Source organism: Phaeobacter sp. CECT 5382 (assembly GCF_001457775.1).
Classification (GTDB): Bacteria; Pseudomonadota; Alphaproteobacteria; order Rhodobacterales; family Rhodobacteraceae; genus Pseudophaeobacter.
Map to the genome: position 1 here is coordinate 56,052 of NZ_CYSG01000013.1, position 46,564 is coordinate 102,615.

46 protein-coding genes (1 of these 46 running past the window's edge) are annotated in these 46,564 nt (G+C 60.1%); 25 read left to right on the forward strand and 21 right to left on the reverse strand.

Features of this window, described 5'->3' with window-relative positions; translation table 11 throughout:
• The 7 genes from PH5382_RS14055 to PH5382_RS14085 all read left to right on the forward strand — a co-directional run.
• On the forward strand, positions 1-255 hold the end of the coding sequence (locus PH5382_RS14055; RefSeq protein WP_231751884.1) for a TonB-dependent receptor domain-containing protein. It extends 1,710 nt beyond the left edge of the window; 255 of the gene's 1,965 nt are visible here — the last part of the coding sequence; its start codon lies off the left edge, out of view; its stop codon occupies positions 253-255.
• Between the two features lie 38 nt (positions 256-293).
• A complete protein-coding gene (locus PH5382_RS14060; RefSeq protein WP_082645683.1) occupies positions 294-755 on the forward strand; it encodes a hypothetical protein in 462 nt (153 codons plus the stop codon).
• Positions 752-1,459 (forward strand): MotA/TolQ/ExbB proton channel family protein, encoded by a 708-nt coding sequence (locus PH5382_RS14065; RefSeq protein ID WP_082645684.1) that lies wholly within the window; start codon positions 752-754, stop codon positions 1,457-1,459. The genes PH5382_RS14060 and PH5382_RS14065 overlap by 4 nt, the downstream gene beginning before the upstream one ends.
• Positions 1,449-1,832: an ExbD/TolR family protein gene (locus PH5382_RS14070; RefSeq protein ID WP_231751885.1), complete on the forward strand. Its 384-nt coding sequence runs from the start codon at positions 1,449-1,451 to the stop codon at positions 1,830-1,832. Before PH5382_RS14065 ends, PH5382_RS14070 begins: the two co-directional genes overlap by 11 nt.
• A complete protein-coding gene (locus PH5382_RS14075; protein WP_058335028.1) occupies positions 1,832-2,221 on the forward strand; it encodes an ExbD/TolR family protein in 390 nt (129 codons plus the stop codon). Before PH5382_RS14070 ends, PH5382_RS14075 begins: the two co-directional genes overlap by 1 nt.
• A 62-nt stretch (positions 2,222-2,283) precedes the next feature.
• Positions 2,284-3,345, forward strand: a complete 1,062-nt coding sequence (locus PH5382_RS14080; RefSeq protein WP_058335029.1) for an energy transducer TonB — start codon at positions 2,284-2,286, stop codon at positions 3,343-3,345.
• Positions 3,346-3,469: 124 nt separating this feature from the next.
• Positions 3,470-4,588, forward strand: coding sequence for a CaiB/BaiF CoA transferase family protein (locus tag PH5382_RS14085; protein ID WP_058335030.1), 1,119 nt, complete (start codon positions 3,470-3,472; stop codon positions 4,586-4,588).
• A 21-nt stretch (positions 4,589-4,609) separates the two neighbouring features.
• Here PH5382_RS14085 and PH5382_RS14090 read toward each other — a convergent pair whose 3' ends face one another.
• Positions 4,610-5,401, reverse strand: a complete 792-nt coding sequence (locus PH5382_RS14090; protein ID WP_058335031.1) for a helix-turn-helix transcriptional regulator — start codon at positions 5,399-5,401, stop codon at positions 4,610-4,612.
• A gap of 133 nt (positions 5,402-5,534) precedes the next feature.
• Here PH5382_RS14090 and PH5382_RS14095 point away from each other — a divergent pair, with 133 nt between their 5' ends.
• Complete coding sequence (locus PH5382_RS14095; RefSeq protein ID WP_058335032.1) at positions 5,535-7,538, forward strand: CocE/NonD family hydrolase; 2,004 nt, start codon at positions 5,535-5,537, stop codon at positions 7,536-7,538.
• Between the two features lie 79 nt (positions 7,539-7,617).
• Here PH5382_RS14095 and nadC read toward each other — a convergent pair whose 3' ends face one another.
• From nadC to nadA, 3 genes are read right to left on the reverse strand one after another with little or no spacing between them, the layout of a single operon-like run.
• Positions 7,618-8,469 (reverse strand): carboxylating nicotinate-nucleotide diphosphorylase, encoded by an 852-nt coding sequence (gene nadC / locus PH5382_RS14100; protein ID WP_058335033.1) that lies wholly within the window; start codon positions 8,467-8,469, stop codon positions 7,618-7,620.
• Between the two features lie 11 nt (positions 8,470-8,480).
• Entirely contained in the window at positions 8,481-10,052 is a 1,572-nt protein-coding gene (locus tag PH5382_RS14105) for an L-aspartate oxidase (protein WP_058335034.1), read from the reverse strand.
• 48 nt (positions 10,053-10,100) lie between these two features.
• Positions 10,101-11,153 carry a quinolinate synthase NadA gene (gene nadA / locus PH5382_RS14110; protein WP_058335035.1) on the reverse strand — a complete coding sequence of 351 codons (1,053 nt, stop codon included), beginning with the start codon at positions 11,151-11,153 and terminating at the stop codon, positions 10,101-10,103.
• 428 nt (positions 11,154-11,581) lie between these two features.
• On the opposite strand from nadA, the gene PH5382_RS14115 reads away from it, so the two are divergent.
• From PH5382_RS14115 to PH5382_RS14135, 5 genes are all read left to right on the forward strand, one after another.
• Positions 11,582-12,286, forward strand: coding sequence for an ABC transporter permease (locus PH5382_RS14115; RefSeq protein WP_058335036.1), 705 nt, complete (start codon positions 11,582-11,584; stop codon positions 12,284-12,286).
• Positions 12,286-13,002: an ATP-binding cassette domain-containing protein gene (locus PH5382_RS14120; protein ID WP_231751886.1), complete on the forward strand. Its 717-nt coding sequence runs from the start codon at positions 12,286-12,288 to the stop codon at positions 13,000-13,002. Before PH5382_RS14115 ends, PH5382_RS14120 begins: the two co-directional genes overlap by 1 nt.
• Positions 12,999-13,802, forward strand: coding sequence for an ABC transporter substrate-binding protein (locus PH5382_RS14125; protein ID WP_058335037.1), 804 nt, complete (start codon positions 12,999-13,001; stop codon positions 13,800-13,802). Before PH5382_RS14120 ends, PH5382_RS14125 begins: the two co-directional genes overlap by 4 nt.
• Before the next feature lie 309 nt (positions 13,803-14,111).
• Entirely contained in the window at positions 14,112-14,369 is a 258-nt protein-coding gene (locus PH5382_RS14130; RefSeq protein ID WP_058335038.1) for a YjhX family toxin, read from the forward strand.
• A gap of 14 nt (positions 14,370-14,383) precedes the next feature.
• The gene (locus PH5382_RS14135) at positions 14,384-14,830 is read left to right on the forward strand and encodes a GNAT family N-acetyltransferase (protein WP_156414919.1); all 447 of its coding nucleotides are present in this window, start codon (positions 14,384-14,386) and stop codon (positions 14,828-14,830) included.
• Positions 14,831-14,891: 61 nt separating this feature from the next.
• Here PH5382_RS14135 and phnF read toward each other — a convergent pair whose 3' ends face one another.
• On the reverse strand, positions 14,892-15,641 hold the full coding sequence (phnF, locus tag PH5382_RS14140; protein WP_058335040.1) for a phosphonate metabolism transcriptional regulator PhnF: 750 nt from the start codon (positions 15,639-15,641) through the stop codon (positions 14,892-14,894).
• A gap of 107 nt (positions 15,642-15,748) precedes the next feature.
• Here phnF and phnG point away from each other — a divergent pair, with 107 nt between their 5' ends.
• The 3 genes from phnG to PH5382_RS14155 are packed head-to-tail and all read left to right on the forward strand — an operon-like array spanning position 15,749 to position 17,926.
• The gene (phnG, locus tag PH5382_RS14145) at positions 15,749-16,225 is read left to right on the forward strand and encodes a phosphonate C-P lyase system protein PhnG (RefSeq protein ID WP_058335041.1); all 477 of its coding nucleotides are present in this window, start codon (positions 15,749-15,751) and stop codon (positions 16,223-16,225) included.
• Positions 16,225-16,821, forward strand: a complete 597-nt coding sequence (gene phnH / locus PH5382_RS14150; protein WP_058335042.1) for a phosphonate C-P lyase system protein PhnH — start codon at positions 16,225-16,227, stop codon at positions 16,819-16,821. The genes phnG and phnH overlap by 1 nt, the downstream gene beginning before the upstream one ends.
• A 4-nt stretch (positions 16,822-16,825) precedes the next feature.
• Positions 16,826-17,926 (forward strand): carbon-phosphorus lyase complex subunit, encoded by a 1,101-nt coding sequence (locus PH5382_RS14155; RefSeq protein ID WP_058335043.1) that lies wholly within the window; start codon positions 16,826-16,828, stop codon positions 17,924-17,926.
• An 11-nt stretch (positions 17,927-17,937) separates the two neighbouring features.
• On the opposite strand, the gene PH5382_RS14160 is transcribed toward PH5382_RS14155, so the two are convergent.
• On the reverse strand, positions 17,938-18,120 hold the full coding sequence (locus PH5382_RS14160; protein WP_058335044.1) for a hypothetical protein: 183 nt from the start codon (positions 18,118-18,120) through the stop codon (positions 17,938-17,940).
• A gap of 46 nt (positions 18,121-18,166) precedes the next feature.
• Between PH5382_RS14160 and PH5382_RS14165 the strand changes: the two genes are divergently transcribed.
• Genes PH5382_RS14165 through phnN form a run of 4 tightly spaced genes read left to right on the forward strand, consistent with a single transcriptional unit; the run spans position 18,167 to position 21,095 of the window.
• The gene (locus PH5382_RS14165; protein WP_058335045.1) at positions 18,167-19,033 is read left to right on the forward strand and encodes an alpha-D-ribose 1-methylphosphonate 5-phosphate C-P-lyase PhnJ; all 867 of its coding nucleotides are present in this window, start codon (positions 18,167-18,169) and stop codon (positions 19,031-19,033) included.
• A 26-nt stretch (positions 19,034-19,059) separates the two neighbouring features.
• Positions 19,060-19,830 (forward strand): phosphonate C-P lyase system protein PhnK, encoded by a 771-nt coding sequence (phnK, locus tag PH5382_RS14170; protein WP_058335077.1) that lies wholly within the window; start codon positions 19,060-19,062, stop codon positions 19,828-19,830.
• A gap of 12 nt (positions 19,831-19,842) precedes the next feature.
• The gene (phnL, locus tag PH5382_RS14175; protein WP_058335078.1) at positions 19,843-20,526 is read left to right on the forward strand and encodes a phosphonate C-P lyase system protein PhnL; all 684 of its coding nucleotides are present in this window, start codon (positions 19,843-19,845) and stop codon (positions 20,524-20,526) included.
• Positions 20,523-21,095 (forward strand): phosphonate metabolism protein/1,5-bisphosphokinase (PRPP-forming) PhnN, encoded by a 573-nt coding sequence (phnN, locus tag PH5382_RS14180; protein WP_058335046.1) that lies wholly within the window; start codon positions 20,523-20,525, stop codon positions 21,093-21,095. Before phnL ends, phnN begins: the two co-directional genes overlap by 4 nt.
• Here the strand turns inward: phnN and PH5382_RS14185 are convergent.
• Complete coding sequence (locus tag PH5382_RS14185) at positions 21,065-21,775, reverse strand: DUF1045 domain-containing protein (RefSeq protein ID WP_058335047.1); 711 nt, start codon at positions 21,773-21,775, stop codon at positions 21,065-21,067. The genes phnN and PH5382_RS14185 overlap by 31 nt on opposite strands.
• Before the next feature lie 52 nt (positions 21,776-21,827).
• On the opposite strand from PH5382_RS14185, the gene PH5382_RS14190 reads away from it, so the two are divergent.
• Positions 21,828-22,970, forward strand: a complete 1,143-nt coding sequence (locus PH5382_RS14190) for an alpha-D-ribose 1-methylphosphonate 5-triphosphate diphosphatase (RefSeq protein ID WP_058335048.1) — start codon at positions 21,828-21,830, stop codon at positions 22,968-22,970.
• A 94-nt stretch (positions 22,971-23,064) separates the two neighbouring features.
• Here the strand turns inward: PH5382_RS14190 and PH5382_RS14195 are convergent, their stop codons facing one another.
• From PH5382_RS14195 to PH5382_RS14255, 12 genes are all read right to left on the reverse strand, one after another.
• A complete protein-coding gene (locus tag PH5382_RS14195; RefSeq protein WP_058335049.1) occupies positions 23,065-23,541 on the reverse strand; it encodes a class I SAM-dependent methyltransferase in 477 nt (158 codons plus the stop codon).
• A complete protein-coding gene (locus PH5382_RS14200; protein WP_058335050.1) occupies positions 23,542-24,315 on the reverse strand; it encodes a polysaccharide deacetylase family protein in 774 nt (257 codons plus the stop codon).
• Positions 24,312-25,451: a glycosyltransferase family protein gene (locus PH5382_RS14205; RefSeq protein WP_058335051.1), complete on the reverse strand. Its 1,140-nt coding sequence runs from the start codon at positions 25,449-25,451 to the stop codon at positions 24,312-24,314. Before PH5382_RS14205 ends, PH5382_RS14200 begins: the two co-directional genes overlap by 4 nt.
• Positions 25,448-26,035: a histidine phosphatase family protein gene (locus tag PH5382_RS14210; RefSeq protein ID WP_058335052.1), complete on the reverse strand. Its 588-nt coding sequence runs from the start codon at positions 26,033-26,035 to the stop codon at positions 25,448-25,450. The genes PH5382_RS14205 and PH5382_RS14210 overlap by 4 nt, the downstream gene beginning before the upstream one ends.
• A complete protein-coding gene (locus PH5382_RS14215) occupies positions 26,035-27,147 on the reverse strand; it encodes a glycosyltransferase family 4 protein (RefSeq protein WP_231751887.1) in 1,113 nt (370 codons plus the stop codon). The genes PH5382_RS14210 and PH5382_RS14215 overlap by 1 nt, the downstream gene beginning before the upstream one ends.
• The gene (locus tag PH5382_RS14220; protein ID WP_058335054.1) at positions 27,144-28,388 is read right to left on the reverse strand and encodes a glycosyltransferase family 4 protein; all 1,245 of its coding nucleotides are present in this window, start codon (positions 28,386-28,388) and stop codon (positions 27,144-27,146) included. The genes PH5382_RS14215 and PH5382_RS14220 overlap by 4 nt, the downstream gene beginning before the upstream one ends.
• A complete protein-coding gene (locus tag PH5382_RS14225; RefSeq protein WP_368664676.1) occupies positions 28,385-29,626 on the reverse strand; it encodes a glycosyltransferase family protein in 1,242 nt (413 codons plus the stop codon). The genes PH5382_RS14220 and PH5382_RS14225 overlap by 4 nt, the downstream gene beginning before the upstream one ends.
• A 2,917-nt stretch (positions 29,627-32,543) precedes the next feature.
• On the reverse strand, positions 32,544-33,899 hold the full coding sequence (locus PH5382_RS14235; RefSeq protein WP_058335057.1) for a CoA transferase: 1,356 nt from the start codon (positions 33,897-33,899) through the stop codon (positions 32,544-32,546).
• Positions 33,896-35,050, reverse strand: coding sequence for an ABC transporter permease (locus PH5382_RS14240; protein WP_058335058.1), 1,155 nt, complete (start codon positions 35,048-35,050; stop codon positions 33,896-33,898). Before PH5382_RS14240 ends, PH5382_RS14235 begins: the two co-directional genes overlap by 4 nt.
• On the reverse strand, positions 35,047-36,075 hold the full coding sequence (locus PH5382_RS14245; RefSeq protein WP_058335059.1) for an ABC transporter permease: 1,029 nt from the start codon (positions 36,073-36,075) through the stop codon (positions 35,047-35,049). The genes PH5382_RS14240 and PH5382_RS14245 overlap by 4 nt, the downstream gene beginning before the upstream one ends.
• Positions 36,075-37,994, reverse strand: a complete 1,920-nt coding sequence (locus PH5382_RS14250; protein ID WP_058335060.1) for an ABC transporter substrate-binding protein — start codon at positions 37,992-37,994, stop codon at positions 36,075-36,077. Before PH5382_RS14250 ends, PH5382_RS14245 begins: the two co-directional genes overlap by 1 nt.
• On the reverse strand, positions 37,987-39,759 hold the full coding sequence (locus tag PH5382_RS14255) for an ABC transporter ATP-binding protein (protein ID WP_058335061.1): 1,773 nt from the start codon (positions 39,757-39,759) through the stop codon (positions 37,987-37,989). Before PH5382_RS14255 ends, PH5382_RS14250 begins: the two co-directional genes overlap by 8 nt.
• A gap of 286 nt (positions 39,760-40,045) precedes the next feature.
• Here PH5382_RS14255 and PH5382_RS14260 point away from each other — a divergent pair, with 286 nt between their 5' ends.
• The 3 genes from PH5382_RS14260 to PH5382_RS14270 all read left to right on the forward strand — a co-directional run bounded on the left by PH5382_RS14260 (position 40,046) and on the right by PH5382_RS14270 (position 42,040).
• Positions 40,046-40,540: a class I SAM-dependent methyltransferase gene (locus PH5382_RS14260; protein WP_058335062.1), complete on the forward strand. Its 495-nt coding sequence runs from the start codon at positions 40,046-40,048 to the stop codon at positions 40,538-40,540.
• 111 nt (positions 40,541-40,651) lie between these two features.
• Positions 40,652-41,281: a glutathione S-transferase family protein gene (locus PH5382_RS14265; protein WP_058335063.1), complete on the forward strand. Its 630-nt coding sequence runs from the start codon at positions 40,652-40,654 to the stop codon at positions 41,279-41,281.
• Positions 41,282-41,374: 93 nt separating this feature from the next.
• Positions 41,375-42,040: a TetR/AcrR family transcriptional regulator gene (locus PH5382_RS14270; protein ID WP_058335064.1), complete on the forward strand. Its 666-nt coding sequence runs from the start codon at positions 41,375-41,377 to the stop codon at positions 42,038-42,040.
• A 104-nt stretch (positions 42,041-42,144) separates the two neighbouring features.
• On the opposite strand, the gene PH5382_RS14275 is transcribed toward PH5382_RS14270, so the two are convergent.
• Positions 42,145-45,567: an indolepyruvate ferredoxin oxidoreductase family protein gene (locus PH5382_RS14275; protein ID WP_058335065.1), complete on the reverse strand. Its 3,423-nt coding sequence runs from the start codon at positions 45,565-45,567 to the stop codon at positions 42,145-42,147.
• 143 nt (positions 45,568-45,710) lie between these two features.
• Here PH5382_RS14275 and PH5382_RS14280 point away from each other — a divergent pair, with 143 nt between their 5' ends.
• Positions 45,711-46,172, forward strand: coding sequence for an Lrp/AsnC family transcriptional regulator (locus PH5382_RS14280; RefSeq protein WP_058335079.1), 462 nt, complete (start codon positions 45,711-45,713; stop codon positions 46,170-46,172).
• A 34-nt stretch (positions 46,173-46,206) separates the two neighbouring features.
• Here the strand turns inward: PH5382_RS14280 and PH5382_RS14285 are convergent.
• On the reverse strand, positions 46,207-46,564 hold a 358-nt coding region (locus PH5382_RS14285; RefSeq protein WP_231751888.1), incomplete at its 5' end, for a DUF3307 domain-containing protein.

Sequence of the window (46,564 nt, forward strand, 5' to 3'; positions counted from 1 at the left end):
ACGGTTGGCAAACGCATCGCAGAGGCCTGGGATCTGAGCTGGGAACAGGTTGTGGCTGAAAACGGCAACAACAACTACGGCGGCTACGGCGTCAGCAATCTGCGCGCCACCTTCCGTCCACAATCCGGGGTGATGAACGGCGCCGAGGTGCGGTTTGGTATCGAGAATGCCTTTGACCGCACCTATCAGGCAAATCTGGCAACGGAATCCGCGCCTGGCCGTAACTTCAAGGTCACCCTGGCCAAAACCTTCTGATCAAACAGTCTGATCTTAAGTCATTCGAGAGGAAACCAATGGGATATCCGGGTAAAGACGCCCTCGCTCTGGCAGCCTTTGGGCTGTCAGTTTGGGCAGGTGGTGCAGCGGCACAGACGACTGCGGGAACTGTGACGGCCGCGGCAGCGGATAGGCCGGATATCTCCATCGAGCTCAGCGCGGTGGAAGAGGTTGGTGCGTCCTGCACCCTGTCTTTTGTGGTGAAGAACACCCATGCCAAAAACATCGTTCAGGCGGTTTATGAAACCGTGTTGTTCGATGCGCAGGGGCAGGTGGCTCGGCTGACCCTTTTGGATTTTCAGGATCTTCCTGCCGGGCGCTTGCGCGTGCGGCAGTTTCAGTTTCCCCATGCCTGCGCTGATATCAGCCGGGTGCTGATCAACGGTGCTGAAACCTGCAGCGCGCCAGGGCTGTCTGCAGGTGCCTGTTCCGAACATCTGCAGTTGCAAAGCCGTACAGAGATGGAGCTGTTGGGATGAGTTTGATCCGTGATGCCGTGATGCGTGTTCTGGATCTTGGGGGACCTGTGGTTTTGCTGCTCTTGGCGGTATCGGTGCTGACTGTGGCACTGGTACTGTACAAGCTGTGGCAATACCAGGCGGCACGGGTGGGGCGCCACCGGCAGCTGGCAGCAGCTGTCGCCGCCTGGGATCAGGGGCAGCAGGCACAGGCCCTGCAGGCCCTTGATCAGAGCCGGTCTTATCTTGGCCCGGTCCTGCGTCTGGCACTGACGCAGGCGCAGGACGCGGATCTTTCGGCCCGCATAGATGCCGAGGCCGAAGATCGGTTTGCCCGCTTGGAACGTGGGCTGGGCGCGCTGGATATGGTGGCGCAACTGGCGCCCTTGATGGGCCTGTTTGGCACTGTCATTGGTATGATCGAAGCCTTTCAGAAATTGCAATCCGCGGGCTCTTCGGTGGACCCGTCGCTGCTGGCAGGCGGCATATGGGTCGCTTTGCTGACGACCGCTGCCGGGCTGGCCGTGGCAATGCCCACCTCGCTGGTGCTGAGCTGGCTGACAGCCCGAATGCAGCGAGAACGGGTCTTTGCCAATCATGCGTTTCGGGTTGCTTTTGCCCCCCGTGTCTCCCTTGAGACAGATACAGCTACGGTTGGCGCGACGCAGCAGGCATCGGTGCCAGTGCAACCCGATCAAGGCGGATCATTGGCTCATGCCGTTTAAACTGCAGGGGCCAAGACGCGGGCGGATGTCGATGACCTCGCTGATTGATGTGATTTTTCTATTGTTGCTGTTTTTCATGCTGACCTCGACCTTCTCAAAATACGGCGAGGTAGAGCTGATGGCCGCCGGGCAGGCGCAGGGGGGAGCGGATCGTCAGATGCTGTTTGTCACTTTGGCCGCGTCGGGTCTGGCTCTGAACGGACAGCCCGTGGATCTGGGGAGGATTGCCGATTTGGTGCGGTCGCAGCCACAGGATGGCGGTGGACATCTGGTGTTGATCAGCCCGGACGATAGGGTAAGCGCGCAGGCGCTGGTTGATCTTTTGGCCACCCTGCGGCAGGTGGAAAAACTGCAAACCGTGGTGCTGGGCTGATGCAGTTGAAACCCCGTGCCACCAGTCAGAAAGAGCCGACGATTGCCCTGATCAATATCGTCTTTCTGATGCTGATCTTCTTTATGATTGCGGGCACACTGGCGCCGCCACTCGATAAGGATATCAGCCTGATCAAGACAGCGGATCTGGAGGGGCGGGAGCCTCCCGACACATTGGTGGTGCATGCTGATGGGCGTCTGTCTTTGCGTGGCGTTGCGGTAGCGGATGCTGCCGCCTATATGGCCGGGCTTGCGCCCGATGTGCGCGCTGAGGTGCGGCTGGTGCCGGATCAGGCTTTGTCTGCCAAAAAACTGGTGCAATTGGGCAATGCGCTGCGTGCGAGCGGCGCCCAGCGGGTGTTGCTGGTGTCAGAACGGGCCTTGCCATGACGGCTCTACCTCCATCAGCCGTCTGGCCGCAGAGTAGGCATCTAGAGCAGCAGTCGCGGTCTGTGCCAAGCTCCCGACTTGCGGCACTGGCAGCACTGGGGCTGGCCTTTGTCGCTCACGCGAGCTTTGCCTTTTGGGGGGCTACAGTTCCTGTTGAACAAGCAGGCGGAAATACCGCCTTGGCGGCGCAGGGAAACAGTTTTGCGAATATGGCAACCGGTGTGCAAACCCCGAAGCCTGCTGTTGACGCCCAGCAGGCACAAGAGCCGGAAAAACCGGCCCCTGAGCGGCCCCAAACCCCGGTAGCGTCACTGCCTTCTGCCGCTGAAAAGGTCACACCAATCAAACCTGTTCGGAATCAATGGCCAAAAGTTCAGACGCCAGCCAGTTCCGCTGAGGCGACCCTAGCGGCGCAGGGCGACATACCTTTGCTTGCTGCGAAGAGCCCCGAGACGACCGATCCTGTCGCCAAACCAATACGGCAGTTACAGGCACAGGCTCCGCCTGCACAGACATCTGGCCCTGAAGACGTTTTGCAGGTCGAGGCCCTGTCACCACAAATGGAAACGGTACAGAAAAAGCCGGTACATTTGTCACAACCGGACCCTGTCAAAGCGCGGCCTCCAGAGCCGCAAAGCCCTCAGGTAGAGCGATCACTACGCCCTCCGGAGCGGCCACAAACCCCTGACCCGGAACCTGTTCTGCAAGCACAAAGGAAACCTGCGCCGAAGACGGTACCAAAGACCGCGTCAAAACCGCAGGGCAACGGAGAGGTCAATGCAACCCGAGGTGTGGCACAATCGAGCCGCCAGAAATCTGGGGGGCAGGCGCAAAACACTGCAGGTCAAGCCAAGGTTCAAGGGAGTGCCGCAGCAAGCAACTATGCGGGCCTGGTGATGCGCCGGATCCAGCGTGCCAAGCGCCGGGCTGCTGTCAAAGGAGTCGCCATGGTACGGTTTTCAGTCACAGCCAGTGGTGCCTTGGCGGGAGTCAGCATCGCCCGCAGCTCCGGGTCGGGTAAACTGGATGGGGTCGCGCTGGCACAGGTGCGCCGGGCCGCGCCCTTTCCGCCACCACCAGCAGGGGCACGCACTACGTTTACAGTCCGGATCAAGGGCAACTGATCCAGGCTGCCCTCGCCGCAATTGTATTTTGATCAAATTCTTGCGGGCGGGTGTCTGCCTGGGCTAAGCATCGCTCAGAAACGTTCACCAAGGGGGCAATCCCCGTGCAAGGAGAGATGCCCTCATGACCACTAGATCCGGGACCCCGCTTTCTGGCCTCAAGGTTGTTGAACTTGCCCGTATTCTGGCCGGCCCCTGGATTGGGCAGTCACTGGCGGATCTTGGAGCCGATGTGGTCAAGGTCGAAAGCCCCGAAGGCGATGATACCCGCCGTTGGGGCCCTCCGTTTATCGAACGTGACGGCGACAAAACAGCCGCCTACTACTATGCGGCCAATCGCGGCAAAACCTGCGTGACGGCAGATTTCAGAACGGATGCGGGTCGCGCGCAGGTGCTGGATCTGATCCGCGACGCTGATATCCTGATCGAGAATTTCAAAGTCGGCGGGCTGGCCAAATATGGTCTCGACTATGACAGCGTTGCGCAGGTGAATCCGCGCCTGATCTATTGTTCGGTCACAGGGTTTGGCCAGGACGGGCCCTATGCCAAACGGGCTGGTTACGACTTTTTGTTGCAGGGGATGTCGGGGCTCATGTCGATCACTGGTGAGTCCGCGGGCCAGCCGCAAAAGGTCGGCGTGGCAATCACCGATGTGGTTACCGGACTTTATGGTACCATCGGCATTCTGGCAGCGGTGGAGCAGCGTCACAGATCCGGGCGCGGCCAGCATATCGACATGTCCCTGCTGGACTGCGCTACGGCGGTATTGGCCAATCAGGCGATGAATTATCTCGCCACCGGAGAAAGCCCGACCCGACTGGGCAATGAGCATCCCAATATCGCCCCCTATCAGGTCATGATGGTTTCTGACGGCCATATCATTCTGGCGGTAGGCAATGACGGGCAGTTCCAGCGGCTGTGCGATGTGCTGGGGTTGGAGGGGGGGAAAGCGGATGCGCGCTTTGCCTCTAACCAATCACGGGTTGCCAACCGGCAGGCGCTGACAGCGCTGCTGGAGGCGGTAGTGACGGGCTGGACGCAGACGGAGCTGCTTGCCGCACTAGAGGCAGCAACCGTGCCCGCAGGCCCTATCAACACGGTTGGTCAGGCCTTTGAAGATCCCCAGATCCAGCATCGTCAGATGCAGATCGCACCCGAGGGGATTCCCGGCGTGCGTGGTCCATGGAGGTTTTCGGATGCTGAGCTGGCGCTGGACAAATCCGCGCCGATCCTGCCCAAGTAAACTCTTCAAATGACCAGCGATCTAGTCTGCAGTGGGGTTGATGCTGATCGGCAGCTGGTCACCCAGCAGGCGGCGCACTTTTGGGTCCAGCTTGGCGCTTGCCTGTGGATAGGCCCCGGTGAGCGCCAGGGCTTCGCGGGCCGAGACCCGCTCGGGGATGCGCACCCAGACGGTGCGGGTGGAAAATGGCTGTTGGTCGGGGCGCGCGGAGACCCCAAGCGTCAGCCCCTGTAGGTAAGAAACTTGCTGCGGGTGTTCCGGCATCATGACTGTTTCGGACAGAAATCCCCCGTCGCGCCGCGGCGTTTCATACATGCACAACCGGTTGCCACGGAAACTCACCAGTCCCTGATAGCGCCCGCGCTGGCGTATGCTGCCATCACCAGAGGTTGCGCGTTCATAGGTATGCGACACCACATGGCCCTCTTGGGCGCGTAGCTGGATCAGGCTGCGCAGGATTTGCCCCGGCCAAGTGGGGGTGCGGAAATAGGCGTGATAGGCCCCCAGAAACCGGCGCAAAGGTCGGGCCTGATCCTGAAACAACGCATTGAACTGGGTGAGATGCGCGCTGAGGGATTGCGGCGCGCTCTGGGTCTGGGCAGCGCAGAATTCGCGGTGTGTTGCAAAGAGCTCTGCCTCTGACAGGCCGAAATATCGCGCGATGCGCCGCAGGTTATGCGCCGAGGGCAGGCCAGCGCCGCTGAGGTAGCGGTTGAACTGCTGACGATTGATGCCAATGCCACGACAGGTCTGGGCAATCGGCCCAGCTTCGGCACAGAGCCAGCGCAGGTTTTGTGAAAAATCAACTGGCACCAGCTTATCCCTTCGCGGTTTTCTCCAAAGTCGCTTACATTCGCGTCACATTACACACAAGTGCTCACTTTCCTTCAGTGCTGCCTTTCGGCAAGGCTGGGGCAAATGCCCTTGCCTGAAAAGAGACCGCCGGATGTCCCGTGCCCCCTGTCCCCCTTGTGCCTATGATCTGATAGAAACCACCTGGATCCCGCTGCCCGATGGCCGCCGCTTGGCCGCTCGCATGTGGTTGCCACAGGTCGATGGCCCGGTGCCTGCCATCTTGGAATATCTGCCTTATCGCAAGGGCGATGGGACTGCTCCGCGCGATGAGACCACCCATACTGTGTTTGCTACCGAAGGCTATGCCGGCATTCGGGTCGACATCGCTGGGACCGGCGACAGCGAAGGGGTGTTTGATGATGAGTATTCCGAACAGGAGCTGAGCGACGGCGAGGCGGTTCTGGCCTGGATCGCGGCGCAGGACTGGTGTGACGGCAATATCGGCATGATCGGGATCTCCTGGGGCGGTTTCAACGGCTTGCAGCTCGCCTTTCGCCGCCCCGAGGCGCTCAAGGCGGTGGTCTCCGTGGCCTCGACTACGGATCGCTATGCCGATGATATCCACTATATGGGCGGCTGCCTGCTGAGCGATAATGCCAACTGGGCCAGCCAGATGTTCGCCTATCAATCGCGCCCAGCGGATCCGGAAAACCGCCCCGACTGGCGCGCCGACTGGATCAAGCGGATGGAGGATATGCCTTTTATGGCCGCCGAGTGGCTGCGCCATCAGACCCGCGACGGGCAGTGGAAACATGGTTCGGTCTGCGAGGACTGGGCGGCAATCCAAGCGCCGGTTCTGGCGATCACTGGTTGGGCGGATGCCTATGTCAACGCACCACCCCGGCTGGCTGCAAACCTCAAGGTGCCTGCCAAGGCCCTCGTAGGCCCGTGGGAGCATCGCTACGCCCATATCGCTAAGCTGGATCCTGCGGATTTTCATGGCGAAGTGCTGGCCTGGTTCGACAAGTGGCTCAAGGGCGATGAGACGGGTGTCGAGAGCCTGCCGGATTACCGCACCTACATGCAGGAACACTTCAACCCGACCATGCAGAATAAGCCCCGACAGGGGCGTTGGATCGCCGAGGAAGAGTGGCCCTCTCCCAATGTGCGGGATCAAGTGATGTATCTTGGGGCGGGAGCTCTGGAAGAAGACCCCACGGCAGGTCGGCAGCTCGTGAGCAATCCTGCGATACTGGGGCAGGCCAGTGGCTATTTCTGCGCCGGTATGCGCTACGACAACGAGCTGCCGGGGGATCAGTCCGGGGACGACGTGCTTTCTTCCTGTTTTGATACCCCACCGCTGGCCGCGCCGTTGGAGCTTCTTGGCCGTCCCCGCCTGCGGGTCTCGTTCAGCGTGGACCGGCCGGTGGCACAGCTGGTCGCCCGGCTTTGTGATGTCGCCCCAACGGGAGTGTCGCAGCGCATCACGTTTCGTCCGCTGAACCTGACCCATTGCAACAGCCACGAGAAGCCCGAATACCTGGTGCCGGGGCAGGTCTACGAGGCCGAGATCGAGCTGAATGAATGCGCGCATCATCTGCGGGCCGGGCATCAGCTGCGGCTGGCGCTATCGACATCTTACTGGCCCATCGTCTGGCCTGCGCCCGAGGCGGCAGAAGTGACGCTGCATCTGGAGGGCTGTGCGCTGGTGCTGCCAGAGCGTCAGGTCGCACAAGAGATCGATCCGCAAAACCCGGCTGCGGCGCGAGACTACCCGTCTTTACAGTCAGAAGAGTTGCGCGCGCCCGGCGGCAGGTCAGAGACAAAGCTGCGCGCGGATGGAACGCTGGTGCTGGATACTTTTGACGACTACGGCAAGGCTGTGGATCCCTATCATGGGATGACAGTTGGGAGTCATGTGTCGATGCACTATGCCATCCACCCCGATGATCCGGCCTCGGCGGTTTTTGCCAGTGACTGGACCTTCACCTTTGCGCGCGGGGATTGGCAGGTCGAGATCGACACGGAAAACAAGATGACCTGTGACACAGAAAACTTCTATCTCTGGCGTAGGGTGACGGCCCGCGAAGGCGCGGATGGGGCAGAGGTTTTGGTCAAGGAATGGCGCGAAACCATTGCGCGCGATTTCCTGTGATTTGTACTCGTGAACTACCTCTGGTCAGGCCGCCTGCGCCTGACCATACCGTTGGTCCGATCTTTCCGATGGTCTGGGATTAAAAGTCCAACCCCAGATCCAGCGTCTGCGCCGAATGGGTCAGGGCCCCGGATGAGATGTAGTCCACTCCAGTGGCTGCGACCTCGGCGATGCGCTCCAGTTTCATATTGCCGGAAGCTTCTGTCACCAGTTTGCCTCGGGCCATTTCGACAGCGCGGGCCAGATCCGGGGTGCTCATATTGTCCAGCAGAACGACATCGGCGCCACCGGTTGCAAGCACCTCTTCGAGCTGCGCCAGGGTGTCGACTTCAATTTCCACTTTCATCATGTGGCTGACGCTGGCGCTGGCGGCAGTCAGCACCTGAGTGATACCCCCGGCGGCGGCGATGTGGTTGTCCTTGATCAGGATCGCATCCGACAGACCAAAGCGGTGGTTCGACCCGCCGCCGTGGATCACTGCCTGCTTTTCGACCATGCGCAGCCCTGGCGTGGTTTTGCGGGTGCAGGTGATACGGGTATGCGTGCCCTTGGCCTCGGCGACAAACCCGGCGGTGAGGCTGGCAATGCCAGACAGGCGTCCGGCAAAGTTCAGCGCCACCCGTTCGCCCGACAGGATCGCCGCGGCAGAGCCCTCAATGGTCATCAGGGTGTCGCCGGGCGCGCAGGCTGTGCCATCCGCGCGCGCGATGTTCAACTCCAGCGTGGGGTCTACCAAATGAAAGGCGATACGGGCGATCTGCATACCTGACACGACACCTGCGTCACGGGCGTTCAGGCGGGCCTTGTAGCGCGCCGAGGCCGGGATCACCGCGCGGGTGGTGATATCACCGTTCTGGCCGAGGTCCTCATGCAGGGCGGCGCGTACCAGCGGTTCCAGCAACAGATCGGGGAGCGGAGCAGAGAGGATCATGCGGTTTCCTTTCAAAGGCTGCGGGTGACCCGGTCGCGGATCGCGCGGGCCTCGGTGAGGGTCATATGGCTGCGCTGGGCGAGATCGGGGTCGGCCTGCGGATAATCATCGCGGTAATGCCCGCCCCGGCTTTCGCGACGCTGCAATGCGCAGGCGGCAATCAGGGTTGCAGTGGCGCACATGTTGAGAAAGGCTTCATCATTGGGTTGCGCAGCCTCTAGTTCAGACAGGGCAAGCAGCGCCTGTTTCAAACCAGCCTCGTCCCTGCGCATGCCTACATGGGTGGTCATGCACTGGCGCAGGTCTTGCACGGCTGTGCTGTCCATTTCCTGCCCGCCTGCGGCAAAGTCGGGGTGCAGCTCGGGTGCAGCTCCTTGCGCTGGGGGTGTCAGAGTGGCGGCAATATCGGCGGCAGCGCGGCGGGCATAGACAAGCGCCTCCAACAGGCCGTTGGAGGCCAGCCTATTGGCACCATGCAGCCCGGTCGAAGCGGCCTCGCCACTGACCCAAAGACGGTTCAGACTGGCGCGCCCCTGCAGATCCGTTTCGATGCCACCCATGTGGTAATGGGCGGCGACGGCCACGGGAATGGCGTCCTTTACCGGGTCAATACCGGCACGTGCGCAGGTCTCAGCCAGGGCAGGAAAACGTGTCAGGACGTCTGCCCCCAAGGCTTCGCGGGTGTCCAACATAGGACGTCGACCGGTCTGGGTTTCGGCAAAGATAGCACGGGCGACGATATCGCGTGGGGCCAGTTCTGCATCCGGGTGCTGGTCCACCATGAAGCGGATGCCATCGGCATTGATGAGCGTCGCCCCTTCGCCGCGCAGCGCTTCGGTTGCCAGGGGGGCGGGGTCTTCGCCGCAATCCACTGCCGTAGGATGGAACTGGACGAATTCGGCATCAGCAATTCGCGCCCCTGCACGGGCGGCAAAGCCGATCACCTGCCCGCGGATACGTGGCGGATTGGTGGTATGGGCAAACAGCCCACCAGAGCCACCACCGGCCAGCAGCACACCGGGGCAAGAGATCAGCACGGGGGCCGATGGGCGGTCTGCGCGTCGGATCCAGACGCCACACACGGCATTGCCGGAGGTCTCCAGCCGCAGGGCTTCGGTGTTTTCAAGCACCTGGATTGAATCTGTGGCGCGCACCTGTTCGATCAGGGTTTCCATGATCTGCTGGCCGGCCTGATCGCCCTTTACCCGCACCACGCGGGCCGCAGAGTGTGCGGCTTCGCGGCTCATGACGTAGTTGCCTTCGGCGTCACGATCAAAGGGGGCGCCCAGAGCCGTCAGGTCGAGGATATGGCTGCGGGCCATGCGGGTGACCATTTCGGCCACCTCTGCGTCGACCGTGCCGGCACCTGCGCTTTCGGTGTCGTTGGCATGGGCTTGGGCACTGTCGGTCTTTGCCATGGCCGCCGCGACACCGCCCTGCGCCCAAGCCGAACTGGCCCCAAGGCCCAGCGGTTCGGGAGAGATCATCAGAACCGGGTAGGGTGCCAGTTCCAGTGCGGCGTAAAGTGCCGCGAGACCAGCACCGACAATCACGATGCGATCTGTTGAAAGGGGGGTGCTCATGCAGGCAACCTCGCATCGGGTATCATCAAAGTGCCTGCAATCACGCGATCAGATACCCAGTTTCTGCGACATATCGATCATCCGTTGCACGGCACGGCGTGCGCCTTCTGCCACTGTGGGATCCACCTCGACCGGTTCCGACATAGTATGCAGCGACCAGAGGATTTTCTCCAGGGTAATCATCTTCATGTAGGGACACATGTTGCAGGGGCCGACAAAATCGACCTCGGGCAGGCTGTCAGCAATATTTGACGCCATCGAACACTCGGTGATCAGCAGCGCCTTTTCCGGCTTTTCGTCGGTGACGTATTTGATGATGCCACTGGTGGAGCCAGAGAAATCCGCCTCGGCCACCACGTCTGGCGGGCATTCGGGATGGGCAATCAGGCGGGTGCCGGGGTTCCATTCGCGGAATTCACGCAGATCCTTGGCGCTATATTGCTCGTGCACAATACAGGACCCTTCCCACCAGACAACGTTCTTATGCGGCACGTCTTTGGCCACGTTCTGCGCCAGATACTGGTCGGGCGTCATGATCACAGTGTCGCTTTCCATCGCACCCACGATCTGCGCCGCGTTCGACGATGTGCAGCAGATATCCGAGGCGGCTTTGACCTCGGCGGTGGTGTTCACATAGGTGACAACCGGCGCGCCGGGGTAGCGTTTGCGCATCTCGGCGATGCCCTCGGCGGTGATGGATTCCGCCAGCGAGCAACCTGCCTCCATGTCGGGGATCAGCACGGTCTTTTCCGGGCTCAGGATTTTGGAGGTTTCGGCCATGAAGTGCACACCGCATTGCACGATGACATCGGCCTCGACGCGGGTGGCTTCGATCGCCAGTTGCAGGCTGTCACCCACGACATCTGCGACGCCGTGGTAGATTTCCGGCGTCATGTAGTTATGCGCCAGGATCACTGCGTTGCGCTCTTTCTTGAGCTGCTGGATCGCCGAGACATAGGGCGCATGCATTGCCCAATCCATCGGCGAGACGACGCGGGCCATGCTTCCATAGGTCTCGGACATGTCCTGCGCCAGCGCCGGATTGGGCGCCAGGTCGTAGTGAGCGGCGAGCTGATCGCGCATTGTCTGCAGATCGAACATGGCTAATCCTCAAAGTTGTTTGCAGGATGAAACTTTGGGAGCGGCTTGTCTCATGTTCAATAGGTGCACGCAAGAGAGGCAGGAGGATTTGCACACTGGCTGCGATGATTTGGCGGCGAATGGTCGCGCAAAACGGGGTGAATGGGCGCATTTTGGCGGCAAAAGGAAACTGAAATTCGAAAAAAAGTCGCATTCGGCAGGTGGGACGTCCGATTTGCCGTGCTGCAAATGCAATTGGAAAGCTAAAACCGGGTGCCGGTTTTGACCCTGTTTGTTCCATGGGCTTTGCTGCCTGTAGACAAATTGTCCGAATTCCCGAAGTGGCGAAAATTAGTTCTGTTGTTAAGGACAAAGCTGTGATTTTGAACTGGGCATTGATCGGATGATGAGCCCTTAACTCTTATCTTTTGAGGAGAAAAACGCGCAAGATGGCGGATCTGTTGGACGGCATGCTTCGGGCTTTCTGGCTCGTGGTGACCTTGGATAGCGACCTGGTGGAAATCACCCTGCGTTCGCTTAGGGTCACTTTGACCGCACTGGCAATCGCGGCGGCGATTGCTCTGCCGCTGGCTGCAATGCTGTCGGTGCGCCGGTTTCGCATGCGCCGTGTTACCATTGCGGTGCTGAATGCGTTGATGGGGCTGCCGCCGGTGGTGGTCGGGCTGATCGTCTATGTTTTTCTGTCGCGGTCCGGGCCGCTGGGGGTGATGGGGTTGCTGTTCACACCAACGGCGATGATCATCGCACAGGTGATCATCATCGTGCCGCTGGTGGCCTCGATCGCGCATCAGTCGCTGCGTGAACTCTGGAGCGACTACCATGATCTGCTGATCTCGATGAACGCGACGCAGGTGCAGCGGGTGAAAGCCCTCCTGTGGGATGGTCGCCGGGCCCTGCTGACCGCGGCGCTGGCCGGATTTGGCCGCGCCATTGGCGAGGTCGGCGCCATCATGGTGGTGGGTGGCAACATTGATCATGCGACGCGGGTGCTGACCACGGCGATCGCGCTCGAGACCGGCAAAGGCGACTTTGCCATGGCGCTGGGCCTTGGATTCGTGCTGATCGCCATGGCGATTGCGGTCAATCTGGCGATCCACTGGCTGGGCCACACCGAAAGCGAGGGGCGCTGGTGATGGAGGTGCAGATGTTCCCGCTGGTGGCGCAACAGGCGCTGGTCCGCCGTCGCGGCAAGGTGCTGGTCGGTCCGGTGGATCTGACCCTTGCAGGCGAAGGTACGACAATCGTTATCGGCCCCAATGGGGCAGGCAAGACCACCCTGTTGAAGATGCTGCACGGGATCGTGCGGATGAACGGTGGGACATTGGACTGGGCCTGTCCCAAGGCAGAGGCACAGCGGCGTCAAGCCTTTGTGTTTCAGGCACCTGTGATGATGCGCAGGTCCGTTGTCGACAATATCGCATATCCTCTGCAGCTGATCGGCACGCCGCGCAAGGAGGCCCGTGCGCGGGCCGCTGAGTGGGCTACGCGGATCAATCTGGGCGACGCGCTGGACCGTCAGGCGACCCTGTTGTCTGGCGGCGAACGGCAGAAACTGGCGCTGGCCCGTGCCCTGATCCGCGAGCCGGATGTGCTGTTTCTGGATGAACCCTGTGCATCGCTGGACGGGCGTGCCACCCGCGAGATCGAAGAGATCCTGCAATGTGCTGCCGCCGAAGGTACGCGGCTGATCATGTCGACCCACAACATGGGGCAGGCGCAGCGATTGGCGGACGAAGTGATTTTTGTGTTGCAGGGGCGTGTTCATGAGTTTTCCAAGGCCCATAATTTCTTTGCCGGACCTGAAACCAACCAGGGCCGTGCATTCCTGAGAGGAGATATTGTCGAATGAAACACCTGCTATTGGGCGCGCTTGCGTCGCTGACCCTGACAACGGCAGCCTTTGCCGAAGAGATGAAGATGGCCGTTACCACCTCGTTCCACAATTCGGGGCTGGCGGAAATTCTGCTGCCCGAAATCAAGGCCGATCTGGATCTTGATGTGCAACTCTTGGTGGTCGGCACCGGCCAGGCCATCCGGTTGGGAGAGGCGGGCGATGTCGACGCCATTCTGGTGCATTCCAAACGGGCGGAGGAAAAGTTCCTTGCCGGTGGCAATGGCACCCACCGTCGTGAAATCATGTACAACGATTTTGTCTTTATCGGCCCGAAATCTGATACAGCTGGGGTGCAGGATGCAACTACAGCAGCCGATGCTCTGCAAAAGGTTGCAGCCGCAGCCGTGCCCTTTGTTAGCCGCGGCGATGATAGTGGCACCCACAAGAAAGAGCTGAGCCTGTGGCAGGCTGCTGATCTGGACCCCACCGGTTTTGACGGCTGGTACCGGGCGGTTGGCGCTGGCATGGGGGCCGCGCTCAATACCGCTTCGGGTATGGACGCCTATATCATGGCGGATCGCGCCAGCTGGCTGAACTTTGGTAACAAGGGTGATCTGGCGTTGCTGTTCTCCGGCGACCCCGTGCTGTTCAACCAATATGCCTATCTGCCGGTGAGCCCGGAAAAGCATCCGCATGCCAAGAATGATCTGGCCATGAAACTGGAGGCTTGGCTGGTTTCGGACAAGGCAAAATCTCTGATCAATGCCTATAAGATCAACGGTGAAACTCTGTTTGTATTCAACGCCAAGAAGTAAGTTTTCTGGTGAGAAATCGATGAGGCCTCTGCCATTTGGCGGGGGCCTTTGTTGTTCCGGACGTGGCCCTTGTGACACGATTGGGCGAAACCGGTGCAGCAGCGCTTGATTGCACCCAAGGCCCGACCTAACTGGACACTAACTTGAGACGTTGAAGCTCAAGCGATGGAGATTTTATGTCAGAGCCCCGGGCCCGCGCCCGTTCCTGATCGCGAATAGCTGATCGGGAACACCAGAAACCACAGGAACACTCAAAGCGTGACGCTGAGTGGACCTTTTTCTGTGCTCTCATGAAATCGAGACAAGACGTTGAATATATCAAAACACGAACAGCGTGTTCTGCATGAACTCGCGCTGGGCGGAGAGATCCGCCATCTGCGTGGCTCCAATGGTAAAATCCAGAAAATCACCTGCTTTACGCGTGACGGCCATGTTCTGGCAACCTGCACGCTCGAGGTTTTCTTTCGCTTGAAAAAACGGCGCTTTGTGCGGTCACAAAACGGCCAACCCTACCGCGCCTCGCGGCTTGGTGTGGCGTCAGTGCGCGCGCAACTCAATCAAAGGTGACAAGGAAAATGACAATGAATGACACGACATCATTGATCCGCGCCTACCAACCAGAGGACATTGAACCGGTGATGGCCGTCTGGGCTGCCGCCAATGCCCTGGCGCATCCGTTTTTGGAAACTGTCTTTGTTGTGGAGGTTGAGCGGTCGATCCGGGAGGATTTTCTGCCAATCTCTGAAACCTATGTGCTGGAGGACAAAGATCAGGTGATTGGCTTTATAGCGCTCATCGGTAATCAGATCGGTGGATTGTTCCTCGATCCGGCCTGTCATCGACGGGGGTATGGCCGCGCCTTGGTGGATCATGCTGTTACTCTCAAAGGCCCGCTCAAGGTTGAGGTCTTTCGAGAAAATGCGATTGGGCGCCCTTTCTATGAAGGCTGCGGGTTTGAGCGCATTGAGGATGAGTTTCACGCCCCATCGGGGCAGATGAATCGCAAGATGGCAATGCCCGGCGCGTAGGCTTTTGACACGGGGCCGCCCCGCAATCGTGGGGCGGTCTCAATTCTTCGGCCGGGTGTGGTTAGGCGTCCTGCCCATCAATGGTCAGGGTCACACGGTCGCCGGCAAACCATGTGCGTCCGAACTCGACCGGGCGCCCGTCGGGATCAATGTTGACGCCGGTGGTGCGCAGGATTGGAGCCCCTTCGCTGACCCGCAGATGCAGCGCCTGGGTGGCCGTTGCCAGTTTGGCAGTGATGCGGGTTTCCAGCCGGGTATAGTCCGCAACTCCGCAGGCCTTGAGCGCGGCCGTCACCGACTGCATCTCTTGTAGGAAGGTTAGCATCTCGGGCAGGGGGATCGCGGGAAAGACGCTTTGAAACAGCGCGATAGGTTGATCATCCGCGAGCGACAACCCGTCGTAGACATGCACCATTGCGCCGGGTTCCAACTGCAGAGCGGCGGCCTCGGTGCTGTCGGCCGCGCGGGTTTCCAGGGCCAGAATGCGCTTGGCTGGGGTCTGGCCGCCGCGAGTGATATTCTGGTGAAACCGCACCCGTTTGCCGATCGGATAGTCGGTGGGGGCAGCGGCCACAAAGACGCCGGATCCACGCCGGGCATGTACCAACCCCTGATCCGCCATCTCTGACAGGGCTCGCCGCACCGTGTGGCGATTAACCCCGAACCGTGCCGCCAACTGGGTTTCCGGTGGCAGTTTGTCACCGGTGCCATAGCGCCCCTGCGCAATGTCATCGGTCAGCGAAATGGCAATGGATTTCCACACAGCTGTACGGGGTGCGCGCGGCGAAGCCGGGGCTGGGTCTTGGGGCATGTCATGAAACTTTCACAAGGTTTCGATTGCGCATCAGGACAAGAGTCCGATAATATTTGTCTAGTTGTATAGATGATGTAGACAACCCGGCCAAGAGGCTTTGACAGATGAATACAGATTTTTCCCCTGAGGATCGCAAGGCTTGGATGAGCCTGCTGGCTCAGGCAGATGAAACCCAGCTTGCGGCGCTATGGCGCGACTTTGCCGATGTGGATGCTGCCGACACTGCGCGTGATCCCGGCTTCGACTGGCTGCGCCCACCAGAGGCAGGCGGCGTCATGGTGCGTGGTCGCATGGGCGCGGTTGGTGCGCCCTTCAACCTGGGCGAGATGACAGTGACTCGCTGCGCGCTGACGCTGCGTGATGGCACTGTCGGTCATGGCTATGTACAGGGCCGCTCCAAGCCCAAGGCAGAAATCGCGGCAAAGATTGACGCGCTGATGCAAACCGATGTGGCTGCTGATCTGCGTGCTGCCGTACTGGTGCCGCTACAGGCCAAAGGTCAGGCCCGCAAAGAGGCGCGTGCCGCCAAGGCCGCTGCCACCAAGGTGGAATTCTTTACCATGGTTCGGGGAGAAGACTGATGTCTGTCGAAAACAACACCAACAGTTTTGGCGGTGGGTTTGCGTCTCCGCCAATCGACGCCGCCCATGGGTTTCGCGCCGCGATGAATGCGATGGCGCGCCCCGGAACGATCCAGGCCATCACCGGTGCTGTGCCACCTGCCGGGATCTCGGCTGCGGCAGGAACCTTGTTGTTGACGCTGTGTGATCCTGAAACCGGCGTCTATCTGGCGCCGGATGCGGATAGCGTTGCACTGCGAGAGTGGCTCGCCTTTCATACAGGTGCGCCCATTGTGTCGGCGGATGCCGCCGATTTTGCACTGGGCAGCTGGGCGGCCCTGATGCCGCTGGATCAGTATCGCATCGGAACGGCGGAATATCCGGATCGTTCAACCACGTTGATTGTCGAGATGGCAGATTTTGGTACGGCGAATGCCAGCCTTAGCGGTCCCGGCATCAAAGATGTTGCAACACTGGCGCTGCCGGATGCTGCGGCCTGTCTCGCGGCCTGTCAGGGCAATGCCATGCTTTATCCGCTGGGCGTGGACTTCTTCTTTACTTCCGGGTCCGAGCTGGCAGCCCTGCCGCGTTCGACCAAGATTTCGGCAAAGGACTGACCGCATGTATGTAGCTGTGAAGGGTGGCGAACGCGCCATCGACAATGCCCATGCCTGGCTTGCCGAAGAACGCCGTGGCGATACCGGCATTGCGGAGCTCAGCCTTGACCAGATCCGCGACCAGATGAGCCTGGCGGTGAACCGGGTGATGGCCGAGGGGTCATTGTATGATCCCGATCTGGCAGCGCTGGCAATCAAGCAGTCGCGCGGTGATCTGATCGAGGCGGTGTTTCTGATCCGCGCCTACCGGACCACCTTGCCGCGTTTTGGCTATAGCGAGGCGGTGGATACCGGCGCGATGGCCTGTGACCGACGCATCTCTGCCACCTTTAAGGATGCACCGGGTGGGCAGGTTTTGGGGCCAACTTTTGACTACACCCACCGGTTGCTGGATTTCAAACTGGCCGCCGATGGCGAGGTGCCTGAAGCACCGACTAATGCGCCCCGTATGGAGACTACGCCGCATATCACCGAATTTCTGCAGGGCGAGGATATCATTGAACGCGAGCCAAGCTCGGACGTGACACCGGGCGATCTGACCCGCGAACCGATGAGTTTTCCAGCAGGTCGGGCGGTACGCTTGCAGTCGCTGGCGCGCGGCGACGAGGGGTTTATCCTCGGCATGGCCTATTCCACCCAGCGCGGCTATGCCCGCAACCACGCCTTTGTCGGCGAGCTGCGCATCGGCAAGGTGCCGGTGAAAATGGAGATCCCCGAGCTGGGCTTTGCCATCGAGATTGGCGAGGTGGAGCTGACCGAATGCGAAACGGTGAACCAGTTCAAGGGCTCCAAAACCGTGCCACCACAGTTCACCCGCGGCTACGGTCTGGTCTTTGGCCAGTCAGAGCGCAAGTCCATCGCCATGGCGCTGGTAGACCGCGCCCTGCGCTGGGAGGAGCTGGGTGAAGACAACCTTGGGGCCGCCGCACAGGACGAAGAATTCGTGCTCAGCCATTCCGACAATATTCAGGCGACAGGCTTTCTGGAGCACATCAAGCTGCCGCATTACGTCGATTTTCAATCCGAACTGGAACTGGTGCGTAAGCTGCGCCGTGAGGCGCAGGAACTGGCGGATGAAATGGCCGCACGGGAGGCAGCGGAATGATGTCAGAAATCTCAGTCATCAGTTGTCCCATCACCGTCGACGGATACATCGTCAATACCATGGGTAAAAGTGGAGCGGCTGCGCCCGCGTTTTGCCCGGCTTTTGGGCAGGAACAGGGCGATCAGGACTGTAGAAATCACCAGCACCACGATGAGCACGCCCAGAATGCTGCCCAGAACCTCATCAAAACTCATATCTCAAATCTCCTTTGGATCCCCACACCGGGGGAAAGGATCCACCATGGATGACTACAACTTTGCCTATCTGGACGAACAAACCAAGCGGATGATCCGCCGCGCTATCCTGAAAGGCCTCGCCGTGCCCGGTTATCAGGTGCCCTTTGCCAGCCGCGAGATGCCGATGCCCTATGGCTGGGGCACTGGCGGTGTGCAGGTCTCTGCCGCGACGCTGACACCAAAGGATACGCTTAAGGTGATCGATCAGGGCGCGGATGATACCACCAATGCGGTCTCGATCCGCAAATTCTTTGAGCGTACTGCCGGGGTCGCCACCACGGAAGAAACCACAAAAGCGAGCATCATTCAGACCCGCCACCGTATCCCCGAGGCGGATCTGACCGAAGATCAGATCCTGGTCTATCAGGTGCCAATCCCGGAACCCCTGCGCTTTCTGGAGCCGCGCGAGACAGAAACCCGCAAGATGCACAGCCTTGAGGAATACGGCCTCATGCATGTGAAGCTTTATGAGGATATCAGCCAGCACGGCGATATCGCCACTTCCTATGCCTATCCGGTCAAGGTGGAAGATCGCTATGTGATGGATCCCTCGCCGATCCCCAAGTTCGATAATCCCAAGCTCGAGATGGCAGCGATCCAGCTGTTTGGTGCGGGCCGCGAGCAGCGCATTTATGCGGTGCCGCCCTACACCAAAGTCGTCAGCCTCGATTTTGAAGACTACCCGTTCGAGGCCAGCAAGGCAGATCATCCCTGCGATCTGTGCGGTTCTGAGCACAGCTATCTCGACGAGGTGATCCTGGATGATGCGGGCAACCGGATGTTTGTCTGCTCTGACACCGACTATTGCCGCTCACGGCGGGCCGAGGGCCATGTGGGCCGGTTAGGCGACAGCGAAGGGGAGGCCGCGTGATGGGGGCTCAAGTGAAAGAACAGGATATGACACCGCTGTTGCAGGTGAATGCTCTGACAAAAATGTATGGGCCCCGGATCGGCTGCAAGGATGTCAGCTTTGATCTGTACCCCGGTGAGGTCATGGGCATTGTCGGTGAAAGCGGCTCTGGTAAGTCAACGCTGCTGAATGCCATGGCGGGGCACCACGCGCCGGATCAAGGCGAAGTGGTGTTTGACACCCGCGTCGACGGGCCAGTGGATACCCTGAAGATGTCCGAACCCGAACGCCGCATGCTGGGGCGCACCGACTGGGCCTTTGTCCACCAACACGCGCGTGACGGGCTGCGCATGTCGGTCTCGGCTGGCGGCAATATCGGCGAGCGGTTGATGGCCGTCGGCGGGCGTCACTATGGCGAGATCCGCACCCAGGCTGCCGACTGGCTGGGTCGGGTCGAGATCAGCGACAGCCGTATTGATGACCGTCCTTCGGCTTTTTCAGGCGGCATGCAGCAGCGGTTGCAGATTGCCCGCAATCTGGTCACCGGGCCGCGGTTGGTGTTCATGGATGAACCCACCGGCGGGCTGGATGTGTCTGTGCAGGCGCGGCTGCTGGATCTGTTGCGCAGTTTGGTGCGCGAAATGGGCCTCAGCGCCATAATTGTGACCCACGATCTGGCGGTGGTGCGGCTACTGGCGGACCGGCTGATGGTGATGAAAGACGGCCATGTCGTCGAAAGCGGTTTGACCGATCAGGTGCTGGATGACCCACAACATGCCTATACGCAGCTTCTGGTTTCCTCTGTGCTGCAGGTCTGAAGGATGAAGACGATGATTGAACTTGAAAACGTGAGCAAGAGCTTCACCCTGCACAATCAGGGCAGTGCGGTGATCCCAGTGATGGAACGCGTCAATCTGCAGGTTTCGGCGGGTGAATGTGTCGGACTGGTGGGCGCCTCAGGCGCGGGGAAATCGACCCTGATGCGGCTGATTTATGGCAATTATCTTGCGGCCTCGGGGCGGGTCATGGTGGGCGATCTGGATGTCGCACAGGCCGAGCCACGCCAGATCATTGCGCTGCGCCGCGAAACACTGGGATACGTCAGCCAGTTTTTGCGGGTGGTGCCGCGTGTCGCTGCATTGGATGTGGTGGCTGAGCCGCTGCTGGCCGTTGGCACGCCGCAAAACAAGGCGCGCGACAAAGCTGCTAGCTTGTTGGCCGAACTGAACATCCCTGAACGGCTCTGGTCGCTCAGCCCGACGACCTTTTCCGGCGGAGAGCAACAGCGGGTGAATATCGCGCGTGGTTTTGCCTATGACTACCCCGCGCTGCTACTGGATGAACCCACTGCCAGCCTGGATGCCAAGAACCGCGCCACAGTGTTACGCCTGATCGAAGGCGCCAAGGCGCGTGGAGCGGCCATCATCGGCATTTTCCATGACGAGGCTGCCCGCGATCAGGTCTGCGACAGCTTTATTGATGTCTCTGCCTTTTCCCCAAAGGTGGCTGCATGACACTCCAAAGCCAAAAGGGGCCGGTCATCGCCGTTGTCGGCCCCTCGGGCGTGGGCAAGGATAGTCTGATGGAGGCACTGGTGCGTGCGGACAAAAATCTGCATCTGATGCGCCGCGTGATCACCCGTGCCCCCGAGGCCGGTGGTGAAGACTACGACGCCGTCTGCGAGGCCGAATTTGCGGATATGGCGGTATCAGGTCATTTTGCCCTGCATTGGTCTGCGCATGGGCTGCACTATGGCATTCCACGTCAGATCGAAGATCTGCGTCAGAATGGGCGGGGCGTTCTCGTCAACCTCTCACGGGCGGTTCTGTTGCAGGCACAGGAGAGTTTTGACGATTTTGTCGTGCTTTCGGTCACAGCTCGGCCAGAGGTTCTGGCCGATCGGCTGACCAAGCGCGGGCGCGAAGACAGCGCCGAGGTTCAGCGTCGCCTTGCCCGCGCATCGCAGCCCCTGCCTGCGGGGCTCCGTCGCTTGTACCAGATTGATAACAGTGCGGCTCTGGCTGATGCTGTGACCTCTGCCAGAGCCGTCATCTACGCGGCGCCATCACCTGTGAGGGCATAACGTTGGATCATGTGAAACCTCCCACCGCTGTCTTCCCCGACCAGCGCCAGATCCCGGATCTCAAACGGGGAGGGCAACAGCGGGATGAGGTGCTCTGTGAGGGCGGCCTCGACAGCTGGAAGAGAGGCTTTTGGCAGTTTGCCGGTAAGGGTTACGTGAAAGCGAAACTGATCCAGCACATAGGGGTAGCCCCAGGCGGTAAGGTTTGCCTCCTGCGCGGGGCTCAGGCCAGCCGCGCGCCGTTTGGCAAGCTCTGCCTCAGGAACGGGTGCACGAAGGGCGTCCAGATCGCGGACACAGGCGGTAGCCAATGCGTTGAGCGCGGCTTCATCACCGGTGACGCGCAGGGCCAGAAAACGCCCCAAACGCGCCAAATGCAGACCCTCCAGCGTGACCGGCGCCTGTCGCGCCGCAAGATCAGCGCAGGCCAGCCGCAGGGCTTCAAGGTTTTGTCCATCTGCAAGACGCATCGGCGGCTTCATCGTCGCATGCAGCCCGTATTTGCGCGGCACTTGGGTGACCGCGGCAAGATCAAGACCGGTAATGTTGAGACCAGGAATCTCGGGCTGCGTCGCGGGCGTTCCGCTCTCCATGTCCCATCCCAGCCAACTGGTTGCGAATTTCCCCCAGGCCGCCTCGGTCGGGGGAGCAAAATAGATCGCGTATCGCGTGAATGTCACATTGGCCTCCTATACGTGGCCGTTCCTATATCTCGAAAGTTGTGAAGTTCAGATGACAGATGAATTGATCCTTGCCAATGCCACTTTGGTGCTGCCCGATGAAACCCTGCGCGGAAGCGTGAAACTCTCTGGTGGCGAGATCACCGACGTGTCCACCGGGACATCGGTGCCCACGGGCGCGCTTGATTGCGAAGGTGACTATATCAGCCCGGGCATGGTTGAGCTGCACACCGATAACCTTGAACGTCATATTCAGCCGCGCCCCGGCGTTGACTGGCCCCATGCGGCGGCGATTATGGCCCATGATGCGGAACTCGCCGGCACCGGGATCACCACGGTGTTTGACGCCATGCGGGTCGGGTCAGTCAGTCGCAAGGAAAGCCGCTATGGTTCCTACGCACGCGAGCTGGCATCTGAAATGCTGGAGCTGCGGGCGGCGGATGCCCTGAAGATTTCCCATTTCCTGCACCTGCGGGCCGAGGTCTGTTCAGATACTCTGGTCGAAGAAATCTCGGCCTTTGGTGAGGCGGATCGCGTTGGCCTTGTCTCGCTGATGGACCACACGCCAGGGCAGCGCCAGTTTCGCGATATCTCCAAACTCGAAGCCTATGTGAAAGGCAAACATGGCTTTGATGAAGCGGCTTTTCAGGAGCATATCGCCCATCTGAAAACCCTGCGCGATACCTATGGTGATCTGCACGAGGTTGAGGCGGTCAAGGCCGCCCGCCGTTTTGGCGCAGTCCTGGCCAGCCATGATGACACGACTGCCGATCAGGTGGTGACATCGGCGGCGCACGGGATCCACCTGGCGGAATTTCCTACAACGGTAGAGGCAGCGCGCGCCTGTCATGCCTATAATATCAAGGTTATGATGGGGGCTCCGAACCTGATCCGAGGGGGATCACATTCCGGTAACGTAGCCGCGCGGGAGCTGGCAGAGCTGGAGCTTTTGGATATTGTCTCATCCGACTATGTGCCGGGCGCCTTGCTGATGTCCGCAGTGAAACTGGGCGAGATATGGGGCGACATGGCCCGTGGTTTGGGCACTGTGACCCATGCGCCAGCGGGTGCGGTGGAGTTGACGGATCGTGGCCGGATCGAGCCCGGCAAACGCGCTGATCTGATCCGTTTCAAACTGATCGATGGTACCCCAGCCTTGCGCGGCACCTGGGCGCGTGGTCAGAGGGTGGCCTGAGGTCAACTCTAGCCAATCCCCTGACTGTTTCTGCAAAGAAGCCCCCGCGCGATTTTGTTCGCTGCGGGTGGCGTTGTTTTATCTGTCTGCGAGATCAGGCGCGGTAGAACATATAGCGGCCTTCGGGTATGCCGTCGGGGCCTTTTAGCTCTTCGAACCCGACCAGTGGTTGGCCCGACACGACGACGCCTCCCTCGGCCATCACGCTTGCGATCACCGGCGACATTGCGGCGGCTTCGGCCACGTCCTTGTCCTTGACACCATAGCCAAAATCATAATGCGCTAGGGCGATTTTATGGCCTTCGGCGGACAGCCGGTTGAGCATTGGCACCGCTTCGCCCTGCAAAAAATCTGCCTCGGGTGGCACACAGGAGGGATGGCACTGCAGAACGCGGTCGATGACCCAGACGCGGCGATCCGGCAGGATCTCGCGCAGGTGGTCATAGGTGCGGCCATTGCCGAGCCCCATATCGAGCACATCGCCTGCCGTCCCCGCGATTTGTTGGGCGGCCCAGTTCAACCCGTCACGCTGGGCTGTAAAACGGCGCAGCATGGAATCCAGTCGGCTCATTCAAATCTTCCTTGTATCAAATTTCCAGACCTGTCCCGGTCCCTGAATGAGACGCGCAACCAGCGCCTCTGTAAATTGCCAGATAGCAGGATCATGCACCAGATGGTGTGTCAGAATACCATAGGGTTCCGCATTGTTGGCGCGGCCCAATCGACGGTCACGCAGCTGGTCACTGACCTGCGCAATCAGCCGTGCAGGGGGCACGAGCGAGCGGCTGCCTTTCCAGTCTATCGGGTCGAGATGGGTGTTGATCTGCTCCAGCCCGGGTGCGGCCTTGGCCAATCTGCGCGGCGTGAAGGTCGAAAGCGCCGTATAGCCGACGCCTGCCATCCAGGGCAGAAGCGTTGGCGCGATGCGGTTCCAGGGTGGCACAAAGATCGGCAGCAGAGCATCGCCAAACAACACGGACAGGCTGGCGAGCCCCTGTTCGATCTCGGCCAGAGAATCTTCAACAGGGCGCTGGGCGGCGAATTCGCATTTCTTCTCACCTTCAGGGGCTTGGTTCTGATGCGCCCAGCCATGCACCACAGGGATCAGTTCCGGGTGCTGTTGGACGTATTGCGCCAACGATAGAGTAGCCTCTTTGGGGATCACGGCCAGATGTACCGGCAGCCCGAGTTTGCGCGATAGGGCAGAGAGCTGGTCGAGCGCGCCAGTGGGGGCAATGGCATCATCGTCGCGCCACCAAAGCGGTAGCGTAAGGCCCGCATCCTGCCAGGCGGTCAGCTCAAGATCCAGCGAGGACCAGTCTATCTGCTGTGTGTCCTGGGTCATCTTGCTGCTCCTGCCACCAACTCATGCGCTATTTCCACGCTGCGGGTCGCGCCGTCAAAGTGCAAGTCACTGGCATCGCGGCGGGGCGCCACCATGGCGGCGTTCACTGCCGTCACCAGCCTTTCGGGTGTAAGGTCAGCGGTGCGCAGCATCTCGAACCCATGGAGCGGCAACAGGCTAGACGCGCGCAGCCCCTGTTCCACTTCGCGCCCGGCATCAAAGGGGATCAGCACGGCAGGCGTGTTGGCCTGCATCAGGTCCAGCGCGGTATTGTAGCCGCACATACTGACCGAGGCCGCCACATGCGACAGCATCTGTCGAAAGTCGGACCGGGCAGCTTCGATCCGGGCTGGTGACGGGATCTGTCGCAGGGCCTTAATTCGGTCACCTGCGTCATTGCCGCCAACCAGCAACCGCCAGGGGGTATCCGGCATCAGGCGCGCGGCCTGCAGTGCACAGTGATAGATCTCATCGCCGACGCTGCCGCCTCCGGCACTGACCAGGACCTCTCCGGCCCCCAGTGCCTGCGGGTGCAGACCAGCAGCGGCAGGCGCCACATAGCCTGTGTAGCGCAGCTTGCTCGCCAACATGTCAGAGACGGGCCAGCTGACCTCAAGCCGGGTGGCCTTGGGGTCGGAATGTACCAGCACGCCATCGTAGAATTCGGCAATCACGGCATCGGCCTTGGTGGCTTTTTCGGGCTTTGAGGGCGGCGCAAGAATATCGCGGATCGAGGCAAGGATTTTTGGCGGGCGGGGCAGGGCCTGTGCCATGCGCAACAGCGCCAAAAACTCCTGGCGGAGGGAGCGACGCCCAAAGGGGTAGAGTTCGGTAATCAGGATATCAGGCTGCATAGCCTGCAGCGTATTGCACAGTACCGCCTGCCGCGCGGTGTGATACTGCGCATCCACCGCAACGCCGTCTGGTGTCAGCAGTTGGGTAAAGTTGACCCCGTCAGAGCGCAGCGGTGGCAGTTGCACCAGGGTTATATCGCTGGTGTTCAGCTGCGGTGCAGCAAAGCCGCCTGACACCAGCTGAACTGTGTCGCCAGCGGTCTGAAAAGCGCGTGCTAGTGTCAGGGCGCGTGACAGGTGCCCGGTGCCCAGCAGATGGGTGACAACGATCATGACTTTCATGTGTCGTCACTCCGGATCAGGCGAACAGGGGCCGCCCAGGGGGTCAGGGTGGTGCCGTCGATCTCGACCACAAACAAGCGATTGCGTTTGATGCGAAAGGGGGCCGGGCCGTCGAAATTCCAGCCATGAGCGCGCGCCAGGATCATCCGCATGATGCCGATATGGCAGACCGCCACGGTGTCGCGTTGCAGGGTGTCGACCCAAGGTGCGAGCCGGCTCCAGACCTCGGCCGGGGTTTCCCCATTCGGGGGGCGGTAGTGCCAGCCCCACTGTTCAATATCGCGAAAGCCGCTGCGTGGATCGCTCTTCAGGTCGAGCCCCTTTTTGCCTTCCCAATCACCCCAGAACATTTCGGTTAGGGCTGGCGCGGTTTTGGGCGCGCGCCCGGCGACAATTTCGGCGGTTTCCACCGCACGGCTCAGCGGGCTGGACCAAAGGTCGGCCTGATCCCAAGGGGCGGGCAGGGTGAATTCGCTGAGTTCTACGCGGGCAGCCTCATCTAGCGGGATATCACTGCGGCCCTGAATCTGGCCAGCGCGGTTCCAAGCGGTATGACCATGGCGCAAAAGGGCGAGGCGGATCATCAGGCGGACCTCCTGATCAAAGGGGAAGCAGTTTGCCAGAAACGCTGACTGGCCGCTGGGGCAAGATGCAGTGCCGCGATCCTGTCGCGGGCGCCGCGCCCCAGTTGCGCGCGCAACTGAGGTGAAGCCAAGAGTTGCTGTAGCCGCGCGGTCAATGCTTGCGCCCCTGCGCCAGGGGCTGGATAGCTGCCGGGCGCCAGCACATCGCGCATGCCGGGGCGGTCCTGTGCCACAACTGGCAAGCCATGGGACTGCGCTTCAAGGTAGACCATGCCAAAGGCTTCGTTGACGCCGGGCCAGAAGAACAGGCTGGCTTTGGAATAAACTGTTGCCAGTTCTGCGCCAGACAGCTGACCGAGGAAGCTGACACGCTCACCAAAGGGGGACATCAGGGCTTCGACCTGGGCGCGGGCGGGGCCGTCGCCTGCAATCTGCAGCTGCCAATCGCCCGACAGACCGGCAAGGGCCTCGGCGATGATCTCGTAGGACGCCAGCTTGTCGCCCGGGCGCATCATACCAGCACTCAGCATCGGGCCAGTAAGGGGGCTGGCTGCGGGCAGGGTGTCAAAAGGCAAAAAAGGCGGCAAAGACACAAGCGCTTGATCCTGAAACCTGTCACGTTCGAGTGTGATCAGATCATTGGCCGTCAGATAGAAAATCGCCGTGGCGGCATCTGCGGCATCATGGGCCGATTGGGCAAACCCGGCCCAGGGCCCCTGCAGGCGGCGCGCGGCCCGGGTGCTTTCGATCTGCACATAGGGAATGGCGCGTGCCTGGGCGACTACAGGCCCGATCAGGTCCGGCGCCTTGTAGTAGTTATGGTAGGTCACCCAAAGATCCATATCTGGCATCTCGGCGATCAGGCGGGCGCTTTCCTGGGCCGCCTTTTCGCGCAGCACCTCCTGCAGCGCGACATCGCCAGTCTTGTCAAAGACCTTGAGCTCGGTCACCAGATCGACCTGGGCATTACCAGAAGAGATGATCGAAATCAGGTTGCGGGCCATCTCCCGATCCCCTGACGGAACTGGATGGCCTGGTGATTTCATCGGCGCATAAAAGGCAATGCGGGCGGGGGACAGGCGTGTCATTGCTCCTGTCACGAGGTCAGTCATGATCCCTGCAGCATGGCCGTCAGCCGCGCAGATAGCTGGGCAATGCCGGGATCCATGCCAAAGTCCTGACGCAGCCGCTGCAGCGCTGCCCGCGCCATAGTTTCGGCCATTTCCGGCTGATCTGCCAGGGTTTTGATCGCGGTTGCCAACGCTTCGGGGGTGTCGATGCTCAGCAGGCCATGGGTGCCGCTATCGATGAATTCTGGAATGGCCGAAACTGGCGTCGACAGGATCGGCAGCAATTGCGAGGCCGCCTCCATCAGAACATTGGGCAGCCCGTCACGGTCACCGTCGGCTGCGACCCGGCTGGGCAAGACAAACAGATCTGACGCGCGCATGGCAGCGATAACCTCAGGCTGATCACAGGCGCCACGCCAGGTGATGCGGTTTGCAATGCCCGCGTCCTCGGCCCGGTCTTGCAGCAGATCGCTGAGGCCACCACCGCCGATATGGGTCCAGTGCCAATCCTGATCCGCAGGCAGCAGGGCCAATGCATCGATCAGCCGGTCAAAGCCTTTCTTTTCAACCAGGCGCCCGACCGACATCAGGTGAAGGGGCGCATTGGCCTGCCGTGTCTGACGTTCCGGCGGGGGTGGAAAGCGGCTGAGATCAAGCCCGTGATAGATCAGGTCGATGCGATCGGGACTATCCGACATCTGTTTCAGATGCCGTGCCCCAAAGGCGGTGCAGGTGGCGCCAAATTGCGCCCCATGATGCTGGCTGGACAGCTTTTCAGAAATTTCCCAGTCCGGCGAGGTCCAGATGTCCTTGGCATGGGCGGAAAAACTCCAGGGCAGGCCGCGCATTATGGCCGCATAGCGGGCCACTGACGAGGGGGTATGCAGAAAATGCGCATAGAGCCCCAGCACCTCGGCGGGCATTTCGGCGGCCAGCACGCAGGCCTGACCAAAGCGGCGGATACGGTTGCGGCTGGGATCGCGGCGCAGATCAGCGCGCCAGATGCGATAGGCGGCTGCGTAGCCAGGCAGGGCTTGCGCCTGTGCGCGGGCCTGCCAGACGCGGACCGGCTCCTGATAAAGATACTCTGGCAGATAGTGCACGGCGGCCTGCAACCGGTCATGCAGCGGGTGTCGTTTCACATCGGTGGGATGGCGCAGCGACCAGATTTCAAAACTTTGACCAGCAGCTTCGAGCGCAACAAGTTCTTGGGCGATGAAGGTTTCCGAAAGACGCGGCCAGCCTTTGACCAGAACCGCTAGCGTGGCGGGCTGGGGGCTCATTCAGCGGCCTTTCGCGGCTCGTCCCGCAACATGGCGGACACGCGGGCGGTGACATAGGCCAACCCGTCCAACAGCCCGTCGGAGAAGGCCGAGGAAGGCGGGGATTGTTTGACCAGCCTGCGGATTGCCAGGATCATCGCCTCGGGCGTCCAGCCATCCCGGTTTTCGTCGAGCATGGCCACCAGGCCCAGTTCTTCGGCGCGGCTGGCACGGATCCACTGTTCCAGTCGCGGCGTGGTGCGCGGTACGATGACTGCGGGCTTATCAAAGGAAAGTACCTCGCAGAAGGTATTGTAGCCGCCCATGCAGACCACGCCCTGCGCGCCGGAAAACAGGGTTTCGATTCGCGATTCAAACCCGACTGTGGTGACACGGCCTTGCAGTGCTTCGACGCGGGCCTCAAAGGCCTCGCGGGTTTCGCCGGACAGGAAAGGGCCGTAGACCAGCACCGCGCGCGGCACCAGATCCGGGTCACGCTCATAGGCTGACAGAACCAGATCCACCATCATCGCACCATCGCCGCCACCGCCGGGCGTGATCAGCACATAGGGCTGCTCAGGCGGGGTATCCAGCGGGCCAAGATCCCGGCGCAGATAGCCAGTCCAGTGCATCCGTGCTTTGGCCGAGGTGCTAAGTTCCAGACCCTGCGTCGGGTTGTAGATCGAGCGAAGCCCGTAGACCCAGATGTCGTCATAAAATTCTTCAGTGGCCTTGATGGCATCCTTACGATCCCATTCGGCGGCCAGCACTTCGGGTTCATCCAGCACATCGCGCAGTCCCAGCACCATCTTGGTGCGTCCCTGACTGGCCAGAAGCTCCAGTGCGGGCAACAATTCTCCGCGAAATCCGGTGGGTTCTTTGTCGACGATCAACACGTCCGGGTCGTATTGCTCGGCCATGGAGCGGATCAGTCCGGAGCGCATCTCGGTGGTTTCTTCGATGCTCATGCCCATGGTGCGCGAGGCATAGCTGCCGTCGGATCGTTTGATTACGCCGGGCAGTCGCATGTGATCAACGCGGGTGGGAAAAGCAAAACGCCCTGCCACCGGGGATCCGGTCAGGATCAGGGCTGATGCGGCAGGGTCCGCTGCGGTTATTGCACCAGCCAGAGCCCGTGAACGACGCAAATGGCCAAGACCAAAGGTATCATGACTATAGAGCATTACACGGGGGCCGCGCGAAGTCTGGTCTCTGGAAGTCTGGTCTCTGTCTGGTGGGGCGTCTTGGGTAGGTGTCATTGGCCAGCCTGCAGGGTGCTATAAGGTGGTGGTGCAATAGGAAAATGCCGAAATCAAGAGGCTTAACCTCGGAAACACTCCTTTTTGACCGGATATGACGTGCAAAAGACAAATCGCTAATCACAAGTGGTCGATTTGTCTTGGGCCACCAGCCCGATGGCTTGTCTCCTTCCTCTTGGCATATATGAGGGGGCAGCCATCGCGCTGGCCCTTGCATGCGCGTGATTGCGTAGCTGCGGCGGTGTGGCTAACCTGTTTTCGATATTCAAGGAGATCCCCCGGTCATGATCGAGCGTAGTGTTTCGTTTCTGTTGGCAAGTTTGCTCTTCCTGGCGCTGTTTTTGACCCTGCCTCTTGCGGCGCAGGCGCAAGTGATATCGGGGGGAGTGGAGACCGAGACCAAAGACCCGGTTGCGCGCGCGGTAGAGCTGGCAGCGGAAAGTGGCCTTGGGGTTATCATTGTCGATGGCAGTGGCGCGGTGACGACAGCCACCGAACCTGCGGCACAGAACGCCGGGCATGCGATGGAAGGCGCCTCCGCGCTGATGAAGGCACAGTCTGAGTTCCAGGATTTTCGACAGGAGCTGCGCAGTCGCCTGGAGGCATTGCCCTATTCCATTTTCGAGATGAAATACATCCTGCGTCAGACCAGCCCGGATGGCCGGATCATGACCTATGTCGAGGTCCTGGGCTGGTCGCTTTTGTTTCTGATGATCGGGCGCTGGCTGTCGACCGAGATCTACGGCAAACGCATTGCCAAAGGCTATGTCGTTGCCCGCATTAAGCAACATCCGCAAGGCTACTATGAAAAAATGCCGTTCCTGGTGTTCCGCTTCATGATGGGGGTGGGCGGCACGATCTTTGCCATGATTTTTGCGCTGTCGATTTCCTACCTGATTTTTGGCGCTTCGGGAGACAGCTCGGTCGAGTTTACTGTAACGGCGATCTATACGGCCTTTTTCCTAGCCCGCACGGTGTCGGATCTGTGGCGTATGGTTTTATCGCCCTTTCTCAGTCAGTACCGGATGCCGGTGTTTTCCGACCAGGACGCCAGGCGGCTCTATATTTGTTTTAATGATACGGCGACCTCCGAGATCTACACCCTGCTTTTTGCCACCTGGGTTGGGGACTTCGGGCTCAATTATAATGTCTATGCCATGGTCTATGGCCTGCTGACCTTGGTCGGCGCGCTGGGCAGCCTGGCGCTGATCGCGTTCAATGCCCGGGCCATAACACATGCCATTCGTGCCGGGCGCCGCAAGGAAGAATGCTCTTGGCTGTTGCGGGCTCTGTCGATGGTCTGGGCGCCGGTGATGGTATTCTACGTCATCTTCGGCTGGTTCGAGCTGGCCTTTGACCTGGTGCTGGAGCGCGAAATGTCGGTGCCGCTGATGGCAGGAACCTATATGGTGCTGACTTCTATTCTGGTGGTCTATGGTGTTATCAACTACGCCATCGAAGCCTATACGCACCGCCGCCGCCTGCCTGAGATTCAGTCTGGCGACCGGATGGCTGGGCCCGGAATAGACCCCGAAACTGAGGGTCATACGGAGACTCTGGAAGGGGGACTTTCCGAAGGTGAAATACAGGCGATGGCGGCCAGTCCGGGGCATCAGATCGCTAGCTTCGAAGATCTGGCGCGACGGGTGGCTGGCATGCTGGCGTTTCTTGTGGGCGCCTACGCGCTGGTCATCGTCTGGAATCCGGATGCCAGCTGGTTGAAAACGACAGCGTCTGAACGGGTGATCGATGTCATCGTAATCTTGTTTCTGGGTTATATTGTCTATCACGCGGCGCGGATCTGGATCGACAGCAAAATTGACGAAGAGGTCGGGGATGTTCCCGAAGCGGAGTTGGGGGATGAAGGCGGTGCCGGTGGCGCCAGTCGTCTGGCCACGCTGTTGCCGCTGTTTCGTGGTGCCATTCTGGCGGTGGTCGTGGTTTCGATCATTTTGATTATTCTCCTGGAGTTGGGCATCAACGTCAGCCCGCTGTTTGCTGGTGCTGGCGTGGTGGGACTGGCTGTTGGCTTTGGCTCGCAGACCCTGGTGCGGGATATTTTCTCGGGGGCGTTCTTTCTGGTGGATGATGCGTTTCGCAAGGGGGAATACATCGACATTGGCGATGTCAAAGGCACGGTCGAGAAAATCTCGGTACGGTCCTTTCAACTGCGTCACCATTTGGGGGCGCTGCACACCATTCCGTTTGGCGAGATCAAAGTTCTGACCAATTATTCGCGCGACTGGGTGATGATGAAATTGCCACTGCGGGTGACCTATGACACGGACGTGGAGAAGGTGCGTAAACTGATTAAAAAACTGGGGCAGGAGTTGCTGAGTGATCCGGTGATTGGCGATAGCTTCATGCAGCCGTTGAAGTCGCAGGGTGTCATTGAAATGCAGGATTCGGCGATGATCATCCGGGTGAAATTCATGACCAAACCGGGCGATCAATGGTTGGTGCGCAAAAAAGTCTATCAGGACATTCGCGAACTGTTTGCGCGCGAAGGCATCAAGTTTGCGCATCGCGAAGTCACGGTGCGTCTGGCAGAGGATCAGGCAGATGACCTGCCACCACAAAAGAAAGAAGCTTTGGCGGGTGCGGTGCAAGCGGCCATTGATGAGGATATTCTCGACGTCAACGAAGGTGGTGATGATCGCTAAGGGTTTCTCCTAACAGAGCATTTCGGTCACAAGCGACGGGGGCTTCCGCCTCCAAGTCCGGACCGCTGGCGCGCTCCGCTTGGCGTTGGGCCGGGCGCCGGGCCTGCAGCCCGGCGTGAGCCCTAGGCAATGGTTGTGATGGTTTAAGCAGGGGGCTTTCACCTGAAACGCCGGGGAGCTCGCGGCTGTAGGACGCGGCTGAAGCGCTACAGTCGGGGCGCGAAAACCGGGCGGTCTGTCGGATTGGTTTGGGATCAGTTGCGGGGGCGAGGCCAGTAGGCTTCGGATGTACCGCACGCCCGCGCTGGGGCGTTCCAATGCATGTACGTAGACCCAATCGAGAGCGCAGATTTCAGCCGCAGGGCTGGTCCCCAGTCGCTGTTTTCGCGCCGCCTGTCATAGTCCTGTGGCAATTTCTCTTGTAGGGGGGATCCGCTTTCGCTGCGCGAGATCTCCGCCAGTAGATTGGCAGTCCGGGCCAGAGAGAGGCTCGCGTTCTGTGTCTCACCTGTGGTCAAAGCCTGGCGGAGGGCTGACAGCACGGCAGCGGCCATCAGATAACCGGTGGCATGATCAAGTGCTTGAACGGGCAAGGGTGTTGGCTTGTCGGCCTTGGCCCAGATACGGCCAGTATCTGCGATGCCCGCACTCATCTGCACCAGGCTGTCAAAGCCGCGGCGCCCGGACCAGGGGCCAGTCCAGCCATAGGCATTCAGGCTGACTTCGACCCGATTGGGCGCGAGGCGATCACGTGTCGCCAGATCATAGCCGAGCCCGTCCAGCGCGCCAGGGCGGTAGCCATGCACCAGCACATCGGCCTGCGCGAGCAGGGCTTCGAAACGGGCGCGTCCCTCGGCCGTCTGCAAGTCGAGAAAGGTCATGGATTTGCCCAGCGAGATATCTTGAATGACACCGGGTTCGTCCCAGCCTGGGGGATCTATGCGCAGTACATCAGCGCCAAACCCGGCGAGGGTGCGGGTGGCAACCGGACCTGCCAGCACGCGGGTAAGATCCAACACCCGAAGCCCCTGCAGGGGCCGGGCCTGTGTGGCCTGATGATTTGGCCGCAAAGCGACGGGGCGTTTTTGGTCCCAATGGATTAATGGTTCAGCCGCAAGAGCCTGCCCCTGAGGGTGCTGCATCCAGTCGGCACGACTGCGCATGGCAGCTGCAACGCCATCTTGATCTACAATTTCCGTCTCTAATGTGCCGCTATCCCAGTCACGCACTGCCACCCTGACGGCATCGGGACTTGCGGCGCAGCCCAGCACCTTGAGAGCTGCGGCGCGGTGATGAGGCAGGTTGGTGTGCAACCGGATCCAGCCGTCGCGACAGGCATAATTCCCAGCAATGGGGTCCCAGAGACTGGGCAGCTCCCACCCCTGAGGGGCAAAACTGTAGCCAAACCAGAGCGAGGCGAGACGTTGGTCAACGCAGACTGGAAGCACCTCCTGGCTCAGCCCCATGGCTTGAATCAGGGCGGCCAGCTCCTGCCCGACAGCGGCGAAGCTGGCATTGGCCAATTCGCTGACCGCATAGGCGCTGTTGTAGCGTTCATGCCCTATGACCACGTAGGCTTCCGGGGCGGGAATGTCGCGGATCAGGCTCATTGCTGATAGGGGTCAAGACTGTCGCGCAGCCCGTCGCCAAAGAAGTTGAACGCCAGAACAATCACAACAATGGGCAGCATCGGGATCGCGGTCCAGGGATAGATCTCGATCGAGGCGAGGTTCTGGGCATCATTGAGCATCACCCCCCAGCTGACCGCAGGCGCGCGCAGGCCAAGACCAAGGAAGGACAGCGCAGTTTCGCCCAGGATCATCGCCGGGATTGACAGCGTCGCCGATGCGATGAGATGCGACATGAAATTGGGGATCAGGTGCTTGCGAATGACGCGCCCCGATGAGGCCCCCATCATTTCGGCCGCGCGGACATATTCTTCTTCGCGCAGAGACAGGAATTTGGCCCGAACAGATCGTGCCAAGCCTGGCCAATCCAGAATGCCAAGGATCACCGAGATGATGAAAAACACTGCCACCGGCGACCAGTTCGACGGCACAGCTGCCGAAAGCGCCAGCCACAGCGGCAGTTCAGGCAGCGAGCGCAGAACCTCGATCACCCGGTTGATGACCCAGTCGATCTTGCCGCCGAAGTAACCCGCGATGGAGCCGAAGAAGATGCCAAGCACAAAGGACACTGAAATCCCGATCAGGCCGACAGTCAGCGAGAGCTGCGCGCCATAAAGGATGCGGCTGAATACATCACGTCCCAGCCGATCAGAGCCCCACAGAAAGACGGTGGCGTCTTCGGGGGCGCAAAACAGATGGGTGGTGGTGGGGATCAGCCCGGCAATGCGATAGCTTTTGCCTTCACATAGGAATTCCAGCGGTAGTGGACGGTTCAGATCCGGTTTGAACACCCATTGAAAGGTTTCCAGGTCGGCCTCTGAGGTCATCGGATAGATGAAGGGGCCGACAAATTCGCCCTCGTGGAAGAGATTGATGGATTGCGGCGGCGAATAAAGGTGTTCGCTGTGGCGCTCATTGGGCCCGTAGGGCGCGATAAAGCCCACGACCGGCAGCAAAACATAGCAAATCAGCAGAAAGGCACCAGAGATCAGCCCCAGCTTGTGGGTCTTGAACTTGCGCCAGATCAGCACCCAGTTGGGGGCATCCAGGTCCTTGCGCTCCAGCTCTTGCAGGGCGGCGGCGGGATCATAGGGGGCATCATCGACAAAACGTCCGTCAGGCAGTTGGGTCATGCGTCACGCCCCTCGTAGCGAATGCGGGGATCCAGAAGCACCAGCAAAACATCGGATATCATCGTGCCAATCAGGGTCAGCAGTGCCACGAACATCAGCACAAAGGCGGACAGGAACATGTCCTGGGTTTTGAGCGCGGTCAGAAGGGTCGGCCCGATGGTTTGCAGCCCGAGCACGACCGAAACCAGAACTGATCCGGAAATCATCGACGGCAGCAGGTTGCCGATATCGGCAACAAAGGGGTTGAAGGCGACCCGCAGGGGATACTTCGCCAGCATACGCGTGGGCGACATGCCCTTGGCGATCGCGGTTTCCACATAGGGTTTGCCCAACTCATCCAGCATATTGGCGCGCAGGCGCTGCATCATCGCCGAAGCCCCGGCGGTGCCAATCACAAAGGTCGGAACAATCAAATGTATCAGGATCGAATTGACCTTTGCCATCGACATTGGCTCCCCCTCGAAGGCGGGGTCCATCAACCCGCCGATCGGCAAGTTGAACCAGCGATGGCCATAGTAGAACAGGATCAGCGCCAGCAGAAAGTTTGGCGTGGCCAGGCCGAGATAGCCGACAAAGGCGGAGGTGTAGTCGACCCAAGTGCGCGCCCGCGCAGCCGCCAGCACACCCAATGGCAGGGCCACCACATAGACGAACAAAACGGCGGCCAGATTGACCAGAACCGTCAGCCAAAGGCTGTCGCCGACGATCTCGGCCACGGGGCGGTCAAATTCAAAGGACCAGCCAAAGTTGCCCTGGATCAGTCCGGAAAACCCATGTGGACCCGGCAGGAAACCAACCCAGATAAAATACTGCTGCCATAGGGGTTTGTCCAAAGCGTATTCGCTGCGCAGGAACTCGGCCTTGGCCACGCCCGCAGACTGTCCACTGGCGCGCAGTTCGGCGATCTGGTTGGACAGGTAATCCCCGGGGGGCAGGTTGATGATCACAAAGACAAGCACCGACACCACCCAGAGGGTCAGAAGCATGGTGCCAAACCGGTAGAGGGCGTAGCGCAGGATTTCCATCAGCCCTGCCCATCTTCAAAGAAGAACTCATCCGGTCGGTAGATGCCAAAATGTGCGCCGGGCTCCCAGGCCCAGATGGCTTTTTCGGGGACGTTACGCAAGCGATCCGACACCACCACCGGCTGTGGGGCAGCAGAGACGATACCAATACCGTAGACCTGATCGGCGTGAATTTTCAGCATCTCATGCCAAGCGGCGGCACGGCCCGCGTCATCGGTGGCGTTTTCCCAATCATGCATCAGCTCCATCAGGCGCTGAGCGGGAGCCATGTCGGGGGCCTCGCCGGCGGCACCGGCCGTCTGGTAATACTGCCCCCATTTTGGCCAGGCCAGAAAGACCTGATCCGTCGGCGCAAGGTAGGCAGGCGATGTGTAGTTTTGCGGCAAGCCATTGTCCCAGCCGTACCAGACCGATGCCATGGAGGAGCCGGAAAACACCCGGTTGCGCAGAATGTCGCGATCCAGAGGGCGCATGATCAGTTTCACGCCAACATCGTTCCAGTCGTCGGTGATGATCTGCAGCGCGTTTTCAACTTCCTGACGCTCGCCAGCGGTTTCCACCACCAGTTCCATCGGGCGGCCATCAGGCAGGCGGCGGATGCCATAACCGTCTTTTTCGCCAAGGCCCGCTTCATCCAACAGCCGATTGGCCAACTCCGGGTCAAAACTGGCCCAGGCCTTGCGCATCTCGGGATCAAAGAAGGGGCTTTGCTCCAGCACGGTCATGGCACCGGGTTTGGCCAGTTTGAAAAACAGCGCCCGGTTGATGGCGGCCCGGTTGATCGACACCGACAGGGCACGGCGCACGCGGACATCGCGCAGCACATTGCGCCAGACCGGGTCGGCCACGTTCAGGTTCGGATAGATCGCAATCTGTGAGGCCGCACCAGTGCCCCAGAGAAAAGTCTTGTAGCCGGCACCGTCGGTCTCTCCCTTGCGCAGGATCGGGATATCGCGAAATCCCAGACCACGGGCCTGCAGATCGGCCTCTCCCGCGTTGGATTTGGCGGCCACCAGACCGGCGGCGACGATCTCCATCTCGACCGTGTCGATATAAGGCAGTTGCACCCCCTTGCTGTCGACGCGGTGATAATAGGGATTGCGGACAAACTGATGGCGGATCTTTTTGCCGGCGGTGGCGTTGATCCAGGGCTGCAGTGTGGGCAGTTCGTGATTGTCGAACTTATACATGTTGTCGTATTTATTATGCAGCGCTGCCCAGCTTTTGACGCGGGCATAATCGACCTCTTCGGCCAGGGCTTCGGCGCTGGCGTAGTCTGCATGAAATTGTTTGAGATAGTTTGCCGGGCGATAGATGAATGGCGGCCGGGCTTGGGCCAGGTTCTGCAGAAACTGGGGATTTGGTGCGTCCCACTCGTAGATTACTGTGGTTGCATCCGGGAAACTGACCTGTGGCAGCGCACCTTCAGCATACATGAAATCAGGGGGGCCGGCCGGGCTCAGCAGTGGGTTTTGGGCGATGTCTTGCCACCAGTATTCAAAATCCGCCGAGGTGAAAGGATCTCCGCTGGACCAGCGATGGCCGGGGCGCAGATTCAGCGTGTAGCGCCGGTTGCCTTCGTTTTCAAAGCCAAGCAAAATATCTGGCTGCAGCAGATATTGCGTGTCGTAACCGACCAGACGGGCGTAGCCATAGACCACCATCTGGCGAATATCCTTGGAGCGGGTCACCATGGTGTTCAGAGTGCCACCTTGAACGCCAAAATCGCGTCCCTTGGCGGCAAGATCAACCACCAGTGGGCTCTGCGGCAAACGCTCTGTGACCGGGGGCATGTTGCCACTATTGACTTCATCCTGCCAGAACGCGCTTTCGACAAAGGCCGGACCGGCAAGACTGCTGAGCGGGGTCAGCAGCAGGGTGGCGGCGAGCGCCAGGATGGAATTGCGGGCGTTAAACATGGCAGCGTACCTTATGTCCGGGCTCAAGCGGCACAAGCGGCGGCGCGTCGAGACCTGAGAATCTGAATTGTTCGGGCCAGTCGTCCGGGCTGCCTGCCCCCTGTGCCACCAGTTTCAGATCAATTGGGCGATGGATATCTGGTTCCGGTTGGGCGGCGATCAGTGCCTTGGTATAGGGATGTTGCGGATTGTGAAACAGGGTCTCTGGGGTGGCCTGTTCAACGATCAGCCCCCGTCGCATCACTGCGACCTCGTCGGCGATGCGGGCGACCACGGCCAGATCATGGCTGATAAAGAAATAAGAAAGCTTTTGCTGGTCGCGGATCCGTTCCAGCAGCCGCAGGATCTGTTCCTGCACGGAGACATCCAGCGCCGAGGTGGGCTCGTCGCAGACCAAAAGCGAAGGGTTCAACATCAGAGCGCGCGCAATCGACAGACGTTGGCGCTGACCGCCGGAAAAAGCATGCGGGTATCGCTGCAGCATATCACGGCTGAGACCGACAGTATTGAGCATTTCAGCCGCGCGGTCGCGGCGCTCGGCCCGGGTGCCGATGTCGTGAATCTCCAAGGGTTCGGTCATGGTGTCCAGAATACGCATGCGCGGGCTCAGCGACGAATAAGGGTCCTGAAACACCATTTGGGCTTCGCGTTGAAAAGCAGTACGCGCGGTCCGGTCCATTTGGTGCACTTGGATCGCGTCGCTGCCTTCGCGACCCCGAAACACCACCGTGCCACCGGCATCGGGCGGTTCAGCCCCAAGCGCAATCCGGGCGGCTGTGGTCTTGCCGGACCCACTTTCACCAACGATGGCCAGGGTCTTGCCACGGGGCAGTTTCAGATCAACACCCCGGCAGGCATGGATCAGGCTGGGGGCTTTCCAGCCTTTTCCGGCGCGCATGCTGTAGGTCTTGGAGACCGCTGTCATTTCTAAAATGAGATCTTCCCGGGATGGCAGCGCTTGTGGCTCTGCTGCGGCAGGGATTTTTGGAGCAGCAGCGATCAGAGCCCGGGTATAGGGATGCGCGGGGGTCGACAGCAGCGGCTCGGCGGAGCCTGCCTCCATCACGCGGCCTTTGTGCATGACCACGACCTGTTCGGCCATGTTTGCCACAACGCCCAGATCATGGGTCACCAGGATCATCGCCATGCCGGTGTCGCGCTGTAGCTCTTTCATCAGGCCCAGCACCTGCGCCTGTGTTGTGACGTCGAGCGCGGTTGTTGGCTCGTCCGCGATCAAAAGCTGCGGTTTGGCGACCATGGCCATGGCGATCATGGCGCGCTGGCGCATGCCGCCCGAGAGCTCAAACGGGTAGGAGCTATAGGTGCGTTCCGGGTCGGGAAAGCCGACGCGCTCGAAACAGGCAAGCACTTCTTTCTTGGCTTCGGCTTCGCTTTTGCGACCATGCAGCCAAAGGACTTCGGCGACCTGATTACCGATCCGGTGCAGGGGCGACAGCGACCGCATCGGCTCCTGAAAGATCATCGCTACCTGATTGCCGCGAAGATCGCGCATTTTACGCTCTTCCAGAGTGACCAGATCGGTGGGGCCTTGTGCACATTGCATGTGGATGCTGCCGGACCGGATCTGGGCCGCCTTGGGCAGAATACGCAGGACCGCACGACACGTGATCGTCTTGCCGGATCCGCTTTCGCCGACCAGCGCCAGGGTCTCACCAGGGGCGACATCAAAGCTGACATCCTGCACGACGGAGTCATCTTTGCCAAAACCGATGCTGAGATTTTTGACAGAGAGCAGAGGCGCCATTCAGCGCTGCCCGTCGTTGTGTTTATATCCAGACATTATGTGTCCCGTTTTCCCCTGTTTTTTTGGTTCACCATCGCGCGCAGGCGTCAGTCTAGTCAAACCCCATTTACCATAGCACCGCTTTGCTGAAGAAAAATTGATCCAGCGGCACCGCAGGGCCACAATTTATGCGTCCGACGCTTGTGATAGATGGCAAGTGCTACACATTTGTGGCGAGATCTGGCAGATCAGAGCCAGGGTCAGCCATCCTGGCCATCCCGCGCACATTGACCATAGGAGACCTGGCATGAGCACTCGACTGGATCTATTTATCGATCGTATGGTGTCGCAACGCGCCTGCCTGGACTACGGGATCCGTGAAACAGCAGCGCTGGCTGGACCTGTGTTTGAACTGGGGCTGGGCAATGGTCGCACCTATCACCACATGAAACACAATATTTCGGGTCGCGATCTGTTTGTGTTTGAACGCGCGGTTGCGTCGCACCCGGACAGTACACCCCCAGAGGATCTGACCATTCTGGGCGATGTGCGCGAAACTCTTCCTGCGGCCCTGAGTCGCTTTGGAGCCACTGCCAGCCTCATTCATGCCGATCTTGGCGGGCACAACCGGGAAAAGAACGATGCCTTTGCGCGGCTGATTTCGCCGCTGGTCGAGCCGATTCTGGCGGTTGGCGGGCTGATGGTTTCATCGGACCGGATGTATTTCGAAACCCTGCGCGAGATGCCATTGCCGCCCGAGGCCGTCGAAGGCCGTTGCTTCATCTATCGCCGCGACGCCTGATCCGTCTGTCGGCAAAATAGTTTTGGGACGTTTGGTTACGCTGGTCTCTTTCGGGTCGGCCCTCTTAGGCTGCGGGCCGACCACTGATCGCCGAACGAGGGAGGCTCCTTGATGATTTTTTACGATTGTTCCACCGCGCCCAATCCGCGCCGGGCGCGGATGTTTTTGGCCGAAAAAGGGCTTGCGCCGGAAACCCACGATATCTCTATCGCCAAGGGAGAGCAGCTGAGCGCGGCTTTTCGCGCGGTCAACCCAGGTGCCACGATCCCGGTTCTGGTCACGGATGCAGGTACGGTTCTGACTGAAAACCTGGGCATCGCGGCCTACCTCGAGGCGTATCAGCCAGAACCCGCCCTGATGGGGCGCACCGCGGATGAAAAGGGGCTGGTTCTGATGTGGAATTCCATCGTCGAACAGCAAGGCGGCGCGCCCATCGCTGAAACCCTGCGCAAAACGCATCCCGCGTTTCAGGACCGTGCCATTCCGGGACCGGACAACTACGCTCAGCTGCCGGAACTGGCCGAACGTGGTGTAGCCCGCACCGCGCGCTTTTTTGACATGCTCGAAGAGCGTCTGAGCCAAAGCCCCTATCTAGCCGGCGAAGACTTTACCCTTGCGGATATTTCGGCCTTTGTCTTTGTGGAATTTGCCCGCGTCGTCAAACTGCGCATTCCCGAAGATAACAGCGCCACACTTGCCTGGCACGCTGCCATCAAGGCTCGCCCCAGCGCGCAGCTCTAAACGTTTGGCGCTATCAATGCGATCCGCAGGCAGACTGGACAAGCCTGGCTGTGGATCGCAGGATGCGTCAACTGAATGAGAGTGAAATGAGACATGTCGCGCAAGCCGCTTTTACACCGTGATGACCCCAGTGCCGAACCTCTGGTGGGCAATGTCAAAGTCACCCGCGAGGACTGGCTGAATGTGGCAATGGACGTGCTGATCACCGACGGGGTCGAGCAGGTCAAAGTGCTGGCGCTGGCCGAACGCATGCATGTGTCGCGCTCTTCGTTTTACTGGTATTTCAAATCGCGTCAGGACCTACTGGACGCGCTGCTGAAAACCTGGGAGCAAACCAATACTGTCGCCATGGTCGCCCGCGCTGAAGCTTCGGCAGATACCATCACGGCAGCTGTGTTGAATGTGTTTCACTGCATCGCCAACCCGGCGCTGTTCAACACGGCACTGGATTTTGCGGTGCGCGACTGGGCGCGGCGCTCCGGCAAGGTGCGTAGCTTGCTGGACCGGTCGGATGCGCGTCGGGTTGAGGCCTTGACCAAAATGTTCGCGCGCTATGGCTGCCCGGATCTGGAGGCCATGACCCGGGCTAAGGTGCTGTATTACATGCAGCTGGGCTATGACATGGCCGAACCCAATGAAAGCCACGCGCATCGTCTACAGATGACGCCGTATTATCTGAAGGTCTTTACTGGCGTTGAGCCGAGTGAGGAAGAACTGGCTGATTTTGCAGCCTTTACCGAGAAACACTGGGATCTGTAAAACGGGATCTTTGAAATCGGCAGCCCTGTTGGATGCAGGCAGGTAGGATGCAGACAGAAGAATGGCCCCAACTGGGGCCATTTCGTTTTTGCTGAAGGCTTGCCTCAGAGTTGTTTCAACAAGCGTTCGGCCGCGGCGCGATGCTTGTGAGCCGCATCCTGACGAACCGGGCCATAGCCTCGAATTTCCATGGGGGCGGTCAGGATATCGAGGCAGGCACGGTGTTTTTCGCCGTTGTAGCTGTTCGCAACAGTGCGAAGGGCCGCCTCATACCAGGCCAGAAGGCTGCGGTGCAGGCGGGCCTCTTCGTGATAGCCAAAGAGGTTGAGTGGCGTGCCGCGCAGGCGTTTGCCACGGGTCAAAAGCGACAAGGCCGGGCGCAGCCAGGGGCCAAAGGCCTTTTTGACGGGGCGGCCACGCGCGTCCTTTTTGCGGCTCAGAAGCGGCGGCGCCATGTGGTAGTTGACGCTGTAGTTGCCTTCGAATTCTTCGGCAATCTGATCCTTGAATCCCTCTCCGGTCATCAGGCGTGCTACTTCGAATTCATCCTTGTAGGCCATCAGTTTGAACAGGGATTTGGCCGCAGCCTGCGTCAGCTCTTCTTTGGCGTCCAGTGGCAGAAGGCTAGTGAACTTCGCCAGTGTTTCGCTGTAGCGGGCGGCGTAGGCGGGATCCTGATACCCGGTCAGAAACACCGCCCGGCGGTCGATGATCTGTTCCAGAGTCTCTTCGGCTACAGCTTCTTCGTTGTAAAACTGCGACACCAGATCCGGATCCACCGCCATGGCGCGTCCGATGGTAAAGGCTAGGCGGTTTTTCTCGATCGCAACGCCGTTCAGCTCAATCGCCTGATCGAGGGCTGCACCGCTGACCGGCACCAACCCCTGCTGCCAGGCAAAGCCAAGCATCATCACATTGGCAAGAACCGCATCCCCCAACAGGGCCTCTGCGGCCTCGTTGGCGTTAAAGCCTGAGAGGTTCTCCGGGCCGACGGCGGCGGCGATTTCGCGCTCGCGCAGGCCCGCCATCAGATCGGCGTCGCGGCGCAGTACCAGATCGCCGGTGGGCATCTCAGCGCGGTTCAGCACGATGCGGGTGCCCGCACGATAATGCGCCGAGGCTTTGGGTGCAGAGCTGACCACCACGTCGCAGCCGATCACCGCATCTGCGGCGGCCTGATCGATGCGCACCTGGTTGAGGCTCTCGGGGCTGGTGGAGAGGCGAATATAGCTGAGCACGGTGCCGAATTTCTGCGCAAAGCCGGTGAAATCCAGCACGCTGGAGCCTTTACCTTCGAGGTGCGCCGCCATGGTGATCAGCGCGCCAACGGTGACGACGCCAGTGCCACCCACCCCAGTGACCAGAAGATCGAACGGCTCCGTGAGTGATGGCAGTTCGGGGGCGGGTAGCTTGGCGGCCAGCGCATCACGGTCCAGACCTGCGGGCAGTTTTTTGCGCCGCGCGCCACCCTCAACGGTGACAAAGCTGGGGCAGAAACCGTTGAGGCAGGAAAAGTCCTTGTTGCAGCTGGACAGGTTGATCTTGCGCTTGCGGCCAAAGGCAGTTTCTTTGGGCTCCACGCTCAGGCAGTTGCTCTCGACAGAGCAGTCGCCGCAGCCTTCGCAAACCAGATCGTTGATGAAGGCGAACTTCTTGGGGTCTTCCAGCGCGCCACGTTTGCGGCGACGGCGCTTTTCGGTGGCGCAGGTCTGCTCATAGATCAGGCAGGTAACACCTTTTATGTCACGCAGCTCACGCTGCACCAGATCCATATCGGCACGATCATGGAAGGTGGTGCCGCTTGGGAAATCACCGCGATGGAATTTGTCGATGTCATCCGACACCAAGGCAATCCGCTGAACGCCTTCGGCACGACAGGTCTGGGCAATGCCGGTGACGCTGACTGGCCCGTCGACAGGCTGGCCGCCGGTCATGGCAACGGCATCATTATACAGGATCTTGTAGGTGATATTGGTATTGGCGGCGACAGCCTGGCGGATCGCTAAGGAGCCCGAGTGATACCAGGTGCCTTCGCCCAGGTTCTGAAACACGTGTTTGCCACCGTTGAACTGCGAAGCAACCGTCCAGGGCACCCCTTCGCCGCCCATCTGGGCATAACCGGCGGTGTCGCGATCCATCCAGCTGGCCATGACGTGGCAGCCGATACCTGATTTAGCCTCACTGCCCTCGGGCAGTTTGGTCGAAGTGTTATGCGGACAACCCGAGCAGAAATAGGGGGTGCGATTGGCACCAGCCACATTGATCAGCTTGGGTGGCTCTGCCAGCAGAGCAGCGGCCTTGGCGGGCAGGTTTTGGTCGGGGAAGAACGCATCAAGACGGGCCGCCACGATTGGGGCCAGCATCAGCGGGCTCAGCTCGCCGGTCCAGGGGATCAGCGGCTCGCCTGCGCTGTCGTATTTGCCGACCATCTTGTTGGGTTTGTCGCCGGGCCAGTCGTAGAAATATTCCTTGAATTGGCTTTCGATGATGCCGCGTTTCTCTTCGACCACTAGCACTTCTTCTTTGCCGCGCATAAATCGCAGGGCCTCGGGGCGGGCCAGCGGCCAGACCATGCCGACCTTGTAGATATCAATGCCCAAGGCGCGACAGGCATCTTCATCAAGGCCCAACAGACGCAGGGCCTCCATCAGGTCCAGATGGCCTTTGCCGGTGGTGACAAAGCCGAACTTGGCCGCGTCAACGTCATAGATGCGCCGGTCAATCGGGTTGGCCTCGGCAAAGGCGCGCACGGCTTTGATCTTGGCGCGGATGCGGGTCTCGATTTCGGGGGAGGGCAGATCGGCGCGGCGGATATGCAGCCCGCCTGGGTATTCGGGCAGCTCAGGATAGGTGAAGTCACGGTCCGTTTGCAGCTCCACGGAACGTGCACTTTCTACGGTTTCTGAGACCGCCTTGAAGCCGACCCAGGTGCCGGAATAGCGCGACAGGGCAAAGCCGTATTCGCCGTAAGAAAGGAATTCGGAGACATCCGCCGGGTTCAGCACCGGCATGAACCAGGACATAAAGGCGACGTCGGATTGATGCGGCATCGAAGAGCTGACACAGCCGTGGTCATCACCCGCCACCACCAGAACGCCACCCTTGGAGGACGACCCATAGGCATTGCCGTGCTTCAGCGCATCCCCAGACCGATCAACACCGGGGCCCTTGCCATACCACATGGAAAACACGCCCTCGACCTCGCAATGGGGGTCCAGAATGGCTTGCTGCGCGCCAAGAACGGCGGTGGCGCCCAGGTCTTCGTTGACAGCAGGCATGAATTTGACCCGGTGTTCTTCCATCCGCTTACGCGAGCGCCAGAATTCCAGATCAACGGCCCCCAGGGGTGACCCACGATAGCCCGAGACGAAACCGGCGGTCTTGTGACCCGCGCTTTGGTCGCGGCGGGACTGATCCAACATGATTCGAGCCAGGGCCTGGGTGCCGGTGAGAAACACCCGGCCGGTGGTGTTGTCGTAGCGGTCGTCAAGTTGGTAGCTGCGGAATTCGTGGCTCAGCTCGGTCATCGTGGCGTGTCCTTGCGCATAATCAGGTCTTTGCGGCAGGATATTTCACCTTGGGTGAAAAGATCTGTCTGAATTACTGGATTTCTGTCTTCAAATGGCTAAATGAACCGTATAAGCCCCCTTTTGTGGATGGAGTATTCGAAATGCAGCCGTTGGACGACCGTGACCGACAGATTTTGCGCCTTTTGCAGGAAGATTCTCGCATCTCGAACGCGGAGCTGGCAGAACGGGTCGGGATGTCAGCCTCGGCACTATGGCGCCGCGTGCGTGCGCTGGAAGAGACCGGTGTGATCGAGCGCTATGGCGCCGTGGTCAACGCACCGGCCATGGGGCTGGGGTTTCAGGCCATCGTGCATGTGCATCTGACCCGGCATGACCCGGAAAAACTGGTGGAATTCATTCGCGCGGTTGAACATAGCCCATTGGTACAGGAATGCTATGCCACTACGGGGCAGTCGGACTACCATCTGCGGGTGCTGGCCCCGGATCTGGAGGCCTATAACCGGTTTCTCGAAGATTTCCTGTTTCGCCTGCCAGCCGTGGCCAGTGCGCAGACCAATGTGGTGTTGCGTACTATCAAGCGGGATCGGCCTGTAATGCCGTAGAGTCTGGCTGGGGAGCCGTCAAAGGCGCTGCAGGCTATATCGCGACGCATTTGACCCACGCTGCGGTCATCGCGACATAGGTAAGCTGATGCAGGCATTGGTCGGTGCCCATGGCGCGCCAGAACACAGCGTTTTGCGGGGTCAGCTCTTTCTTTTCCGAGTAATGCGCTTTGCCATAATCGATATGGAAATGCACCACCCATTCCAGCAGGCAGATGGCCACGATAAAGTCGACTGACGCGCCCATGATTACAAAAACCGCAACGGAGCCAAGGGCATGAACACCTGCGTGCTGGGCGCGCCCGACGTGCAGATATTCATTCCGCCCGGATAGCATTTTGGGCGTTTGCAAAAAGAAGTCGGCAAACAGATGCTTGACCTGCAAAAGGCAG

What these genes read in the sequence shown, in the direction of transcription:
- PH5382_RS14060 (WP_082645683.1), top strand. Translation starts at nt 294, where the DNA reads ATGGGATATCCGGGTAAAGACGCCCTCGCTCTGGCAGCCTTTGGGCTG.
- PH5382_RS14065 (WP_082645684.1), top strand. Translation starts at nt 752, where the DNA reads ATGAGTTTGATCCGTGATGCCGTGATGCGTGTTCTGGATCTTGGGGGA.
- PH5382_RS14070 (WP_231751885.1), top strand. Translation starts at nt 1,449, where the DNA reads ATGCCGTTTAAACTGCAGGGGCCAAGACGCGGGCGGATGTCGATGACC.
- PH5382_RS14075 (WP_058335028.1), top strand. Translation starts at nt 1,832, where the DNA reads ATGCAGTTGAAACCCCGTGCCACCAGTCAGAAAGAGCCGACGATTGCC.
- PH5382_RS14085 (WP_058335030.1), top strand. Translation starts at nt 3,470, where the DNA reads ATGACCACTAGATCCGGGACCCCGCTTTCTGGCCTCAAGGTTGTTGAA.
- PH5382_RS14095 (WP_058335032.1), top strand. Translation starts at nt 5,535, where the DNA reads ATGTCCCGTGCCCCCTGTCCCCCTTGTGCCTATGATCTGATAGAAACC.
- nadC (WP_058335033.1), bottom strand. Translation starts at nt 8,469, where the DNA reads ATGATCCTCTCTGCTCCGCTCCCCGATCTGTTGCTGGAACCGCTGGTA.
- PH5382_RS14105 (WP_058335034.1), bottom strand. Translation starts at nt 10,052, where the DNA reads ATGAGCACCCCCCTTTCAACAGATCGCATCGTGATTGTCGGTGCTGGT.
- nadA (WP_058335035.1), bottom strand. Translation starts at nt 11,153, where the DNA reads ATGTTCGATCTGCAGACAATGCGCGATCAGCTCGCCGCTCACTACGAC.
- PH5382_RS14115 (WP_058335036.1), top strand. Translation starts at nt 11,582, where the DNA reads ATGGCGGATCTGTTGGACGGCATGCTTCGGGCTTTCTGGCTCGTGGTG.
- PH5382_RS14120 (WP_231751886.1), top strand. Translation starts at nt 12,286, where the DNA reads ATGGAGGTGCAGATGTTCCCGCTGGTGGCGCAACAGGCGCTGGTCCGC.
- PH5382_RS14125 (WP_058335037.1), top strand. Translation starts at nt 12,999, where the DNA reads ATGAAACACCTGCTATTGGGCGCGCTTGCGTCGCTGACCCTGACAACG.
- PH5382_RS14135 (WP_156414919.1), top strand. Translation starts at nt 14,384, where the DNA reads ATGAATGACACGACATCATTGATCCGCGCCTACCAACCAGAGGACATT.
- phnF (WP_058335040.1), bottom strand. Translation starts at nt 15,641, where the DNA reads ATGCCCCAAGACCCAGCCCCGGCTTCGCCGCGCGCACCCCGTACAGCT.
- phnG (WP_058335041.1), top strand. Translation starts at nt 15,749, where the DNA reads ATGAATACAGATTTTTCCCCTGAGGATCGCAAGGCTTGGATGAGCCTG.
- phnH (WP_058335042.1), top strand. Translation starts at nt 16,225, where the DNA reads ATGTCTGTCGAAAACAACACCAACAGTTTTGGCGGTGGGTTTGCGTCT.
- PH5382_RS14155 (WP_058335043.1), top strand. Translation starts at nt 16,826, where the DNA reads ATGTATGTAGCTGTGAAGGGTGGCGAACGCGCCATCGACAATGCCCAT.
- PH5382_RS14160 (WP_058335044.1), bottom strand. Translation starts at nt 18,120, where the DNA reads ATGAGTTTTGATGAGGTTCTGGGCAGCATTCTGGGCGTGCTCATCGTG.
- PH5382_RS14165 (WP_058335045.1), top strand. Translation starts at nt 18,167, where the DNA reads ATGGATGACTACAACTTTGCCTATCTGGACGAACAAACCAAGCGGATG.
- phnK (WP_058335077.1), top strand. Translation starts at nt 19,060, where the DNA reads ATGACACCGCTGTTGCAGGTGAATGCTCTGACAAAAATGTATGGGCCC.
- phnL (WP_058335078.1), top strand. Translation starts at nt 19,843, where the DNA reads ATGATTGAACTTGAAAACGTGAGCAAGAGCTTCACCCTGCACAATCAG.
- phnN (WP_058335046.1), top strand. Translation starts at nt 20,523, where the DNA reads ATGACACTCCAAAGCCAAAAGGGGCCGGTCATCGCCGTTGTCGGCCCC.
- PH5382_RS14190 (WP_058335048.1), top strand. Translation starts at nt 21,828, where the DNA reads ATGACAGATGAATTGATCCTTGCCAATGCCACTTTGGTGCTGCCCGAT.
- PH5382_RS14195 (WP_058335049.1), bottom strand. Translation starts at nt 23,541, where the DNA reads ATGAGCCGACTGGATTCCATGCTGCGCCGTTTTACAGCCCAGCGTGAC.
- PH5382_RS14200 (WP_058335050.1), bottom strand. Translation starts at nt 24,315, where the DNA reads ATGACCCAGGACACACAGCAGATAGACTGGTCCTCGCTGGATCTTGAG.
- PH5382_RS14205 (WP_058335051.1), bottom strand. Translation starts at nt 25,451, where the DNA reads ATGAAAGTCATGATCGTTGTCACCCATCTGCTGGGCACCGGGCACCTG.
- PH5382_RS14210 (WP_058335052.1), bottom strand. Translation starts at nt 26,035, where the DNA reads ATGATCCGCCTCGCCCTTTTGCGCCATGGTCATACCGCTTGGAACCGC.
- PH5382_RS14215 (WP_231751887.1), bottom strand. Translation starts at nt 27,147, where the DNA reads ATGACTGACCTCGTGACAGGAGCAATGACACGCCTGTCCCCCGCCCGC.
- PH5382_RS14220 (WP_058335054.1), bottom strand. Translation starts at nt 28,388, where the DNA reads ATGAGCCCCCAGCCCGCCACGCTAGCGGTTCTGGTCAAAGGCTGGCCG.
- PH5382_RS14225 (WP_368664676.1), bottom strand. Translation starts at nt 29,626, where the DNA reads ATGACACCTACCCAAGACGCCCCACCAGACAGAGACCAGACTTCCAGA.
- PH5382_RS14235 (WP_058335057.1), bottom strand. Translation starts at nt 33,899, where the DNA reads ATGAGCCTGATCCGCGACATTCCCGCCCCGGAAGCCTACGTGGTCATA.
- PH5382_RS14240 (WP_058335058.1), bottom strand. Translation starts at nt 35,050, where the DNA reads ATGACCCAACTGCCTGACGGACGTTTTGTCGATGATGCCCCCTATGAT.
- PH5382_RS14245 (WP_058335059.1), bottom strand. Translation starts at nt 36,075, where the DNA reads ATGGAAATCCTGCGCTACGCCCTCTACCGGTTTGGCACCATGCTTCTG.
- PH5382_RS14250 (WP_058335060.1), bottom strand. Translation starts at nt 37,994, where the DNA reads ATGTTTAACGCCCGCAATTCCATCCTGGCGCTCGCCGCCACCCTGCTG.
- PH5382_RS14255 (WP_058335061.1), bottom strand. Translation starts at nt 39,759, where the DNA reads ATGGCGCCTCTGCTCTCTGTCAAAAATCTCAGCATCGGTTTTGGCAAA.
- PH5382_RS14260 (WP_058335062.1), top strand. Translation starts at nt 40,046, where the DNA reads ATGAGCACTCGACTGGATCTATTTATCGATCGTATGGTGTCGCAACGC.
- PH5382_RS14265 (WP_058335063.1), top strand. Translation starts at nt 40,652, where the DNA reads ATGATTTTTTACGATTGTTCCACCGCGCCCAATCCGCGCCGGGCGCGG.
- PH5382_RS14270 (WP_058335064.1), top strand. Translation starts at nt 41,375, where the DNA reads ATGTCGCGCAAGCCGCTTTTACACCGTGATGACCCCAGTGCCGAACCT.
- PH5382_RS14275 (WP_058335065.1), bottom strand. Translation starts at nt 45,567, where the DNA reads ATGACCGAGCTGAGCCACGAATTCCGCAGCTACCAACTTGACGACCGC.
- PH5382_RS14280 (WP_058335079.1), top strand. Translation starts at nt 45,711, where the DNA reads ATGCAGCCGTTGGACGACCGTGACCGACAGATTTTGCGCCTTTTGCAG.